This is a genomic window from Streptococcus marimammalium DSM 18627, from assembly GCF_000380045.1.
Classification (GTDB): domain Bacteria; phylum Bacillota; class Bacilli; order Lactobacillales; family Streptococcaceae; genus Streptococcus; species Streptococcus marimammalium.
On the sequence record NZ_KB904339.1, the window covers coordinates 115,343 to 173,013 of the forward strand.

The 57,671-nt window shown below is 32.9% G+C and carries 55 protein-coding genes, 2 pseudogenes and 1 riboswitch (2 of these 58 running past the window's edge); of the genes and pseudogenes, 37 read left to right on the forward strand and 20 right to left on the reverse strand.

Translation table 11 applies throughout. The features are described 5' to 3' along the window. Nucleotides 1–1,928, forward strand: the 3' portion of a protein-coding gene (thrS, locus tag A3I1_RS0100585) for a threonine--tRNA ligase (RefSeq protein ID WP_018369375.1). Its footprint begins 13 nt before the window's first position; 1,928 of the gene's 1,941 nt are visible here — the last part of the coding sequence; the start codon falls outside the window, past its left edge; its stop codon occupies nucleotides 1,926–1,928. A gap of 111 nt (nucleotides 1,929–2,039) precedes the next feature. Then, complete coding sequence (locus tag A3I1_RS07645) at nucleotides 2,040–3,011, forward strand: DUF3114 domain-containing protein (protein WP_018369376.1); 972 nt, start codon at nucleotides 2,040–2,042, stop codon at nucleotides 3,009–3,011. Between the two features lie 29 nt (nucleotides 3,012–3,040). Here the strand turns inward: A3I1_RS07645 and A3I1_RS0100595 are convergent, their stop codons facing one another. Continuing rightward, on the reverse strand, nucleotides 3,041–3,547 hold the full coding sequence (locus tag A3I1_RS0100595; RefSeq protein ID WP_018369377.1) for a DUF6287 domain-containing protein: 507 nt from the start codon (nucleotides 3,545–3,547) through the stop codon (nucleotides 3,041–3,043). A gap of 143 nt (nucleotides 3,548–3,690) precedes the next feature. Between A3I1_RS0100595 and A3I1_RS0100600 the strand changes: the two genes are divergently transcribed. Together A3I1_RS0100600 and ftsY are read left to right on the forward strand one after the other, a co-directional pair. Next, nucleotides 3,691–4,527, forward strand: a complete 837-nt coding sequence (locus A3I1_RS0100600) for a Cof-type HAD-IIB family hydrolase (RefSeq protein ID WP_018369378.1) — start codon at nucleotides 3,691–3,693, stop codon at nucleotides 4,525–4,527. After that, nucleotides 4,514–5,758 (forward strand): signal recognition particle-docking protein FtsY, encoded by a 1,245-nt coding sequence (gene ftsY / locus A3I1_RS0100605; protein ID WP_018369379.1) that lies wholly within the window; start codon nucleotides 4,514–4,516, stop codon nucleotides 5,756–5,758. Before A3I1_RS0100600 ends, ftsY begins: the two co-directional genes overlap by 14 nt. Before the next feature lie 39 nt (nucleotides 5,759–5,797). Here the strand turns inward: ftsY and A3I1_RS0100610 are convergent, their stop codons facing one another. The 3 genes from A3I1_RS0100610 to A3I1_RS08425 form a co-directional block, all read right to left on the reverse strand. Next, nucleotides 5,798–6,613 (reverse strand): TIGR03943 family putative permease subunit, encoded by an 816-nt coding sequence (locus A3I1_RS0100610; protein ID WP_026216709.1) that lies wholly within the window; start codon nucleotides 6,611–6,613, stop codon nucleotides 5,798–5,800. Beyond that, on the reverse strand, nucleotides 6,613–7,515 hold the full coding sequence (locus tag A3I1_RS0100615; protein WP_018369381.1) for a permease: 903 nt from the start codon (nucleotides 7,513–7,515) through the stop codon (nucleotides 6,613–6,615). Before A3I1_RS0100615 ends, A3I1_RS0100610 begins: the two co-directional genes overlap by 1 nt. A 144-nt stretch (nucleotides 7,516–7,659) precedes the next feature. Next, complete coding sequence (locus A3I1_RS08425; RefSeq protein ID WP_018369382.1) at nucleotides 7,660–7,794, reverse strand: SPJ_0845 family protein; 135 nt, start codon at nucleotides 7,792–7,794, stop codon at nucleotides 7,660–7,662. A gap of 124 nt (nucleotides 7,795–7,918) precedes the next feature. Here A3I1_RS08425 and A3I1_RS08295 point away from each other — a divergent pair. From A3I1_RS08295 to A3I1_RS0100665, 9 genes and pseudogenes are all read left to right on the forward strand, one after another. After that, a pseudogene (locus A3I1_RS08295) lies at nucleotides 7,919–8,436 on the forward strand (hypothetical protein); the annotation flags it as partial. Between the two features lie 155 nt (nucleotides 8,437–8,591). Next, nucleotides 8,592–10,718 carry a Tex family protein gene (locus A3I1_RS0100630; RefSeq protein ID WP_018369384.1) on the forward strand — a complete coding sequence of 709 codons (2,127 nt, stop codon included), beginning with the start codon at nucleotides 8,592–8,594 and terminating at the stop codon, nucleotides 10,716–10,718. 514 nt (nucleotides 10,719–11,232) lie between these two features. Beyond that, nucleotides 11,233–11,499 carry a PspC domain-containing protein gene (locus tag A3I1_RS0100635; RefSeq protein ID WP_018369385.1) on the forward strand — a complete coding sequence of 89 codons (267 nt, stop codon included), beginning with the start codon at nucleotides 11,233–11,235 and terminating at the stop codon, nucleotides 11,497–11,499. Nucleotides 11,500–11,665: 166 nt separating this feature from the next. After that, nucleotides 11,666–12,601 (forward strand): HPr(Ser) kinase/phosphatase, encoded by a 936-nt coding sequence (gene hprK, locus A3I1_RS0100640; RefSeq protein ID WP_018369386.1) that lies wholly within the window; start codon nucleotides 11,666–11,668, stop codon nucleotides 12,599–12,601. After that, complete coding sequence (lgt, locus tag A3I1_RS0100645; protein ID WP_018369387.1) at nucleotides 12,594–13,397, forward strand: prolipoprotein diacylglyceryl transferase; 804 nt, start codon at nucleotides 12,594–12,596, stop codon at nucleotides 13,395–13,397. The genes hprK and lgt overlap by 8 nt, the downstream gene beginning before the upstream one ends. A gap of 17 nt (nucleotides 13,398–13,414) precedes the next feature. Beyond that, nucleotides 13,415–13,804: a DUF948 domain-containing protein gene (locus A3I1_RS0100650; protein WP_018369388.1), complete on the forward strand. Its 390-nt coding sequence runs from the start codon at nucleotides 13,415–13,417 to the stop codon at nucleotides 13,802–13,804. An 11-nt stretch (nucleotides 13,805–13,815) separates the two neighbouring features. Further along, the gene (locus A3I1_RS07655; protein WP_018369389.1) at nucleotides 13,816–14,316 is read left to right on the forward strand and encodes a YtxH domain-containing protein; all 501 of its coding nucleotides are present in this window, start codon (nucleotides 13,816–13,818) and stop codon (nucleotides 14,314–14,316) included. Between the two features lie 133 nt (nucleotides 14,317–14,449). After that, entirely contained in the window at nucleotides 14,450–14,668 is a 219-nt protein-coding gene (locus tag A3I1_RS0100660) for a hypothetical protein (RefSeq protein WP_018369390.1), read from the forward strand. A gap of 129 nt (nucleotides 14,669–14,797) precedes the next feature. Beyond that, nucleotides 14,798–15,034 (forward strand): hypothetical protein, encoded by a 237-nt coding sequence (locus tag A3I1_RS0100665; RefSeq protein ID WP_018369391.1) that lies wholly within the window; start codon nucleotides 14,798–14,800, stop codon nucleotides 15,032–15,034. Nucleotides 15,035–15,478: 444 nt separating this feature from the next. Here A3I1_RS0100665 and A3I1_RS07660 read toward each other — a convergent pair whose 3' ends face one another. Further along, a complete protein-coding gene (locus A3I1_RS07660) occupies nucleotides 15,479–15,766 on the reverse strand; it encodes a DUF3270 family protein (protein ID WP_018369392.1) in 288 nt (95 codons plus the stop codon). A 117-nt stretch (nucleotides 15,767–15,883) separates the two neighbouring features. On the opposite strand from A3I1_RS07660, the gene A3I1_RS0100680 reads away from it, so the two are divergent. Continuing rightward, nucleotides 15,884–16,813, forward strand: coding sequence for a peptidase U32 family protein (locus tag A3I1_RS0100680; RefSeq protein WP_018369393.1), 930 nt, complete (start codon nucleotides 15,884–15,886; stop codon nucleotides 16,811–16,813). Nucleotides 16,814–16,836: 23 nt separating this feature from the next. Then, entirely contained in the window at nucleotides 16,837–18,126 is a 1,290-nt protein-coding gene (locus tag A3I1_RS0100685; protein WP_018369394.1) for a peptidase U32 family protein, read from the forward strand. 24 nt (nucleotides 18,127–18,150) lie between these two features. Here A3I1_RS0100685 and A3I1_RS0100690 read toward each other — a convergent pair whose 3' ends face one another. Then, nucleotides 18,151–18,474: a hypothetical protein gene (locus A3I1_RS0100690; RefSeq protein ID WP_018369395.1), complete on the reverse strand. Its 324-nt coding sequence runs from the start codon at nucleotides 18,472–18,474 to the stop codon at nucleotides 18,151–18,153. A 153-nt stretch (nucleotides 18,475–18,627) separates the two neighbouring features. Between A3I1_RS0100690 and A3I1_RS0100695 the strand changes: the two genes are divergently transcribed. Next, complete coding sequence (locus tag A3I1_RS0100695; protein WP_018369396.1) at nucleotides 18,628–18,840, forward strand: YdbC family protein; 213 nt, start codon at nucleotides 18,628–18,630, stop codon at nucleotides 18,838–18,840. A 2-nt stretch (nucleotides 18,841–18,842) separates the two neighbouring features. Here the strand turns inward: A3I1_RS0100695 and A3I1_RS0100700 are convergent, their stop codons facing one another. Further along, nucleotides 18,843–19,382: a biotin transporter BioY gene (locus tag A3I1_RS0100700; RefSeq protein ID WP_018369397.1), complete on the reverse strand. Its 540-nt coding sequence runs from the start codon at nucleotides 19,380–19,382 to the stop codon at nucleotides 18,843–18,845. A gap of 120 nt (nucleotides 19,383–19,502) precedes the next feature. Beyond that, nucleotides 19,503–20,993, reverse strand: a complete 1,491-nt coding sequence (gene lysS / locus A3I1_RS0100705; protein ID WP_018369398.1) for a lysine--tRNA ligase — start codon at nucleotides 20,991–20,993, stop codon at nucleotides 19,503–19,505. 136 nt (nucleotides 20,994–21,129) lie between these two features. Here lysS and A3I1_RS0100710 point away from each other — a divergent pair, with 136 nt between their 5' ends. Further along, nucleotides 21,130–22,032: an HAD family hydrolase gene (locus A3I1_RS0100710; protein ID WP_018369399.1), complete on the forward strand. Its 903-nt coding sequence runs from the start codon at nucleotides 21,130–21,132 to the stop codon at nucleotides 22,030–22,032. Between the two features lie 40 nt (nucleotides 22,033–22,072). Here A3I1_RS0100710 and A3I1_RS0100715 read toward each other — a convergent pair whose 3' ends face one another. The 6 genes from A3I1_RS0100715 to pepF all read right to left on the reverse strand — a co-directional run bounded on the left by A3I1_RS0100715 (nucleotide 22,073) and on the right by pepF (nucleotide 27,973). After that, a complete protein-coding gene (locus tag A3I1_RS0100715) occupies nucleotides 22,073–22,720 on the reverse strand; it encodes a histidine phosphatase family protein (protein ID WP_018369400.1) in 648 nt (215 codons plus the stop codon). 413 nt (nucleotides 22,721–23,133) lie between these two features. Then, nucleotides 23,134–23,976 (reverse strand): DUF368 domain-containing protein, encoded by an 843-nt coding sequence (locus tag A3I1_RS0100720; protein WP_018369401.1) that lies wholly within the window; start codon nucleotides 23,974–23,976, stop codon nucleotides 23,134–23,136. A gap of 77 nt (nucleotides 23,977–24,053) precedes the next feature. After that, complete coding sequence (thiT, locus tag A3I1_RS0100725) at nucleotides 24,054–24,599, reverse strand: energy-coupled thiamine transporter ThiT (protein WP_018369402.1); 546 nt, start codon at nucleotides 24,597–24,599, stop codon at nucleotides 24,054–24,056. Nucleotides 24,600–24,640: 41 nt separating this feature from the next. Beyond that, a riboswitch (TPP riboswitch) is annotated at nucleotides 24,641–24,736 on the reverse strand. Nucleotides 24,737–24,812: 76 nt separating this feature from the next. Next, nucleotides 24,813–25,658 carry a glycoside hydrolase family 25 protein gene (locus A3I1_RS0100730; protein ID WP_018369403.1) on the reverse strand — a complete coding sequence of 282 codons (846 nt, stop codon included), beginning with the start codon at nucleotides 25,656–25,658 and terminating at the stop codon, nucleotides 24,813–24,815. Nucleotides 25,659–25,704: 46 nt separating this feature from the next. Beyond that, a complete protein-coding gene (locus A3I1_RS0100735; RefSeq protein WP_018369404.1) occupies nucleotides 25,705–26,181 on the reverse strand; it encodes a glutathione peroxidase in 477 nt (158 codons plus the stop codon). After that, a complete protein-coding gene (gene pepF / locus A3I1_RS0100740) occupies nucleotides 26,174–27,973 on the reverse strand; it encodes an oligoendopeptidase F (RefSeq protein ID WP_018369405.1) in 1,800 nt (599 codons plus the stop codon). Before pepF ends, A3I1_RS0100735 begins: the two co-directional genes overlap by 8 nt. 170 nt (nucleotides 27,974–28,143) lie before the next feature. Here pepF and ppc point away from each other — a divergent pair, with 170 nt between their 5' ends. The 6 genes from ppc (at nucleotide 28,144) to tpiA (ending at nucleotide 35,981) form a co-directional block, all read left to right on the forward strand. Beyond that, nucleotides 28,144–30,840 carry a phosphoenolpyruvate carboxylase gene (ppc, locus tag A3I1_RS0100745; protein ID WP_018369406.1) on the forward strand — a complete coding sequence of 899 codons (2,697 nt, stop codon included), beginning with the start codon at nucleotides 28,144–28,146 and terminating at the stop codon, nucleotides 30,838–30,840. Between the two features lie 103 nt (nucleotides 30,841–30,943). Further along, a complete protein-coding gene (gene ftsW / locus A3I1_RS0100750) occupies nucleotides 30,944–32,197 on the forward strand; it encodes a cell division peptidoglycan polymerase FtsW (protein WP_018369407.1) in 1,254 nt (417 codons plus the stop codon). A 72-nt stretch (nucleotides 32,198–32,269) separates the two neighbouring features. After that, complete coding sequence (locus A3I1_RS0100755) at nucleotides 32,270–32,782, forward strand: RNA polymerase sigma factor (protein ID WP_018369408.1); 513 nt, start codon at nucleotides 32,270–32,272, stop codon at nucleotides 32,780–32,782. Beyond that, a complete protein-coding gene (locus A3I1_RS0100760) occupies nucleotides 32,763–33,746 on the forward strand; it encodes an anti sigma factor C-terminal domain-containing protein (RefSeq protein WP_018369409.1) in 984 nt (327 codons plus the stop codon). Before A3I1_RS0100755 ends, A3I1_RS0100760 begins: the two co-directional genes overlap by 20 nt. 126 nt (nucleotides 33,747–33,872) lie before the next feature. Then, nucleotides 33,873–35,069 (forward strand): elongation factor Tu, encoded by a 1,197-nt coding sequence (tuf, locus tag A3I1_RS0100765; RefSeq protein WP_018369410.1) that lies wholly within the window; start codon nucleotides 33,873–33,875, stop codon nucleotides 35,067–35,069. A gap of 153 nt (nucleotides 35,070–35,222) precedes the next feature. Continuing rightward, nucleotides 35,223–35,981 carry a triose-phosphate isomerase gene (gene tpiA / locus A3I1_RS0100770; protein WP_018369411.1) on the forward strand — a complete coding sequence of 253 codons (759 nt, stop codon included), beginning with the start codon at nucleotides 35,223–35,225 and terminating at the stop codon, nucleotides 35,979–35,981. Nucleotides 35,982–36,031: 50 nt separating this feature from the next. Here the strand turns inward: tpiA and A3I1_RS0100775 are convergent, their stop codons facing one another. The 4 genes and pseudogenes from A3I1_RS0100775 to A3I1_RS0100790 form a co-directional block, all read right to left on the reverse strand. Next, a complete protein-coding gene (locus A3I1_RS0100775) occupies nucleotides 36,032–37,261 on the reverse strand; it encodes an aminoacyltransferase (protein WP_018369412.1) in 1,230 nt (409 codons plus the stop codon). After that, nucleotides 37,261–38,475 carry an aminoacyltransferase gene (locus A3I1_RS0100780; RefSeq protein WP_026216712.1) on the reverse strand — a complete coding sequence of 405 codons (1,215 nt, stop codon included), beginning with the start codon at nucleotides 38,473–38,475 and terminating at the stop codon, nucleotides 37,261–37,263. The genes A3I1_RS0100775 and A3I1_RS0100780 overlap by 1 nt, the downstream gene beginning before the upstream one ends. Further along, entirely contained in the window at nucleotides 38,475–39,284 is an 810-nt protein-coding gene (gene yidA, locus A3I1_RS0100785; protein ID WP_018369414.1) for a sugar-phosphatase, read from the reverse strand. The genes A3I1_RS0100780 and yidA overlap by 1 nt, the downstream gene beginning before the upstream one ends. A gap of 279 nt (nucleotides 39,285–39,563) precedes the next feature. Beyond that, nucleotides 39,564–40,784 (reverse strand): annotated as a pseudogene (locus A3I1_RS0100790) (HD domain-containing protein); the annotation flags it as partial. A gap of 126 nt (nucleotides 40,785–40,910) precedes the next feature. On the opposite strand from A3I1_RS0100790, the gene A3I1_RS0100795 reads away from it, so the two are divergent. The 5 genes from A3I1_RS0100795 (at nucleotide 40,911) to ftsX (ending at nucleotide 47,331) form a co-directional block, all read left to right on the forward strand. Beyond that, the gene (locus A3I1_RS0100795) at nucleotides 40,911–41,303 is read left to right on the forward strand and encodes a YwiB family protein (protein WP_018369416.1); all 393 of its coding nucleotides are present in this window, start codon (nucleotides 40,911–40,913) and stop codon (nucleotides 41,301–41,303) included. Nucleotides 41,304–41,490: 187 nt separating this feature from the next. Continuing rightward, entirely contained in the window at nucleotides 41,491–44,172 is a 2,682-nt protein-coding gene (locus A3I1_RS0100800) for a calcium-translocating P-type ATPase, PMCA-type (RefSeq protein ID WP_018369417.1), read from the forward strand. A 431-nt stretch (nucleotides 44,173–44,603) separates the two neighbouring features. Further along, nucleotides 44,604–45,699 (forward strand): peptide chain release factor 2 gene (gene prfB / locus A3I1_RS0100805; RefSeq protein ID WP_149031781.1). Its coding sequence is split into 2 segments (ribosomal slippage): nucleotides 44,604–44,675 and nucleotides 44,677–45,699, totalling 1,095 coding nucleotides; the frame shifts between segments, so codons are not numbered across the junction. Nucleotides 45,700–45,716: 17 nt separating this feature from the next. Next, nucleotides 45,717–46,409, forward strand: a complete 693-nt coding sequence (gene ftsE, locus A3I1_RS0100810; protein WP_018369419.1) for a cell division ATP-binding protein FtsE — start codon at nucleotides 45,717–45,719, stop codon at nucleotides 46,407–46,409. After that, nucleotides 46,402–47,331: a permease-like cell division protein FtsX gene (gene ftsX / locus A3I1_RS0100815; RefSeq protein ID WP_018369420.1), complete on the forward strand. Its 930-nt coding sequence runs from the start codon at nucleotides 46,402–46,404 to the stop codon at nucleotides 47,329–47,331. The genes ftsE and ftsX overlap by 8 nt, the downstream gene beginning before the upstream one ends. A 76-nt stretch (nucleotides 47,332–47,407) precedes the next feature. On the opposite strand, the gene A3I1_RS0100820 is transcribed toward ftsX, so the two are convergent. Together A3I1_RS0100820 and A3I1_RS0100825 are read right to left on the reverse strand one after the other, a co-directional pair. After that, nucleotides 47,408–48,043 carry an MBL fold metallo-hydrolase gene (locus A3I1_RS0100820; RefSeq protein ID WP_018369421.1) on the reverse strand — a complete coding sequence of 212 codons (636 nt, stop codon included), beginning with the start codon at nucleotides 48,041–48,043 and terminating at the stop codon, nucleotides 47,408–47,410. Between the two features lie 101 nt (nucleotides 48,044–48,144). Next, entirely contained in the window at nucleotides 48,145–49,590 is a 1,446-nt protein-coding gene (locus tag A3I1_RS0100825) for a UDP-N-acetylmuramoyl-L-alanyl-D-glutamate--L-lysine ligase (RefSeq protein WP_026216713.1), read from the reverse strand. Between the two features lie 89 nt (nucleotides 49,591–49,679). Here A3I1_RS0100825 and A3I1_RS0100830 point away from each other — a divergent pair, with 89 nt between their 5' ends. The 9 genes from A3I1_RS0100830 to A3I1_RS0100870 all read left to right on the forward strand — a co-directional run. Next, entirely contained in the window at nucleotides 49,680–51,317 is a 1,638-nt protein-coding gene (locus A3I1_RS0100830) for a putative polysaccharide biosynthesis protein (RefSeq protein ID WP_018369423.1), read from the forward strand. Nucleotides 51,318–51,449: 132 nt separating this feature from the next. Then, a complete protein-coding gene (upp, locus tag A3I1_RS0100835) occupies nucleotides 51,450–52,079 on the forward strand; it encodes a uracil phosphoribosyltransferase (RefSeq protein WP_018369424.1) in 630 nt (209 codons plus the stop codon). A gap of 79 nt (nucleotides 52,080–52,158) precedes the next feature. Then, nucleotides 52,159–52,749, forward strand: a complete 591-nt coding sequence (locus A3I1_RS0100840; RefSeq protein ID WP_018369425.1) for an ATP-dependent Clp protease proteolytic subunit — start codon at nucleotides 52,159–52,161, stop codon at nucleotides 52,747–52,749. Between the two features lie 186 nt (nucleotides 52,750–52,935). Further along, nucleotides 52,936–53,187, forward strand: coding sequence for a DUF2129 domain-containing protein (locus tag A3I1_RS0100845; protein WP_018369426.1), 252 nt, complete (start codon nucleotides 52,936–52,938; stop codon nucleotides 53,185–53,187). A gap of 108 nt (nucleotides 53,188–53,295) precedes the next feature. Next, a complete protein-coding gene (locus A3I1_RS0100850; RefSeq protein ID WP_018369427.1) occupies nucleotides 53,296–54,465 on the forward strand; it encodes an ABC transporter substrate-binding protein in 1,170 nt (389 codons plus the stop codon). Nucleotides 54,466–54,547: 82 nt separating this feature from the next. Further along, nucleotides 54,548–55,417, forward strand: coding sequence for a branched-chain amino acid ABC transporter permease (locus A3I1_RS0100855; RefSeq protein WP_026216714.1), 870 nt, complete (start codon nucleotides 54,548–54,550; stop codon nucleotides 55,415–55,417). 2 nt (nucleotides 55,418–55,419) lie between these two features. After that, entirely contained in the window at nucleotides 55,420–56,376 is a 957-nt protein-coding gene (locus tag A3I1_RS0100860) for a branched-chain amino acid ABC transporter permease (protein ID WP_018369429.1), read from the forward strand. Next, nucleotides 56,376–57,140 (forward strand): ABC transporter ATP-binding protein, encoded by a 765-nt coding sequence (locus tag A3I1_RS0100865; RefSeq protein ID WP_018369430.1) that lies wholly within the window; start codon nucleotides 56,376–56,378, stop codon nucleotides 57,138–57,140. Before A3I1_RS0100860 ends, A3I1_RS0100865 begins: the two co-directional genes overlap by 1 nt. Beyond that, nucleotides 57,137–57,671: the 5' portion of an ABC transporter ATP-binding protein gene (locus tag A3I1_RS0100870; RefSeq protein WP_026216715.1), read on the forward strand. 176 nt of this gene lie beyond the right edge of the window; the window shows 535 of its 711 coding nt (coding positions 1–535); its start codon is at nucleotides 57,137–57,139; its stop codon lies beyond the right edge, outside the window. Before A3I1_RS0100865 ends, A3I1_RS0100870 begins: the two co-directional genes overlap by 4 nt.

A 57,671-nucleotide genomic window follows, 5' to 3' on the forward strand; every position in this document is an offset into this window, starting at 1 on the left:
CTTTTCCTGACGGTGCTGTCCGTCAATTTGAATCAGGAGTAACTACTTTTGAGATTGCTCAATCCATCAGTAACTCACTTGCTAAAAAGGCCTTGGCTGGTAAATTTAATGATAAATTGATTGATACCACAAGAAAGATTGAAGAAGATGGTAGCATTGAGATTGTGACACCAGATCATGAAGATGCTCTTGACATTTTACGCCATTCCGCGGCTCATTTATTTGCACAAGCAGCACGCCGCCTCTTTCCTGAAATTAAATTAGGTGTCGGCCCAGCTATTCAAGACGGTTTTTACTATGATACCGATAATGATGCTGGACAAATTTCTAATGACAATTTGGAAGCCATTGAAGCTGAGATGAAAAAAATTGTCAAAGAAAATTTCCCAAGTATTCGTCAGGAAGTTTCTAAGAACGAAGCGCGTGAAATCTTCAAAAATGACCCTTATAAATTAGAATTGATTGAGGAACATTCTGAGGATGAAGGTGGCTTAACTATCTACACTCAAGGAGAATATGTTGACTTATGTCGTGGGCCACATGTTCCTTCAACTGGTCGTATTCAAGTTTTCCATTTATTAAATGTAGCAGGTGCATATTGGCGTGGCAACAGTGATAATGCTATGATGCAAAGAATTTATGGTACAGCTTGGTTTGATAATAAAGATTTAAAAGCTTATCTCAAAATGCGTGAAGAAGCAAAAGAAAGAGATCATCGTAAACTTGGAAAAGAACTTGATTTATTTATGGTTGACCCAGAAGTAGGACAAGGTCTCCCATTTTGGCTACCTGATGGTGCAACCATTCGTCGCACGATTGAGCGTTATATTACTGATAAAGAAATTGCTTCAGGGTACCAACATGTTTATACTCCCGTTATGGCAAATGTCGAGTTTTATAAAACATCAGGCCACTGGGACCATTACCATGAAGATATGTTTCCGCCAATGGATATGGGTGAGGGAGAACAATTAGTGCTTCGTCCAATGAACTGTCCACACCATATACAAGTTTATCGTAACCATGTTCATTCTTACCGTGAATTGCCAATTAGAATTGCTGAACTTGGCATGATGCACCGTTATGAAAAATCTGGTGCCTTATCAGGTTTACAACGAGTGCGTGAGATGACACTTAATGATGGTCATATCTTTGTGGCTCCAGAACAAATTCAAGAAGAATTCAAGAAAACTTTACAATTGATTATTGATGTTTATCGTGATTTTAATCTGACTGACTACAGTTTCAGATTATCTTACCGCGACCCTAATGACAAGGAAAAATATTTTGACAATGATGAGATGTGGGAAAAAGCACAAACCATGTTAAAAGCTGCAATGGATGATATGGCACTTAACTATTATGAAGCTGAAGGTGAAGCAGCCTTTTATGGTCCTAAGCTAGATATCCAAGTGAAAACAGCATTAGGTAATGATGAGACTTTATCAACCATACAACTTGATTTCTTGTTGCCTGAACGTTTTGATTTAGCATATACTGGTGCTGATGGAGAAGCACATCGTCCTGTTATGATTCATCGAGGTGTAGTGTCAACAATGGAGCGCTTCACTGCCTACTTAATTGAAACCTATAAAGGTGCCTTTCCAACTTGGTTAGCACCAACTCAAGTGACAGTTATTCCAGTATCAAATGATGCTCATACTGATTATGCTTGGCAAGTCGCTAATCAATTAAAAGAAAAAGGAGTGCGTGTTGTTGTTGATGAACGTAATGAAAAAATGCAATACAAGATTCGTCAAAGCCAAACACAAAAAATCCCTTATCAATTGATTGTTGGAGATAAAGAAGTAGAAGCTAATCTCGTTAATGTGCGTCGTTATGGAAGTAAAGAAACACACTCAGAAGAAGTGGATGTATTTATCTCTAATATTTTAGCAGATATTGCTAATTATTCTCGTGTTGATTAATCAACTAGCCTAGAAATTTTTTCTAGGCTTTTTCAATAGTCATTTGCTAAAACCTACAAAATGTTATTTAATATTAGTAAATAAGATATGGCATTGTTAAAGGAGTATAAGATGTCAACAAAATTTTTAACAGATATAGAAGAGCAATTAATCAAACACGGGTGGTCTGAAAAATTAATTCTACAAATGAAAAAAGAAGGTCAGGTTTTTTTAGATGTTAGGGTAGGTTCCCCAATTTTTCTGTCCTTATGGTATCAAACACTTAAACAGACATCCGACAAAAAAGTGTGTTTAAAGACCTTTTTAAATCATATCGGTATGACAAAAGATGATATCAAAATAGATAACCTTGGTATTAAAATGTTATTAGAAAAATTTTCACCAGTATTAAGACCTGATCATCATTTTTGGAAAAGTTTAGCCCAAACGGTTTCAAAAGCATTTCCAGAAAATGAACTGTGTCAAAAAACATTTTTCGCAAGGCAAATTCATCAGCTCCGATATCTCATATCAGGACAACAAGCACAGTGGATTAGAGATCATATAAAAACTGATAAAATGACTGATCAAGAGGCTTTAGCAGTCTTTTTAAAAGATAAAAAAGAGCAATCATGGATTCCCTTAGATTATGATTACAGTTTGAATGAATCGGCAAGATTACACAATAAATATTATCTTAAAAATGGTAAAAAAATTTTCCCCGATCAAGAAATAACTGCTAATTTTAAAGTGTTAATTCATTTTCATACAGAGTTTATTATTGATAAAAATGGCCATTTTGTTAATATGATAGATTGTGAAAGTCAATCAGAAAATGGCATTATTAATACAGCAAGTTTTAATTATGCAAATGGTAATTTTAAAAGACATAAAGAACTAGATATTAATCCTGTTTCAATACATGATCCTAAATGTAGGAAAAAATTCTTTCCAAGATTTAAAGCACCTCTTAATCTAAAAAAAGAATGGTTTTTCTTTGAGCCAAAAAATTGGCAAAAAAGTTATTTTCATGATGACAATGTCTATAAATACGTGGTAAGACAGGTAGATCATTTTAGAAAGACCATCAAAAAAGAAAGTTAAAAAGTGTTGGGCAAATTTGCCTAACACTTTTAATCAGATATTTTATAAAAGACACTGTGTTCAAAATGGCTACCACCTTCTAATTGTGTTTTGGTTGCTACCATTCGATCTCTTTTACTATCAGAAGTATCACCATCATCAGAAATAAAACTAGAAGCAGGAATAATCGTGTCTGCTGGAATAAGAATCAGCGAGTAGGCCTCATCATTATTACCATCTGGAACAATGTTAAGTTCGAGATTGTTTCCTCTTAAAAAAGCGCCTTGTATGACAAGATTTTCTGAGTCTAAACCATCTTGATTAAAAATAAGCATATCTCCTAGTTCATTTTGCCAAGTCCCGAGGATACTATTATAATCGCCTTTTTCAATGGCTTTTAAGGACATTCCTATTTGGGTGCCATTATCTTCATTATCACTAGTGGTTTGAGTAGTTGTTGTGACTGTTGTTTTCTCTTTTTCTTGATTATTGGTCTGACACGCTGATAAAGAGATCAGAAAAAAAGTTAGGAGCAATAATAAAATGATTTTTTTCATAGGTTATTCCTCTCATTCTAATACTTTTATTATATCACTTTCCCTTAAAAACATTTAATTTAAGAGAATCAGCATCTATTTCCCAAAAATTGATTAAAATTTGATAAAATAAAGGGTAAGTGAAGTTAAAGGAAGGGAGTTTTATGACTCAGATTAAATTATTAGCTTTAGATTTGGATGGGACCTTGTTTAATAACCAAAAAGAAGTTTCCTTTTTGAATAAAATGGCTATCATCCAAGCTAAAAATAAAGGAGTGAAAATTGTTATTACAACTGGTCGTCCCTTAAAAGCAATTGGAAATCTTTTAGATTTTTTAGATTTAAAAAGTCAAGAAGACTATAGCATTACTTTTAACGGAGGCTTAATTCAAAAAAATAACGGTCACTGTCTTTTTCAAAAAACATTAAGTAGAGAAGATGTGGAAAATATTACTGAGATGTTACTATCTTTAGGACTTCCAGTTGATATTATTAGTGATTCAAAGAGTTATACTCTAACAGCTCCTAACCATAATTCGCTTTACCCTACTGCTAATGTCCAATTAGATTTTCATGATATTAAAACACTTGATGAGCTTCCACATGGCATTGTTTATAATAAGATTGTTACCGTTTTTGATGCCAATTACTTAGATCGACAATTGCCTAATATTCCAAAGCATTTTCATCAAGAGTTTGAACTCTTTAAATCAAGAGACATCATGCTTGAAATTGTGCCAAAAGGTGTTAATAAAGGAAGAGCACTTGCCATTTTAGGTGAGCATTTAGGTATAAAAAAAGAAGAGATGATGGCTATTGGAGACGAAGAAAATGATCTTTCTATGTTAAGATGGGTAGGACTTCCAGTTATCATGAAAAATGCTTCAGTTGCTGTTAGAAAAGAATTTGAAAGAACGACCAGTCGCACAAATGATGAGTCAGGGGTAGCAGAAGCAATTGAAAAATATATACTAAGAGAGGGAAAAGATGGGATTATTTGATCGATTATTTGGCAAAAATAAAAAGGAAGATATCAGTGAGGAACTTGTTTCAACTAGTAAGCAAACTGATAAAGATAAAGTGTTAAATTTTAAAGATGATGACAAAAAAGACGATTTAGCAGTATCAGTTAATCCGCTAAGAAATGATCTCTTAGTTGAAAATCATCAAGAAAATACTTTTGTAACATTGAGAAACGGGCAAATGACAGAAATATCTGAAAATGATGATGAAAAACCAATCTTTGAGGATTGCTCTAACTCAGTTGAAACAAAAGAGCCAAAAACTGAAACAGAGAATCTTCAAGAATCTGATGAAGAAAAATATCACAGGACACTCAAAAAGACCCGAACAGGATTTGGAGCTAGATTAAATGCTTTTTTAGCAAATTTCAGAAGTATTGATGAAGACTTTTTTGAAGATTTAGAAGAAATGTTGATCTTATCAGATGTTGGTGTTTTAGTGGCGGCAAATTTGACCGAAGAATTACGCTATGAAGCAAGACTTGAAAATGCTAAACGACCTGAAGATTTAAAACAGGTTATTATCGAAAAATTAGTAACAATCTATGAAAAAGATGGTGAATTCAATGAAAAGTTAAATCTTCAAGAAGACTTAACAGTAATGTTGTTTATTGGTGTTAATGGCGTTGGTAAAACAACATCTATTGGTAAGCTTGCATACAAATACCAACAAGAAGGAAAGAAAGTCATGTTGGTAGCAGCAGATACCTTTAGAGCAGGAGCTGTTGCTCAATTGGTTGAATGGGGTAAAAGAGTAAATGTACCAGTTGTAACTGGAGCTGAAAAAGCTGACCCTGGTAGTGTGGTTTATGAAGGTATTGAAAGAGCTATTCAAGAAGGTGTTGATATTCTTTTAATTGACACAGCAGGTCGTCTTCAAAATAAAGACAATCTTATGGCAGAGTTAGAAAAAATAGGCCGTATTATTAAACGAGTTGTTCCTGATGCACCACATGAAACCTTGTTAGCGTTAGATGCATCAACGGGTCAAAACGCTCTTGTTCAAGCCAAAGAATTTTCAAAAATCGCTCCTGTCACTGGAATTGTTTTGACTAAGTTAGATGGTACCGGTAAAGGTGGTGTTGTTCTTGCTATTAGAGAAGAGCTTGATATTCCAGTTAAATTGATAGGTTTTGGTGAAAAAATTAATGATATTGGAGCTTTTAATTCAGAAAGGTTCATGCAAGGTTTATTAGAAGGGCTTATTTAAAAAATCTCGGAGTAAGAAATCTCTGAGATTTTTTATTTTTTAAAATACACGATAGACATAAGGATTATTAGGTTCTTGTACTTTTTGAATCGTTTCTATCTCCAGAACTGGTAAGGTTTGATTAAGATTTTGATTATATTCAAGATTTAGTGTTCCTTTGACCTTAACCCAGTTATTATTTTCTAGACTAATATTTTCCCCTTTGGTTAAAAGTCCATAAACGCCTGAGTCTGCGATGCAGTGAATAATTCCAAACCGAAAAAGAAATTGATAATTTTCAGTTTTAGGATCATTATAAACAAAGCCCAAAAAATTAATCTCTCTGCCGATGAACTCATCCGGGAAGAGATAGATAAGTTCCATCACTTCCATATAATTACTACTTGTAATCTTTAAAGGATTAGAATTTTTGTATTTGTCTAGAGCTTTTTTCATTTCATTATTATAAGAAGTTTTAGTGAAATAAAGACTAGTATCTGGTTTTAAATATTGTACACGCGTGCCATCACTACTTATACCTGTTGGTGAAGAGCCACTAGCAAGAGGGAAGTGATAGCCTTTTGCAGAAACGGTTGTAGAGTCAAGAGTTACTGTAGGAACTAAAAGGCCAACAAAAATTGGAAAGAGCAAAAGAATGATGCTAGCCGATTTAGATGATTTTGTCACCAAATGACTAGATATTTCTAATTTTTTCACCCAAATTATTAACTGGACAATAGCTAGTATGAATGATAAAATCATTGAAATATAAGCGAGATAAGAATAGTGAATGTTGATGTATTGATCCAATTTTCCAGATAATTGCAAGTACATCCCTAATTCAAAATAACCGACTAATATTAAGAATCTAAGCATCATATCACCCCCAAGAATAAACAGTAGAGAATAACAACAACACTAGATGTTGCAATGAATTGCAGGATAAAACGCTTCTTAAAAGAATTGATCATCATGAGAAGATTTTTAATGTCAATCATTGGACCAAAAAGAAGAAAAGCCATGACGGGTGCCATTCCAAAAGTTGATAATAAAGAAGCACCAATAAAAGCATCTGCTTCACTACAAAGTGACAAGATAAAAGCAAGCACCATCATGATTAAGATAGCTGTTAATGGATTGTGACCAATAGTTGTTAGAATACGAGAGGGAACATAAATTTGCATACCTGAAGCAACGAGACTACCAAAGACCAAATACCGTCCCACATCGAAAAATTCATCTATAGCATGTGCAAGGGCATAAAAGAGTTTTTGGGACCAATTTTTATCAGAATAGTCATGAAAATGTGTACTTTGACGATTAGGTTTTTGAATATTGCTATCAACCACAAATCCAAGCATAATCCCTAAACTAATTGCTACTAGCATAGCACCGACAAGTCTTAAAAATAAAAAACGAAAAGAATTACCAAATGCTGAATAAGTTGCAAATAAAACAATTGGATTAATGATTGGAGCAGTTGCTAAAAAAGGAATAGCAGTGTAGCTAGGTACTTTTTTTTCGATAAAGCGATTGACGATTGGGACTATCCCACATTCACATGATGGGAAAACAAAGCCAATCATTGTACCAAATAAAATACGGAGCCACTTATTTTTTGGAAGGTATCTCGTTACCATATCAGGTGTTAGATAAACTTCAATAGCCCCAGCTAAAATACTCCCTAAAAATACAAAAGGGAGGGCTTCGATGATAATTGATAAAAAAATAGCAAACCATTGTAAGACACTGCTTGGTAATTGATTAAAAATAGACATGAATTAAATCATCTCCTTATTGTTTGAGATAACAAAACAAGTTATCCTGAGATAAGTAGTATTCATTATAACATTTATTTCTTTTTTCGACAGTTTTTAAAAATAACACTCTTTTTCAAAAAAGATCACCCTAAAAGATGATCATTATTTTTTATTCGGAGTATGAGTTGCCTTTTCCTTTGTTTCATCAGGAGGAGAAGGTTTTGTTGCAGTTGGTAAGGTTGCAAAATTTTTCAACATTTTTTCTAAATCATCTTGCTTTTTATGAGTAATTGCCATAGGAACCCAACTTTCTAGTTTAAGATATTTCTATTATACTACAAAATCTATAAGAAGACATAAATGCTTTCTCATACTATTAACTGTAAAGGAATGATATATAGACTTTAAAGAGGACAACGCCATGATAGAGAATATAGGTAAAATCAAAGCACTATATTCCCAACTTTCAGTTGGTGATGAAGATAGGGACGATGGTGAGAGTAATAGTATTGTCAATAGAAATAATATACGCTTTATCGTCATCAACAAGGGTATAGACAGTAAAGCCCAAAATACATTGGAATTTGCTCCTTATTAACATCATGTCAGAATAGGATGCAAGAGCTATCAGTAAGAAAGTAAAAACAGGAATTAAGGCCAAAGGAGCAAATGGAAAGCCTGTCGCAACAAAAGACCCTACGTCTATATAAAAAATCCTGAAAACAAAGATTATTGGATAGTCGATAAAGAAGCTGTCGAAGTTGTAAAACTCATTTTTAGGCTATCTATGGAGAGGAAAAACAGAAATCAGATAGCAATTCATCTTAAAACAAATGAGATACTCATCCAACATTTTATATGAAACAGCAAGACAGAGGAACAGCGAAAAACAACTCCCTCAAGGAAGAAAACAGATATAACTGGAACAAAGCAAGCATCGTCTTTTTTTGCTCAAAACTAAAAAGAAGAAAGCGTTCATAAATCTAAAAAGGTACTTGACAAAATGCTTCCTGAGGGAAATACCATTTCTTTTAAAACGTCAGAAAAATAGTAAATAATATCCATTCATTGGTAAAGATGATATAATATAGGGTATGGAAAATAGTCAAATTATCGCTCAAGAATTGGGCATTAAACAAGCACAAATCGCAACAGTTTTACAGTTAACGACAGAAGGAAATACCATTCCTTTTATTGCGCGTTATCGTAAGGAGATGACTGGTAACCTTGATGAAGTTGACATCAAAGCGATTATCGATCGAGACAAGCAATTGACGGCTCTTTCAGAGAGAAAAGAAACCGTTCTTGCTAAAATTGCTGAACAAGGAAAACTGACTTCTGAGCTTGAAAAAGCAATCACAGATGCTGAAAAATTAGCAGATGTTGAGGAACTTTATCTACCCTACAAGGAAAAACGTCGCACCAAAGCAACGATTGCGCGTGAAAATGGTCTATCTGATTTAACACGTCTTATCTTGCAAAATGATGCGAACCTTGAAGAGAAGGCCAAGAATTTTCTCAATGACACCTTTGATACAGTTGATAAAGCTTTAGCTGGCGCCGTTGATATTTTAATCGAATTTATATCAGAAGATCTTAAATTGCGCTCATGGACCTATAACGAAATCTGGCAATACAGTACGCTAAGGTCAAGTTTAAAAGATGAGACAGCAGACGAAAAGAAAGTCTTTCAAATCTACTATGATTTTTCAGAAAAAGTGAAAGATTTACAAGGCTATCGTGTTCTAGCATTGAATCGTGGTGAGAAGTTAGGTGTTTTAAAAGTCTCCTTTGAACACAACTTGGACAAGATGACACGTTTTTTTGAGTATCGTTTTAAAGAACAAAATAGCTATATTAAAAATAGTATTCAACAGGCCCTTAAAAAGAAAATTATTCCTGCTATGGAGCGTCGAGTTCGTTCTGAATTGACTGAAAAAGCAGAAGATGGCGCAATCTCGCTCTTTTCAGAAAACTTGCGTAATCTCCTTTTAATTGCGCCTTTGAAGGGGAAAATGGTTCTAGGATTTGACCCAGCTTTTCGAACTGGTGCTAAATTAGCCATAGTTGATCAAACTGGGAAACTAATTTTGACTCAGGTCATTTACCCAGTAAAACCTGCCAGTCAAAAACAAATTGAAGAAGCCAAAGATGTTCTGAATCAATTAATCAAAAACTATGGTATTGAGCTGATTGCTATTGGAAATGGAACAGCTAGTCGAGAAAGTGAGAGTTTTGTTGCAGAAGTTTTAAAAGACTATCCTCAAGTTTCTTACGTGATTGTTAATGAAAGTGGAGCGTCTGTTTATTCAGCAAGTGAGTTGGCAAGGCATGAATTTCCTGATTTACCGGTTGAAAAACGCTCAGCCATATCTATTGCTAGACGTCTCCAAGACCCTCTAGCAGAATTAGTTAAAATTGATCCTAAATCCATTGGTGTAGGTCAATACCAACATGATGTGAGTCAAAAGAAATTATCAGAAAACCTTGATTTTACAGTTGAAACAGTAGTAAACCAAGTCGGTGTTAATGTTAATACAGCTAGCCCTGCCCTTTTATCATATGTCTCAGGATTCAACAAAACCATTTCAGAAAATCTTGTCAAATACCGTGAAGAAAATGGTGCAATAATGTCTCGTTTTGACATTAAAAAGGTACCACGTTTGGGAGATAAAGCATTTGAACAAGCAGCAGGCTTTTTACGTATTCCAAATAGTTCAAACATTTTAGATAATACTGGTGTTCATCCTGAAAGCTATCCGGCTGTTGAGCGTTTATTTGCCTTATTAGCTATTGAAGAATTAAACCAAGAAGCCCAAAAGAAATTAAAGGCACTTGATTATAAAGAAGTCGCTAAAACGATTGCTATTGGTGAAGCAACTCTAAAAGATATTATTCAAGATCTTTTAAAACCTGGTCGAGATTTACGTGATGATTTTGAAGCACCAGCCCTTCGACAAGATATTTTAGATTTAAAAGACCTTAAAATTGGTCAAAAACTTGAAGGAACCATTAGAAATGTTGTTGATTTTGGTGCTTTTGTTGATATTGGTATCCATGAAGATGGTTTAATCCACATTTCTCAGATGAGTCATCACTTTATTAAGCACCCTAGTCAGGTGGTTTCAGTTGGAGATATCGTTACTGTTTGGGTCTCTAAAATTGATGAGGAACGAGGAAAAGTTAATCTTTCCTTGGTAAAATTGGATGAATTTCACTAAATACATTAAAAGAGTTTCTGAGATGATTTTAGCAAACAATTAACCACCAAATTGTCTGGAGTAGTTGCCTAACGACAATGAGTGGGAAAATTTGCCCCAAAGACTGTTATTTGGATTTTAGCTCAAAAATCTATCAAGAACTGGCTAGCTTTATTTCGAAAAATTGTTCATCATGAATTGTGGCTCCTTCGTTTCTTTTTTGAAAAAGGTTATTTCCACAGAGGCAAGGATTTTAAAACTTTACTAAGAAAAGTTGATGGTATTAGACATGTTCTAAAAAATCAAGTCTGTCAAATACTATTATATTTGTCAAAATTGTGGTTTTATCTATCCAAGAAATTGTTGCTATCACACACACAATATTGTTGTGGTAGGAATCAATGCATCTTATCTAAAAATCATTCGTAAGACCGATGTTTAGATTACTATTAATGCTTATAATAAAATTGTGTTCAAATGATAATAATACCTGGCCTTTGACATAGAAAAGTATAACAACAGGGGAGAGATTATAATGACTAAATGGTATAAAAAAAGAGAAAATAGCTGGCTTGCAGGTGTTCTCTCTGGGATTTCAGATAAATTTTCGTGGGACTTGAGTTTTCTACGTTTCCTCTTTTTGTTAATTTTTTTATATACTAGGAGTATTTTATTAATCTATTTCATTTTGGCTCTTGTTTTACCTTATAAAGAGAATGGCACTGATAAAACTTTTCATCAAGGACCACGTAAACGAAAAGAAGCTGAACCCCTTGATGAGAAAGAAGAATGGTTTTGGTAAACCAGCTAGGCATTAGTCAGATTAAATATAAGTTTATTCAAATAGTTTTCAAACTTATTTATTTTAAATAAAAAATGACTGGTGGTCTTAGAGCATCTCTTTTCTTAATAAGATACAAACTTATCATTTTCTCTAAAATGTGATAAAATGAATAAAAGGAGAAAAAATGAAAGTTACAGTAAAGATGTTAGCAGAAAAGATAAAGCTTAATGTTATATATGGCAATGACATGCTTTTAAATAAAGAAATCAGCACATCAGATATTTCCCGACCGGGCTTAGAGATGACTGGGTATTTTGATTATTATACCTCAGAACGTATTCAGCTGTTGGGGATGAAAGAATGGTCATATCTAAAGGCGATGACGTCTCATAATCGCTATTCTGTTTTAAAAATGATGCTAAAACCTGAAACACCAGCTATTATTGTTTCACGAGGACTAGAGATTCCTGAGGAACTTCATCAAACTGCGAAAGAAAACGGTGTTGCACTTTTACAAAGTCGTGTACCGACGAGTCGTTTATCAGGAGAAATTTCTTGGTACCTAGACTCTTGTCTTGCTGAAAGAACTAGCATTCATGGTGTTTTAATGGATATTTATGGAATGGGAGTTCTCATTCAAGGTGATAGTGGTATCGGTAAAAGTGAGACAGGTTTAGAGTTAGTTAAAAGAGGCCATCGCTTAGTCGCCGATGACCGTGTTGATGTGTTTGCCAAAGATGAGGAATCTTTATGGGGGGAACCTGCGGAAATCTTGCGTCATCTACTTGAAATTCGTGGCGTAGGGATAATTGATGTTATGAGTCTTTATGGTGCCAGTGCCGTCAAATCATCTTCACAAGTTCAACTTGCTATTTACTTGGAAAATTATGAGGCCAATAAGGATTTTGATCGTTTAGGAAATGGTCAAGAGGAAATTGAATTGTCAGGCGTTAAGATTCCTAGAATACGAATTCCTGTTAAGACTGGTCGTAACGTTTCAGTTGTTATAGAAGCAGCAGCCATGAATTACAGGGCAAGACAAATGGGATTTGATGCTACAAAAAGTTTTGAAAGACGACTATCAGCATTAATTAAGAAGAATGGAGTACCACATGATTAATCCAGTAGCTATTGAGTTAGGTCCAATTAGCCTACGCTGGTATGCTATTTTTATAGTCTCAGGTTTGATTTTAGCAGTCTACTTAGCGATGAAAGAAGCCCCTAAAAAAAGGATTAAACCTGATGACGTTTTAGATTTTATCTTAATAGCTTTTCCTTTAGCCATTGTTGGTGCGAGATTATATTATGTCATTTTTGAATGGGCCTATTATGCCAAACACCCCTTAGAAATCTTTGCCATATGGAATGGTGGCATTGCCATATATGGTGGATTAATCACGGGTGCCTTGGTATTAGTAATCTTTTCTTATTATCGTATGATTAATGCTTTAAATTTCTTAGATATTACTGTACCTGGTGTTATGATTGCTCAAAGTATTGGTCGTTGGGGTAATTTTGTTAATCAAGAAGCCTATGGAAAAGTAGTTTCCAATTTGAATTATCTTCCAACTTTTATTAAAAATCAAATGTTTATTGATGGTAGTTATCGTGTCCCAACTTTTTTATATGAATCAATTTGGAATTTAGTTGGATTTGCTATTATCATGACTTTAAGAAGAATTCCAAAATTTTTAAAAGAAGGTGAAGCAACATTCTTTTATCTAATTTGGTATGGTATCGGTCGCTTCGTGATAGAAGGTATGCGAACAGATAGCTTAATGCTTGGTGGTTTAAGAGTTTCACAATGGTTATCCGCCATTTTGGTACTGGTGGGTGCTTTCATGATTGTTTTGCGACGTTCAAAAAAAGAATTACCATTTTATCGTGAACAAGTGAATAATCAATTATCAAAATAGAGATATAGGAGAAATATATGGATTTAGTTGGACTATCTTTGTTAATCATCGCGATTGCTTTTGTTGTTTTAGTTTTCTTTGCTGTTAAGTTGATAAAAAATGTTTCAGAAACTGTTAAAGAAAGCAAAAAAACAATCACACTATTAACTGGTGATGTTAATGTTACTTTGAAACAAACCAATGATTTACTAGCAAAAGCAAATATTTTAGTTGAAGATGTCAATGGGAAAGTAGCCACCATTGATCCCTTGTTTAGTGCCGTGGCAGAATTATCAGAGAGTGTTTCCGATTTAAATACTCAAGCAAGAACCTTGGGGCAAAAAGCAACAGATGCCTCATCAAATGTTAGTAACGTAAGTAAAGCTTACACTGTTGCAAAAATTGCAAAAAAAATATTTAAAAAATAAGGAGAATAATTATGGGTAAATTTATGAAGACAGCAATTATTGGTGCTATTTCAGGAGCTGCTGCAGCTTACTTTTTAACAACTAAAGAAGGAAAAAAAGTTAAAGATAAAGTAACAGACGCTGTTGAAAAATTTAAGGAAAATCCTGAAACTTATCAAGAATTAGCTAAAGAAAAAACAAAAGAATATAAAGATCTTGCTGTTGATACCTTTAAGGAATACAAAGAAAAATTAGAAAAAGGTGAGATTACTCCTGAGGAAATAGCAAAAAATCTTAAAGAAACAGCAAAAGAAGGTTTTACTTCAATCAAAGAAACTATCAAAGATATTCATTTGACAGATGATAAAACTGTTGGAGACGAGTTAGAAGAAGATGACATCATTATTGATTATGAAGATGTTGCTAATGATATCAAAGAAAAAGTGTCTGATGTTAAAGAAAATGTTGAAGAAACAACAAGTGACGTCAAAGAGTCTGTAGAAGAAAAAATTGATGATATTACCAAAGAATAGTCGATAATAGAAAAAATCGTTTCAAAGAGGAAGTTATTAATGGTAACTACTTATAAGAAAAAAATTATAAAAAATTATATTTTTTAAGTGTTTTTTAGTGTATAATATTTTCAAAAACATAAGGAGTATTGTTATGAAGTATTATAAGGATTATAAGGATTATATAATGAAAATTATTGGTGTGTTATTAATTGCTTCAGCTTTTATTAGTGGTTATTCTATTTTAAATGATAGATCTATTTTTTCACCTGATGGACCGATAATAGAATATTATTTATTATCTAGAAACTTACTTATCATATTTATTTTAAATTGGACTTTTTTACTTGGTTTGAAATTAATAAAAAAATAGAGCAATATATTGCTCTATTTTTTTATTGATATATAAGTTTATACTCACCGTATTGAGGTACTTTTACAGTATAATTTCTTTTATAAACTACTTGACCATTAGTTATTGATGTTTGTGAGGTGTTGTAATATGAATTTGCTAGCAAATATTATTATTTTAGTACTATTATCACTATTTTTCGCAAAAATTATGACAGATAAAAAATTCTTTAAAAAAGTATTAAGCGTTATTAAAGATATATCAATTGACTTAGTACAAGAATTTTTTCCAAATCTATTTAAAAAAGAAAATAATAGTTTTGGCAACTATCAACAAATAATGAATGCAGATATCGCTGAAAATCTATTAGAAAAAAAAACTAATTGACAATTGGCGATAGTATGAACAAAATAAGCTAGTTTTCTATTTAAAAGAAAGTTTAACAGATGAAGAATTTGAAACGTTAAAGAGTATCATTTTTTAATTTTGAATGAGTGTAAAAAATAAAAAGCACCTCTCTTAAAAAGGTGCTTTTTATTATGCTAAGGGTACTTACATTTATCATATAAATAAATACAAAAACTAATTCCATTATATAAAAAATATTTTGTAGATTAGAAGTGCGAATCAATGAGTTGATAATATAAAATAATTTATCTTCTAATTGTACAAATGTAATATAACAACCTATATTAAAATTGTTAATAATATTCTTTCACTCTTGGAGTATATGTATTCCTTGAAAAATAGAAAAAAGTTCCAGAAAAATATTTTCTGGAACTATTTTGTTGTAAAAATAAAAAAACTTCCTCTATCAATAGTAAAAGAAAGTTAGGTATTAAATAGTTTAATTAAATAAGGGATGAGATGAATAAGCGCTAGACCACAAGAAAAAGCAATTGGAAAAGCAATTAACGGTTGAAAGTTAACTGAAAGTAATACAAATGTTAAAGCAACAGTTGTAAGGCAAAAAAAAGCTACTTTTAAGAAAAAAACAAGCTCTCTTAATTTTCTTTTTTGAGTATTTGAAATTTTATATTCACTATATCTAGGGGCAGAATCAGAATAATAATTTTTATTTTCTTCATTGGCATTCTGCCTATTTAATGGCACTGGCATAGGCATCTCCTTTAAGTACCTTATTATAGTATCATAAAAAAGTAAAATATTTGTTACAATTTTGTTACATTCTATAAAAAAAGCCCATTTTTAGCGATTTTTGATAAAATATTAGGTATGAATGAAATTATTATAACAGCAACTGCTGAAAGTATTGAACAAACAAAACACTTATTAGAGTTAGGTGTTGATCGTATCTATATCGGTGAAAAGAACTTTGGTCTTCGTCTACCAAATACTTTTGAATGTGACGAGATGAGGGAAATAGCAACTCTAGTTCACCAAAAAGGAAAAAAATTAACTGTAGCAGTAAATGCTTTAATGCATCAAGGCATGATTGATCGTCTACCAAATTATCTTGATTTTTTAGAAGCGATTAAAACAGACTTCATTACAGTTGGAGACACTGGTGTTATTTATCTAGTTAATCAAGAAAAAAGATCTTTAAAAATGATTTATGATGCCTCAACAATGGTAACTTCTAGTCGTCAAATAAATTTTTGGGGAAAAGTAGGTAAGGTAACTGAGGCTGTCTTAGCCAGAGAAATCCCGTCTGAGGAACTCTTTAAAATCTCTCAAAATTTGGATATTCCAGCAGAAATATTAGTTTATGGTGCTAGTGTTATTCATCATTCTAAACGACCATTACTCCAAAATTATTATAATTTTACTAAGATTAATGATGAAAAAACAAAAGAAAGAGATTTATTTTTAGCTGAACCAAGCGATCCGAATTCTCATTATTCTATTTACGAGGATAATCATGGGACACATGTTTTTGCTAATAATGATATTAATCTCATGACCAAGTTAACTGAATTGGTTGCAAACGGCTTAACACACTGGAAATTAGATGGTATATACACACCAGAAACAGCATTTGTAGAGATTGTTGGCTACTTTATAAAGGCAAGGGATTTAATAGTATCAAATCAATTTCAAAAAGAAAAAGCTTTCTTATTTGATAAAAAAATAAAAGAAAAACATCCAATTAATCGTCACTTGGACACAGGATTTTATGATTTTGATTCTGATCTTGTAAAATAATTTGTTTTGAATGAGGAAATAAAATGATAAAAGTAGAAAAAAAACGTCCTGAAGTTTTAGCCCCTGCTGGCACTCTTGAAAAATTAAAAGTAGCTATCCACTATGGTGCTGATGCTGTTTTTATAGGTGGGCAAGCTTATGGCTTAAGAAGTAGAGCTGGTAACTTTACCATTGAGGAAATGGTAGAAGGTGTTGCTTTTGCTAAAAAATACGGTGCGAAGGTCTATGTTGCAGCTAACATGGTTACCCATGAAGGTAATGAAGAAGGTGCAGGGGAGTGGTTTTGTCAATTGAGAGATATTGGCATCGCTGCGGTTATCGTTTCTGATCCTGCTTTAATTGAGATATGTGCAACAAAAGCTCCAGGTTTAGAAATTCACTTATCAACTCAAGCATCGGCAACCAATGTTGAAACTTTCAAGTTTTGGAAAGATTATGGGCTGACACGTGTCGTTTTAGCGCGTGAAGTATCAATGTCAGAATTGGCAGTGATTAGACAGCGAACGGATGTTGAAATTGAAGCTTTTGTTCATGGAGCAATGTGTGTTTCTTATTCTGGTCGTTGTACCTTATCCAATCATATGAGTCATCGTGACGCTAATCGAGGAGGTTGTTCGCAGTCTTGTCGCTGGAAATATGACCTCTATGATATGCCATTTGGCCAAGAACGCCAAAGTTTAACAGGTGAAATTATTGAACCATTTTCAATGAGTGCTGTTGATATGTCAATGATTGAGCATATTCCAGAATTTATTGAAAATGGTGTGGATAGTTTAAAAATAGAAGGACGAATGAAATCCATTCACTATGTTTCTACTGTTGCTAATTGTTACAAAACAGCTGTAGATGCTTATATGAAGAGTCCAGCTAAGTTTGAAGCTATTAAACAAGATTTAATAGATGAATTATGGAAAGTAGCCCAAAGAGAGCTCTCAACAGGATTTTATTACGGAATCCCAACAGAAAACGAACAACTTTTTGGTGCTCGTCGTAAAATTCCCCAATACAAATTTGTAGGAGAAGTGATGGATTTTGATAAAAAAATGATGAGAGCTACGATTCGTCAAAGAAATGTTATCAATGAAGGTGATATTGTTGAGTTTTATGGTCCAGGTTTTCGACATTTTGAAACATCCATCACTGATTTACGAGATGAAGAAGGAAACAAAATTAATCGAGCTCCAAACCCAATGGAATTATTAAGCATAAAGGTACCTGAGATGGTTAAACCAGGAGATATGATTAGAAGTTGTAAAGAAGGTTTGATTAATCTTTATAAAGAAGATGGTAGTAGTAAAACCGTTAGAATATAAAAAACTCACAAATTTGTGAGTTTTTTAATAACTTTTTGATTGATTTTGGGAAACTTTAATAGCATGAGGGACAATAGAGATTTTATGGATATCAGCAATAGCAATAATTACTGATATATTACGTTGAAAATTCTTTAAAATTAGTTTTTCACTAGTCTCTTCATAACGAAGGATATCACCTGTAAAACTCTTATCTTGATATATCACATGTACCGAAGACTCATTCTCAATAGCCTGCTTAATAATATTAAGAAGTTGCTTTTTTGTAATTTCTTCTAAACTTGGTTTTTCTTTTGGGTCAATAAAGTTTTTAATAGCTTCTATTATTGGCCTAAATATCTTTATCATAGTATTTTCTCATTTAAATTGATAAAATAATTATATAATATTTTAATGTTAAATAAAATAGCAATTAGAATAAAAATAGGTTACAAAATCATTTTTTAAAATAAATCATTATATTTAACATTAGTTTTCGAATAGAAAATAGGAGGATCTAAAATGTCAGAATTTAGCTTTGAAATCGTAGAAAATTTACTTATTTTATCAGAAAACGAGAAGGGATGGAAAAAAGAATTAAATAGAGTCAGCTATAATGGTGCAACGCCAAAATACGACATTCGTTCTTGGAATAGTGATCATACAAAAATGGGAAAAGGCATTACCTTGACTAATGAAGAATTCGATGTTCTTTTACAGGCTTTTAGAAAATAACCCTATTTATAATAGTTTTGTCTTTTTAGAAGATTAAATAATGGTTTTGAGATAATGGTTACTAGAACTAATTTAAAGAATTCTGGAAGAATAAAAGGCAAAAGACCTACTTTTAATGCATCTGTAAGATTGACTTTTAAAAACAACATTAATCCCAGTATACCAAAAGCAAAAACGATTACATCACCTAAAATATTTGCCAACAATATTTTTGAAAGAGAAGCTTTTGTGTTCGTCAGTAGTGAGGTTATAAGAGAAAAACCAACCATTCCTAACAAAAAACCACCAGTTGGTCCAACTAATACTGGAAGACCACCTGTACCACCGGCAAACACAGGAAGGCCAATTGCTCCCAAAATAAGATATAACAATGTGGCTGTTGTAGCTTGCTTAGGTTTTAATAGAGTTGCCACTAAACCAATAGCAAGGGTTTGAAGACTAAAAGGGACACTTCCAAAAGGAATGGTAATTTGAGCTAAAATAGTAATCAAAGTAGTAGCAACAGCAGTTAAAGTTAATGAAACTGTTTTTGAATGTCTCATAAACACCTCCTTAGTTAACCTAAATTATAAAACAGTTAACTAATGTTATAATAATTTTCAAAAAAAGTCAATATAAAAATAAAAAGTTTAGAAGATGAATTCATCTTCTAAACTTTTTTATTATTTCATTGTTGGGAAAAGAAGAACATCACGTATAGTGGTTGTATTTGTTAATAACATCACCAAACGATCAATTCCAATACCAAGCCCACCTGTTGGTGGCATTCCATACTCAAGAGCCTCAACAAAATCATAATCAATACCAGTTGCTTCATCATCACCAAGCTCTTTAGCTTTGGCCTGTGCTTCAAATCGCGATAATTGGTCAATAGGATCATTTAATTCAGTAAAAGCATTAGCATATTCTTTAGTCACGATAAAGAGTTCGAAACGATCGGTAAAACGATTATCATCGGGATTCTTTTTAGCAAGAGGTGAAACTTCAACAGGGTGTCCAAAAACAAAGGTTGGTTGAATTAGAGTTTCTTCTACAAAAGCTTCAAAGAAAGCATTGATAATCTGTCCCACACTAGTAAAGTGTTTTTCAAGAGTTACTTTATACTCCTTAGCAAGTGTGACAGCATCTTCAAAGGTCATTTCCTGCCAAAAATCAATACCAGTAACTTCTCTAATGGCATCAACCATATGGATACGCTTAAACGGTTCATGAATGTTGATCTTCATTCCTTGATAATCAATTGGTCCCTCACCTTTAACGGCTTTAGCGGCATGTTGGATAATACCTTCTGTGAGATTCATAATATCCTCATAATCAGCGTAGGCTTCATAAACTTCAATAGAAGTGAATTCAGGATTGTGAGTAGCATCCATGCCTTCATTTCTAAAAATACGACCTATCTCATAAACGCGTTCCATACCACCAACGATAAGACGTTTTAAATGAAGCTCAGTAGCAATACGAAGCACCATATCAATGTTTTGAGCATTGTGGTGAGTGATGAAGGGTCTTGCTGCTGCCCCACCAGCTTCGTTATGAAGAACAGGTGTTTCCACTTCTAAAAAGTTTAGTCCGTCTAAGTAACGTCTGATTTCTGAGATAATTTTTGAACGTGTTACAAACCGATCAAAACTCTCACGATTAGAAATTAAATCTAAATAGCGTTTACGATAGATGGTTTCAATATCTGTTAAACCGTGGAATTTTTCAGGTAGTGGACGTAGGGATTTTGAGAGATGAGTTAGTTTGGTTGCTTTAATGGACAATTCGCCCATATCAGTACGCATAATTTCCCCTTCAACACCAAGAAAATCACCTAAGTCCGCTTTTTTGAAAATTTCATAATTCTCATCACCAACGGAATCTTTACGAACATAAATTTGAATTTGACCGTCTTTATCTTGAAGATGAGCAAAACCAACTTTTCCTTTACCGCGCTTGGTCATCAAACGTCCAGCAACAATGGCTGTTTCTTCAAGATCATGTAACTCTTCTTTACTCATGTCAGCATATTTTTCTTTTAATTCAAGAGAATTAGCTGTACGCTCAAAACGTTTTCCAAAAGGATCAATTCCTTGTTCAGCTAAAGCAGACATTTTTTCACGTCTAATAATTTGTTGATCGTTTAATTCTTCATTGTATGGGTTAGACATCTTCTTCCTCCAATAATTATTCCATCCTATTATAACACAAAAGCTCTAGAATAAATGTTACATTTTTCAAACTATGTTTGAAATTTATTTCAAAAAACGTTATAATTTATAGCATACTAACTTCTTAGGAGTAATTATGATAACTTCAATTGTTTTTGACGTTGATGATACAATATATGATCAAAGACGTCCCTACCAATTAGCTATTGAAAAATGTTTTCCTGATTTTGATATGAAATATATCAAAGAAGCCTATATTCGATTTCGTCATTATTCTGATACGGGTTTTCCTAAAGTAATAGCTGGAGAGTGGACAACAGAGTATTTCCGTTTTTGGCGTTGTAAAGAGACATTAATGGAATTTGGTCACCCTGAAATTGATGAAGCAATGGGAATTCGTTTTCAAAAAATTTACGAGCATGAATTAGCTAATATTACTATGCTTGATGAAATGAGAATGACCTTAGATTTTTTGAAGTCAAAAAATGTACCGATGGGTATTATTACTAATGGTCCGACTGAGCATCAACTTAAAAAAGTTAAAAAATTGGGATTATATGATTATATCGAACCTAAAAGAGTCATTGTCAGTCAAGCAACTGGTTTTCAAAAACCAGAGAGGGAGATTTTTAATCTAGCAGCACAACAATTTGACATGAACCCAAGAACGACATTGTATGTAGGAGATTCTTATGATAATGATATTGTTGGTGCTCATAAGAGTGGTTGGCATTCTATGTGGTTTAATCACAGAGGGAGAAGCTTAAAGCCCGGAACAAAGCCTGTTTTTGATTTAGAAATTGATAATTTTGAGCAGTTATTTGGTGCTGTTAAGGTTTTGTTTGATTTACCTGATAATAAATTTATTTTTGATACCAATGAAAAAAGCAACCCTATCTTACAGATGGGAATTAATAATGGCTTAATCATGGCTGCTGAGCGTCTATTAGAAAGTAATATGAGTATTGATAAGGTAGTTATCTTACTTCGATTAGATAAAAAACAAGAACAATTTCTTCGCATGAAATATCGTCATTAAACATAAAAAGAAACAGAAAAAAAATACTTTCTGTTTCTTTTTAATTTGATATAATTAACGTTTCTTGTGCTTTTTCGAGATGCTCCGTGTTATTCCACTTAACAAGGTGAAACTCTTTTAAATTAGAGGTTTCAAGAATGGTAAGACTCGTATTATCTAAGTGACCTAATTTTTTAAAGGCACTTGGCTCATAGCCAAGTAAACAGTGGATAGTAGCACTAAGACTTGCTCCATGTCCAACAATTAGAATATTTTCATTTTTTTCATTAAGTGATTGAATCACATCAATAATACGGTGAGTGACTTGATAGAGTGTTTCTGCATCAAAAATGGAAGGTGAAAATTGTGCTAGGTTATGGTTGAAAGCTCTAATTTGTTTAGGGTAGATAGCTTTTGCAATACTAATTTTTGTCCCTTCAAGACTACCAAGATACCATTCACGAAGTTGCTTTGTTGCTTGTATCGTATAAGTGTGCTTATTTTCATCTAAGATTATTTCAGCACTTTTGAGAGCTCTTGGTAGATCACTAGAATAGACTTCATCAAATTTAATATGACGAAGTTCTTGACCTAAAAGACTTAGCTCATCATAAGCTTGAGGTAAAAGTTGAGAATCTATCGTACTACCTTGAAAACGACCTTCAAGATTTGACAGGGTTTTACCATGCCTAACAAAATATAATTTCATAGTATCTCCTTATTATTACTTTGCTCTATTGATTATTTACTTTATCAAAGCAACAGACATTGGATTAGCAAGATTAACTAATTCTTAGCTATCAATTTTGATAAATTTTTTAATATTTCAAACACAAGCATCATCTCACCATTTAATTGAACTAGCTATTTAATATTAATGAAATAGTGATGTATTTGTTAAATTTTATATATAATTATTAAATTTATGAAAATAAGCACTTTTAAATAGAAATATTAAAAGCAGTTGATTAGTTTTATTATTTGTAAGGGTTTAGTCTTTAAAGAGTAATGCGGATAAATGAATTTGATTTACTTTTTCTAATAACAATGTAACATTTCACGTTTTATTTTTGATTTGTTAATCATCTGTTTGATAAGTGATGATGGGTTTAATTTACTTACTCATTTATATTTTTCTTCAAGTTGACTCATCCAATAGCCAAGTATAATACCACCCATGAAAAAGATAATGGTAAGAAGTAGTGTCCAAAAAGAAATACCATTGTATGAGATGCTTTCATTATTATTGACATTAGGAATCACAATTAAAAGGGTACTGGATGAAACAAGGCCAATGATAAAATGATAGACTCTTGAATGATAGTGACTTAAAGCATAATCCATTAGTTTTGAAAATAAGAGCATGGTGATAGCTCCACCAATTGCAATTGGTAGAAAAACACCAAGTAAATCCAGATTTTTAAACCCTGTCAACATGGGTGTGTAAAGTCCCATAATCAATAATAGGTTAGATGGGCTTAATCCAGGGACTAAAACACCTAAAGCAATCAGGGCTCCTGCTAGTATAAATGTAGCAAAATTAGCTGGAATAACACCGACTAAATTATTTAAAAAGTATAATATGAGACCAGAAATAATAAATGTTCCTAGTAGTATAAAGAGGTCAGTCGTATCTCTTTTTTTGTTCTTAACGGATTCCTTAAAGAGGCTGGGAAGTGTTCCAATGATAGCTCCTGAAAACGTCCATAATACAATAACCTGATGATTATCTAGTAAGTATTCAAGTGGGGCAGAAAAAATAGCGATACCAAGAATGCCACCAATACCAACGGGCACAAAAAATAAGAGGTTTTTGATAAAGTCTTGGCGAATGTGAGCCAAAAAGGAGATGATGCGTTCATATAATCCTAAGATGGAAGCAAGTACACCTCCAGAAACACCAGGTAAAATAAAACCAAGAGCAATAACAATCCCCTTTAGTAGTCTTGTTAACCAAGAAATCATGATTTCCTCCATAAAAAAACAGTATAATATAATATTATACCATTTTATAACAATTATTGGAGATTAATATTTCTTTTTTACTTAGCACTAAAAAAAGTAGGTTTCACTTTGAAAAGAGTGATTAATAAAATCAAGGCAATGATTGCTGAAGGAACAAGATAGCTAGCATTATAAGTTAGTGAGTAAATCCAAACAGGTGTTCCTTCAGGAGCATAATCACTCCAAAAAACAATTCCAGCCAAGACATTTGATAGTAATCTTGCAAGACTTCCAACAAGAATTCCTAAACTTAGGAGAAGAATTTGTTGATTTTTAGAAGTTTTGAATTGGTGATACAATAGACCAGATAAACCAACACCACCATAAGAAAGAATATAATCAAGTAAAACTTGAGGCACACTTAGGTAGTAACCACCAAAGAATAGTTGGATGAAACCGACTAAAAGGCCACCAGTTACAGCAGCAGATAAGCCTCTTCTAAAAGCAAGAATAAAGATTGGAAGCATGGTTAAAGAAACGCTACCTCCCTGTGGCATTTGAAAAAGGATAATTTTGTCTAAAATAATAGCGAGAGCTGCCATGATAGCAACTTCAGTAAGAACAGATAATTTTAAATTTGACATGAAAAGACTCCTTTGAAAACACAAAGAAGCCTTGAAACATTGTCATTAGGTATCACAATTCCTACGCTAGTTTTAACTAGATCAGGTTCTTAGGATTTCGCAAAACGATCTCAGCAAAAGCACTCCTTTGTGTTTATTATTTAATTATAATTCATTATAAGATATTTTAAAGATACTTGTCAAGTTGATTTTTAAAATAGTATAGGCAAAGGCTTATTCTTTTATTTTGCCAAATAATTTTTCATAGGTTGTTTTTCGATCTTTAGTGACAGCTATTTGATTAAGGTCAAGAGGATTGGGAAAACCATTGATATAGCCTTTAGAAGTATATTGATGTAAATCATAATCAATTGAAGTATTAGGAGCAGCATCATAATAGCCAGAATCTGCTCCATAAGTTGGGATCCAAACGGCATCAAATTTTTCAGTAGAAATATCATGTTCTTCTAAAAAATAAGTCCCTATATAAATCCCAACATTTTTAGCACCAAGTTTTTTGAGTTCTTTACGAAATGCCTCAACACCTTTATTCATATCAGGCATTGTTTTTTCTTCAACATCAATCCAGTAAAAAGTAGGATTGTAAGGAGCAGCATTTTCATAGAATAGTTGTGCTTCTTCTTTCATATCTTCCACATTTTTACCAAGAGCATAAGCATAAACAGCCACAGGAACATCTCTTTTTTGAAGTTCTTTAATATGTGTTTTAAATGATTTATCAATCCCAGTTGTATAAGCAGCATTGTTTTCTTTTGTGATTTGGGATCCACCAAATACACGTACAATTGCTCCTGAAATATTTAGTGATAAGGTATCGTAATCCATATCACTAGGAAGCTGCCAACCAGAAATATCAATAATCGGATTTAGTACAAAAGGTTCTTCTTCAGTCGTTTCGACTGTTGGTATTATGGTTTCTGTTACTTTGGGAATATTATTTTTAGCAATTTCTAAAATGGCATTATTATCTGCCTCAATGGTGAGTTTTGATTTGATTAAAAATAAAATTATTAAACCAAAGAAAACAACCACAATAACCGGTTTTATTCTTTTTCTCATTTCTTCTATTTTATCCTAAAGCTGTTAAAAAATCAAAACATCAGTATTACAAATATTTTTCAATTGTATCCCTTAGAGTCCTTGGTTCTGCTTTGGATGAGAACCGCTCAACAACATTCCCATTTCTATCAACTAGAAACTTAGTGAAATTCCACTCAATTACTTTACCTAAAGGTCCTTTTTTCTTGTTTTTTAGCCATTGATAAAGTGGGTGGGTTTCCTTACCATTAACTTTAATTTTATTAAAACGGTGAAAAGAAGTTTGGTAGTTTAATTGGCAAAAGCTATTAATTTCTGAGATTTCTTCAGATGCCTGTTGTTTGAATTGATTGCACGGAAAGTCTAGAATTTCAAAACCTTTTTCATGGTAGTGATTATAAAGTTCTTGTAAGCCATTATATTGAGGAGTAAATCCACATTTTGTAGCTGTATTTACAATTAAAATCACTTTACCATCAAACTGAGATAGACTAAAATCTTCATCTAGCATTGTTTTTACAGTGAAATCAGATAGTTTAGACATTCTCAATCTCCTGACTGTATTTTATAATTTGCTCTACAGTTTCTTTTAAAAATGTTATGGTTTGTCGTAGTGGTTTTTCAGTAGTAATATCAGCACCAATAATTTTAGCTGTTTCTATCGGTGTTTGGCTACCACCTGATTTTAAGAAATCTAACCATTGTTTGGCACCATCAGGATTATTTTTAATATTTAGGTAACCAACCGTTGAAATAACAAGTCCTGCTGAATAAGTATAGCTATAAAGTCCCATGTAATAATGACTTTGACGCATCCAAGTTAAGGCAGCATCATCGTCAATAACAATAGCATCACCCCAAAATTCTTTTAATACTGACTTCATTAGATGATTGAGTTGATCTGCTCCAAAGGTTTTCCCCTCTTCTATGAGAGTGTATACTTTTCGTTGGAAAGCTGCTTCTAATAGATGTGTAATAAAATTATGAAAATAAGTATCTGTTAAGCGATGAGCTAGGGCAAACCTTTTTTGTTTTGGATGATCAAATTCTTGTTCAAGATAATCGCTTAACAGCAATTCATTCATTGTAGAAGGAGCTTCTACATAGTAAGTAGACATGTGAGTGTTAAAGTAACTTTGATGATTATCAGAAAAAATAAACTGCCCAGAGTGACCAATTTCGTGAATGAGTGTATAAACATCACTCATTTTTCCAGTCCAACTCATTAAAATATAAGGATGAACTTTATAAGGATCTGCAGCATAACCACCAGAATCCTTTCCACTATTTGCAGCAAAATCCACCCAACGCTCAGACTGATAGCGGGCAATTTCTTTTTGGTATTCTTCACCAAGTGGCAAGGTTGACTTCATTACTAAATCATAAGCATCATCAATTGATATTTCTGGATTCATTTTAGCATCAAGATCTAGCTTCCAATCAGCAAAAGTCATTTTTTTAATACCGTTTACTTTTGCGACATGTTTGATATATTGTTGGGCAATTGGTGCAAACTCGGTCATAATTAAATCAATTTGACGGTCAAACATGGTTTTATCAACTTCTTGCTCAGCTAAAAGATAGTCAAATACGGAATCATAACCTCGCATATCAGAAATAATCTTTTCGGCTCTAACTTGTGCTAAATAGCTTGCAGCTGCAGTATGTTGATGCTGTCTTAACCCTTCTGAGAAGGAACGATAGGCTTTTTGTCTTACTTCAGCATTTTCGTGATTTTGATAAATATTTTCATAAGTGATAAAACTATTAGGATATGTTTTTCCATTGACAGTAAAATTATTCATGGAAAAATCACTAGCACGCATTTTTGTATAAATATCTTGAGGTGTATTAAAGAGTTCTCTTAGGTTAGCGATGGTTTTCTCAACAGTTGGCTCAAGATAGTGTTTTTTCTTGATTTTGGCTTCACGAATAAAAGCACTAAAGTAACTGTTTTGCTCTAATTCATTTAAAATGGTGTCATCAGCCATGACTAAAGCATTTTCAAAAAAATTTAAAAGAACAGTTGCTTTGGTCATGAAATCGTTACCTACTTGAGCAATTTGAGCAAATTCTTCATTACTGAAATCAGTGGTTTGTGGCATAAATGAGTAGGTGCTGATATGACTAATCTGGATATATATTTGCTCAAGAACCATTAGAGCTTCTGTAAAGTCATCAACGGTGTATAAGTTATTTTTGTAATTGAGTGAGAACTGTTTAATGTCAGCTAGCGCTGTTTCAATAGCATTTAAAAAATCTTCTCTGTCTTTATAAAGAGCAGTTAAATCCCAAAGCTCATTATCAGAGAATTCTGAACGTTTCTTTTGTTTCATGATTATCCTCCATTTTTTATTAGAAATAGTATAACAAAAAAAATAAGAAGATAGTAATTTTGATAGCTTTTTAAAAATTTTTTTAATCAGAAGGTTTCTCTCTTTAGTTTACTTTTTTTGGTAAAATGATATGATAGTTATTAGAAAATAGGGTAGGAGTCGAAAAAACAGTGGTTATCAGAAAACTAGAAAGCAGAAATAATAAAAAACAAATCAATGAGGATGTGATTGTTCTTACCAACCTGTTAGAGGAAGTGACATGTCAAATGGTTGGAAATGATTCCTTTGAAACGATAAAATTATTAGCTAAATTATCTATCAATCATGACTATCAAGCGTTAGAGAGAGCTATTTCAGGATTAAACACTGAAGAAACTGAAATTGTCTCACGCTATTTTTCTATTCTTCCTTTGCTAATTAATATAGCTGAAGACGTTGATTTGGCTTACGAGGTGAGCTATCAAAATAATACAAAAAAAGACTATTTAGGTAAACTTTCTCTAGCAATAGAAGATGTTTTAACTAATGAAAATGGTCAAGAAATATTAGAAAACCTCAATGTCGTTCCTGTTTTAACTGCTCACCCTACTCAAGTACAACGTCAATCAATGTTAGATTTGACTTATGAAATCTATTTGTTGTTAAGACAACACCGTGATACAAAGGCTGGTCTTATAAATACTAAACAGTGGCTAGATGATCTTCGTCGTCATATCGAGATGATTATGCAGTCAGATATTATTCGTGAAAAAAAATTAAAAGTTAAAAATGAAATCAGTAATGTTACTGGATACTACGATAGATCATTAATTGTTGCTATTACTGATTTGGTTTCAGAATATAAAAGATTAGCAAGAGAAAGAGGAATTGTTCTTAATCATCCTAAACCCATAACAATGGGCATGTGGATTGGTGGTGACCGTGATGGAAATCCTTTTGTTACTGCTGAAACTTTGCGTCTTTCTGCCATTACACAAGCAGAAGTTATTCTCAATTATTATATTGAAAAAGTTCAGTCCTTATATGCTTTATTTTCAATCTCTGTGACTATTTCTAAAACTTCAAAGGAACTTGAAGAATTAGCAGAATGTTCATCAGACACTTCTGAATTTAGAGAAAAAGAACCTTATCGTAGAGCTTTTCACTATATTCAATTGAAATTAACAAATACCTTAACCTATCTTACTCAGGATAAAAAAATCACACCTCTTTATCTCAGCGTGACAGAGTTTGAAAAAGATTTATTAGTGATAAAAGATTCTTTACTAGTCAATAATGGTCAAAATTTAATCAAAGGGGACTTTGGCGAATTATTACAAGCTGTTGATATTTTCGGATTTTACCTAGCTAGTATTGATTTGCGACAGGATTCAAGTATCCATGAAGCAAGCGTGTCTGAATTATTAAAGACAGCTAATATTACTTCAAACTACTGTGACTTATCTGAATCAGAAAAATGTCAGTTATTGTTACAACAATTAACAAAAGAACCTCGGATTTTATCTGCTACTCATCTGCCAAAGTCTCATAGTCTTGAAAAAGAACTAGCCATTTTTAAAATGGCTAGAGAGTTAAAAGATAAAATGGGAGAAGATATTATAAAACAACATATTATTTCGCACTCAGAAACGGTTTCTGATATGCTTGAATTAGCCGTCCTGTTAAAAGAAGTAGGTCTTGTTGATAGTGAAAAAGCGCGTGTCCAAATTGTACCATTATTTGAAACAATTGAAGATTTAAATAAATCACCTCAAATTATGGACGACTACCTATCAATTGATTTGGTCAGAAAATGGTTAGAGCATAATCGTAATTATCAAGAAATAATGCTTGGTTATTCAGACAGTAATAAAGACGGTGGGTATTTATCATCGGTTTGGACACTCTATAAAGCTCAAAAAGAATTAACTGAAATTGGTAAGAAAAACAAGGCAAAAATTACATTTTTCCACGGAAGAGGTGGAACAGTAGGTCGTGGTGGGGGTCCTTCTTACGAAGCTATTACGTCACAACCTTTTGGCACAATTAATGATCACATTCGTGTTACTGAACAAGGTGAGGTTATCGGGAATAAGTATGGCAATAAAGATGCAGCTTATTATAATCTTGAGATGTTGATGTCTGCCACATTAAATCGCATGGTTACTCAGTTAATTGTTGATTCAACTGAGTTAGAGGAATATCGAGAAATTATGGATGCTATTGTTGAAGATAGTTACCGTAATTATCGTCATCTGGTTTTTGAGAATCCTAAGTTTTATGATTATTTTTTTGCTGCAAGTCCTATTCGAGAAATTTCGAGCTTAAATATTGGTTCAAGACCTGCAGCTCGAAAAACCATAACAGAAATCACAGGACTTAGAGCCATACCTTGGGTTTTTTCATGGTCTCAAAATCGTGTGATGTTTCCTGGTTGGTATGGTGTTGGTACAAGTTTTAAAAACTTTATTGATAAAAAAACAGGAAATCTTGAAAAATTACAAGCTATGTATGAAAAATGGCCATTTTTTAGATCGCTATTATCAAATGTTGATATGGTACTTTCAAAATCTAATATGAATATTGCTTTTCGTTATGCTCAAATGTGTGAGGATGACAATGTTCGAGATATTTTTCATACTATCTTGGATGAATGGCAGTTAACAAAAAATATCATTCTCGCAATTGAAAAACAAGAAGATTTGCTTGAAGATAATCCTTATTTAAAATCAAGTTTAGATTATCGTTTACCCTATTTTAATGTTTTAAACTATGTTCAAATTGAATTGATTAATCGAATGAGACGAGGAGAACTTAGTGAAGCTGAAGAAAAACAAATCCATATTACGATAAATGGTATTGCCACTGGTCTTAGGAATTCAGGTTAGCCATCTTTTCTTTTTGCATTTACTATAGATGTGTAAGGCGATAGCAATTACGTGTTAAAAATCTTATAATGCTCATACAATTTATCACTATTTAGGAGAAAATATGAAAATTGATAAAAGACATCTCTTAAACTATTCAATTTTATTACCTTATCTAGCCTTGTCAATTATTGGTTTAATTATTGTTTATTCAACAACTAGTGCTAACCTAATTCAACTAGGTGCCAACCCATTTGCTTATGTTAAAAATCAGGCAATGTTTTTTGTGGTGAGCTTAGTAACTATTTGGTTTATTTATCGATTGAAACTGAATTTTTTGAAAAATCAAGTCTTGTTACGATTAGCAATTATGACAGAAGTTGTTTTACTACTAGTTGCCCGTTTCTTCTTTGATCCAGTAAAAGGGGCTCACGGATGGATTACTTTTGGACGGATTAGTTTGCAACCAGCAGAATATTTGAAAGTTTTAATTATTTGGTATTTGGCCTTTTATTTCGCAAAAAGGCAACAGTCTATTGAAATTTATGATTATCAAGCCATAACAGAAGGTACGATATTGCCTAGACAATTTACTGATTGGCGTATTATTTCAGGATTTTTAATAGGATTAGTTATAATGATGCCTGATTTGGGCAATGCTACTATCATTACTTTGATTGTTATTATTATGTACACTATAAGTGGTGTCGGGCATAAGTGGTTCACAGCCATTTTAGTAACAATTACGAGTATTTCTGTAGCTATTTTGTCCTTCATTGGTTTTGTAGGAGTTGAAACTATTGAAAAAATCCCTCTATTTGGTTATGTTGCAAAACGCTTTACAGCCTTTTTTGATCCTTTTCAAGATGCTCAAGGAGCAGGACTTCAGTTGGCCAATTCTTATTATGCTATGAGTAATGGCGGTTGGTTTGGCCGTGGTTTAGGTAATTCAATTGAAAAGAAAGGTTATTTACCTGAAGCTCATACTGATTTTGTGTTTTCTATCGTTATTGAAGAATTAGGTTTAATTGGAGCAGGACTGATTTTAGCTTTAGTATTTTTCCTAATTCTTAGAATTTTGCTGGTGGGTATTAAGGCAAAAAATGCCTTTAATTCGATTTTAGCTCTTGGTGTAGGTGGTTTATTATTAACACAGGTATTTGTCAATGTTGGGGGAATTTCTGGTTTAATTCCATCAACCGGTGTCACTTTCCCTTTTCTTTCTCAAGGAGGAAATAGTCTTTTAGTCTTGTCTGTTGCCATTGGTCTAGTATTAAATATTGATGCCAATGAGAAACGAGAAGAGATTTATCATGAAATTGAAGAAAGCTATGAAGACGTTGATGAGACTTATTATGAAGAGGATTATTTTCAATAGTTAAAATCTGCTTTGCAGATTTTTTTCGTTTTGTAACCTTTTAATCATCTTATTCGTTATATTAGTGAAGGGGTGAGGATAATTAAACTAGATGCTTATGAAACTGAATTGGTGAAGATAGCTCAAGAAGTTAGCTTTTATCTAAGAAAATCAAATATTTCTAAACAAGATAGCCTTGATATCTCTCAGGACATTTTAGTGAAGCTACTTGAAAGTAAGATTATCCTTTCTTATGATAAATTGCGTTCTTGGTTTTATCGATCAGCAATCAGGTTATATATTGATCGCTATAGACGGGATAAAAAATACCATGAGTTAATTCAAAAATCTTTTTTCAATGAAAAAGATTGGCTTAAATATGATGATGATAGTTATTCCTACTTATATGAATCTATTGAAGAACTGAGTGACCATTATCAACTGGTTTTAGATTGTTATTATTTTCAAGGATTTACTATTAAAGAAACCGCAAAACTTCTTGGTATGAGTCAATCACAAGTCAAAACAAATTTATACCGAGGACGACAACAATTGAAATCTATATTAATTCAGAAAGGATATTACAATGAAGACAAACCTATTTGAAAAAATTGCTCAAAAAAATAAAAGAAAGCAGCTTATTAAAACAGTTGGTGCTAGTGTTTTGATAGTATTCGTTCTATTAATTTTAGGGTATAAAGGATTGAATGAGCTGACTAAAAAACATGGTGAGGAAATAAAAAATAGGTATCTGCTTCTTTCTGAAATCGCTTATCCTAATATTTCTTATAGCAATTGGCATTTTCATGCGACTAGCCAATTTACTGGTATTTTTGAATCACATCGATATAAGAATATTGATGGTATTGAAATTCCATTTGAACCTTATCAAGGATACTATTCATTAAGTACTCATTTAGCTAATAATAGTGATGGTGAATATTTACTAGAAGCTGATGGAGGACAATCAAGCTATACTCATGGCAGTCATTATAAATTTCCTCGTTTCTATAACATTAATGTCAATTACAATGAAGATAGCTACAATAAGCTGACTCAAGATATTATTTTTGTTCCAGATTTAAAAGGACAAGCAGTAGAGATAGCTATTACCTTTGATAAACCATATAGCTATAATGAAATCAAGACAATGATACCTAATCATTTAATGATTAACTGGTACTGGATTGGTACCACTAGTAATCTTGATACGGTTGATTTTTATCCAAGTGATTTATATGGAATGAAATCATATGAAGATTCTAATCAATCCTCAGATGAGGTTGATTTTGATAGTAATTATGATAGTTTTATCAAAAATTTGCAATCAGCACTTGATAATAAATGGATTGAAAGTAGTTATGGTAGAGAAAATAATCAATTTGAATTAAAGGAAGATATTTTAAACTTCATTAAAAATAATCCAGATAGTAAAACTGCTAAATTTTCGGGGGTTATTTTAACAGGGCGCTCAGAAAATTTTGAAGTATTAAAAAATAAAGAATGGATTTATGCATCTAATCTTGGTCAAACTGTTGAAGTAAGACCTTATCACCAGCTAACAAAATAAAGAAATTGGTAAAAGAGTCATAAAAAGCTTGCTTTTTCGCTGTAATTTGTTAAAATAGTAAGGTAAAGTTAGACTGTGTGAGTATAGTCTATCTATAAAATATATTTTATTGGAGGCTTTTCCTAAATGGCAAAAGAAAAATACGATCGTAGTAAACCCCATGTTAACATTGGTACAATTGGACACGTTGACCATGGTAAAACTACCCTAACTGCAGCAATTACAACTGTACTTGCACGTCGTCTTCCTAGCGCTGTAAACCAGCCTAAAGACTATGCTTCTATCGATGCTGCTCCAGAAGAACGCGAACGTGGAATCACTATCAATACTGCTCACGTTGAGTACGAAACTGAAACTCGTCACTATGCACATATTGATGCTCCAGGACACGCGGACTACGTTAAGAATATGATTACTGGTGCTGCTCAAATGGACGGAGCTATCCTTGTTGTAGCTTCAACTGATGGACCAATGCCTCAAACTCGTGAGCATATTCTTCTTTCTCGTCAAGTAGGTGTTAAACACCTTATTGTCTTCATGAACAAAGTAGACTTAGTTGATGATGAAGAGTTGCTTGAATTAGTTGAATTGGAAATCCGTGACCTATTGTCAGAATATGGATTCCCAGGAGATGATCTTCCTGTAATTCAAGGTTCAGCACTTAAAGCTCTTGAAGGTGATACTGCAGCTGAAGATATTATCATGGAATTGATGAAAACTGTTGATGAGTATATTCCAGAACCAGAACGTGATACTGACAAACCACTTCTTCTTCCAGTTGAGGATGTATTCTCAATCACTGGACGTGGTACAGTAGCATCTGGACGTATCGATCGTGGTACTGTTCGTGTTAACGATGAAATCGAAATTGTTGGTATCAAAGAAAACAAAACTAAAGCAGTTGTTACTGGAGTTGAAATGTTCCGTAAACAACTTGACGAAGGTCTTGCTGGAGATAACGTTGGTGTTCTTCTTCGTGGTATCCAACGTGATGAAATTGAGCGTGGTCAAGTTATCTCTAAACCAGGTTCAATTAATCCACATACTAAATTTAAAGGTGAAGTGTATATCCTTTCTAAAGAAGAAGGTGGACGTCACACTCCATTCTTTAACAATTATCGTCCACAATTCTATTTCCGTACAACTGACGTAACAGGTTCAATTGAACTTCCAGCAGGTACAGAAATGGTTATGCCTGGTGATAACGTGACTATCGATGTTGAATTGATTCACCCAATCGCCGTTGAACAAGGGACAACATTCTCAATTCGTGAGGGTGGACGTACTGTTGGTTCAGGTATCGTTTCAGAAATCGAAGCTTAAGAAATTAAGTTCCCAGATAACAATTATTTGTCAGACAACAAATAAAAAGCTCTATTTCGATAGAGCTTTTTTGTTGTTATCAGATAAATCTTTTAAAGAATGGTAAAATGTGATATAATATACATCGTAAATAAAAAAAGAAGAGGTAGTGAAATGTCACGTAAACCAATTATTGCTGGAAACTGGAAAATGAATAAAAATGTGCTAGAAGCAGTAGATTTTATTAATGCTGTCAAAGATAATTTGCCATCAAATGAAGTTGTAGAATCTGTTATTGGTGCTTCACCAGTTTTACTCCATAGCTTGAAAGAAGCGAGTAAAGGTAGTCAACTAAAAGTAGCTGCACAAAATACTTATTTTGAAGATGCTGGTGCTTTCACAGGTGAAACTAGTCCAAAAACGCTTTCTGATATAGGTCTGGATTACGTTATTATAGGTCATTCAGAACGTCGTGAATACTTCCATGAAACTGATGAAGACATTAATAAAAAAGCACACGCTATTTTTAAAAATAACATGACTCCTATTATTTGTTGTGGTGAAACACTTGAAACTTACGAAGCTGGTAAAGCAGTAGAATTTGTTGGTGCACAAGTCTCAGCTGCACTTAAAGGCTTGTCTGAAGAACAAGTGTCATCATTAGTAATTGCATATGAGCCAATTTGGGCAATAGGTACTGGTAAATCAGCAACTAAAGATGATGCCCAAAACATGTGTCAAGCAGTTCGTGAAGTAGTAGCAGCTGATTTTGGACAAGATGTTGCTGATAAAGTACGTGTTCAATATGGTGGTTCTGTTAAACCTGAAAATATTGCTGATTATATGGCTTGTCCAGATGTAGATGGTGCTTTAGTTGGAGGAGCTTCTCTTCAACCAGATAGCTTTTTGGCACTTCTTGATTTTAATAAATAACAATATTAACAATAAAAACACTTGTAATGTTACAAGTGTTTTTATCTTATTTATCTTCTTAAAATTTTCTTAATACCTTGTAGTAGTTTAAATTTGAATGGATTGGGATAATATCTAAAAGTCCCTATTTTACGAGTGATATACCCATTGAAATTTTGTTTAAACCTTAAAACACCATCTTCATTTTCGAAGTCTCCTGTAATACCAAGAAAATTATATAGAGGAATTTGTTTTTTAATAGCTTCTAACATGACATATTCTTGTAGAAGTGCTGGCGCATAAAATTTGTTAAAAGCAAGATATGAGCCACTAAAGAGATAAACAGCTTCTTGTTTAGTATAGACAAATAGACTACCAGCTAAAACAACTTCTTGGTCACCGTATTCAACAATAAACTGTTTTGCCTCTTTTTTTCTGATATCAAATGTTTTAATTTGTTGCTGTAATTCAGATAATTGGTTCTGTGTCTTATTTGTGGGTGTTTTTTTGAAACGTTGTTTCAACTGTTCCATTTTTTCTTTTAATTTTTCTTGGTCCTGGTTCAAATGTTGAAGATAAGTATTAAAGTTTAAAGTAGCTATCATAAATTCTGCCTTATCTTTGAAACTATCGAAAAAATCTTCATAATAATCCAGTGGTTTATCAACATTTCCATGTTTTTCAGAAGTAGAAGTGGTTATATCTTTAAAAATAGATAGCTCTTCACGTTTTAATTTCTTCAAAGTGATCCCAAATGTTTTAGCTTTTTTCACAAGTGGTTTACCTTTTTTGCTAAAGGATTGTAAGAGATTGTCACTAGTGATATCTTTTAAATCTTTCACATAATGCCAATCAGGCTCACCACCAGGATAGCCTGTCAACAAACCATCATGATGATAACCTAGATTGTTAAGTATTTCAATTAATTCTTTTTTTGGTTTACTTGTTGGCTTGCCATTATTATCAAACGTTTGATAGGTGTCAAAGGGTTTTACGATTAATTCGAGAACTCCATTTTTTTTGGCATAGCTTGTTAACTCCTTATAAAAATCAGATAAAAAATAACTATCAGAAGAAACAGGGCCACTGTTGATTTCCATATGAATTCCACCAGTCATTGGAATCATATAAACTAGGGCAGAAACTTTAATATCTCCCTTTACTTTCAGACCAAGATATGAAATCTTATAACCTCGTTTGATAAATAGCGTTGCCATTTCTTCAGATTGCATAAACGATTTGAAACTAACCGATTCGATATGAGAGAGAAATTCTTCTTTTGTAAGTTCAGTAAAGACCATTAGTGTTTACTCCTCATTTGTTTACGTAATTGATAAGCTTTTTTTGATAGTCCGTATAAAATTGAGTTGACAGGAATATCAAATTCACCTATATATTCTTCAATCGTTGGATTAAAATTAGATTTGAATTTTGTTAAGCCATCATCAAGAGTTCCTTCGACACCACCCATATTAGCCCAGATAATCCCATCTTGATAGGCATCTTCAAAAACTTTAGGATAAAGGGTATATTGAGGGAAAAAACTTTTGAATTCATCATTCATTCCAGCATAAAGCATTTCCATAACATTCCCAAAACGGATGGATAAAATACCAGCAATCACTAATTCATCCGGGTATTTTTTTACAAATTCTCCAAATTCTACAACGTATTTTGCAACAGATTCTTTTTGATCTGTTAATTTGTTCAACCGTTTTTTTTGATGAGGTTGGGTTTGAGCAATTTGTGCTTCAATGGTTTTTAATTGTTTTTTATAATCAGAAAGACCTTGTTTTAAATTAACTTTTGCTAGGTGTAAGTAGGCATCATCTCCAAAAATAGTCATCATCTTTTTGAAATAATCTTTATTACGAAGAAAAACGCCTTTTCTTTCTTCTGTTTGAGCCACAACATTAGCAAAAGCATCTATTTCCTCTTTGGTAGCTCTATAAGTAATAACACCACGATTATTAGCTTTTTTTAAAAGTCTTCTAGTGTGTTTTGGAAAGCTTTCTTCAATGTTTTCTTGTGTATAGATATTAGCTTGATAGCGAGGTTGAATGCTTTCATCAATTTTTATGGTACAACCACTCCATGATGCCCCTGCTTGTTTGAGTGTTGAAATCATTTCAAGGGTTTCTCGATTATCTTTAGCTTCTTCCCCAAGATGGTACTGGCGTAATAAGATGGCTGGATCAAATTTAATAAAGAGAGCTTTTTTAGTTTTGCCATATTTTTTGAGAGAGTCTATAACAAATTGAACCAATTCTTTGTCAGTATAGTCCATGACTGGACCTCTAGGGACGTATAACATAGTCATTCCAAGTGGTAACTGTTTGATTAAAATAGCAGCACTTGCAACTAATTGTTCGTCTCTATAAAAACCAATAATGTCATTGTTCCAGTTATCTTTTACTTTAGACCACTGACTGCTTTGTAAGAGGTTGGTTTGTGGACTATTTTTGACAAAGTCGTCATGTTCTTTTGGCGATAGTCCTATTTTATAGGTTAACATTATTTTAATACCCATTGACGTATGGCATAAGCTACGCCACTTTCTTCGTTTGATTTAGTAATATATTTGGCTATTTTTTTAAGATTTGGGTTACCATTTGCCATCACAACAGGATTAGCAACAACTTCTAACATTGCACGGTCATTTTCCTCATCACCAATAGCCATTGTCTCAGACATATCAATGCCTAATGATTTAGCAAGGTGGATAATAGCATTACCCTTACTTACTTTTTTATTAACCACTTCTAAATAGAATGGTTGTGATTTAACGAGAGCATAATCTTGTTGAAATTTTTCAGGAATCTTTTTAATAGCTTGATTTAAAGTATCTGGTTCGTCAATAAACATGATTTTAATGATATCTTTATTAGCCATCTCTTCAGGTGTGCGATAAAAAACGGGCATATTAACAAGTGATGCTTCATATATCGTATATTTTCCAATATTTTTATTGGCAGTGTATATCCCATCTTTAGTGATAGCATGCATATGAACACCTAATTTTCGGCTTAGCCATTCAAAATCTAGGTAGTCATTGTAACTAAGCCCTTCTTTAATTAGCTCATTTTGAGACAGAGTTTCTTGCACTAATCCCCCATTGAAAGTAATGACATAGTCTCCTTTTTCTTTAAGATTTAGTTTTTCTAATATATTTGTTACACCAGCAATAGGTCTACCAGTGGTGATAACAATTTTAATCCCAGCTTGTTTGGCATCTTGAATAGCTTTATAGACGTCATCAGTAATTTCTTTTTGATTGTTGACTAATGTGCCATCAATGTCGATAGCGATTAGTTTAATTGTCATGGTTAACTCCAATTTATTGTTATTGTTAAATGCTTAACTACTATATTACTAAAAATCTTCTTTTTTGTCATGGACTACTCTTTTGGCAGAAGAAGAGAGATAAAACGAGTTCGTTATTCATTTTTCTTGTGGTATAAAACTTCGTTTAAAAAATAAGAATGATTAGTTTTCATATTTACCTAATACAAAAACCAGTCAAAAAATGAGAGACTAGATATTCTAGTCTCAATTTTTTTGTCTTGTAACTTAAAAGTTTTGTGAAACTGGCAGTTGTCTTTCAAGCATTTCTTTTGGAAAATAAAAGCGTTGATCACCATGAATAGTACCTGAGAGAGCTGAAACTAAGGTTGATAGTTTTGATAGTTCAATAATTTCATTATTTTTTTGTTTAATTTCAATTTGTGTTCTTGGATTTTTGACATCAGGGCGGTAGATGTCATAAGGTAAGTCAAAATTACGGTGAATGGCGGTATAATAATCAGGATCATAGCCAGCTTCTTTGACCATTTCTTTTAACTTATCAATATTTGTATGCCCCTTACTATCAAATGTTATTGATTTAAACACTTTACGATTAACAAAACGATTAGCTAAATCTGAAAGAATAAAATCAGAGCAGTTAATCCACCTTTGGAAATAGGTGTTCATCACACCATCGTCTAAATTTAGATAATCATCAAGTGTAAAATTTTGTTCTAAGAAAGGAACTAAGCAAGGAGATGTTGCCTCAAAAAATTCTTTTTCCTCTTCATATAGATATTTTGCTCTTTTAAGAAGATTTTGAAGTAGAACTTCCATCGCACGACTAGCAGGGTGGAAGTAGACTTGCATATACATTTGGTAACGACTAATAATATAATCCTCAACAGCATGTAAACCGCCCGCATCAAAAATAATCCCATTTTCAGTCGGTTCAATACTACTTAAAATCCTTGTTAAATCAAACTCACCATAGCTTGCTCCAGTGAAATAAGAATCTCTTAGAAGATAATCCATGCGATCTGCGTCAATTTGGCTTGAGATAAGTTGCACCACTTGCTTATTTTGGTATGTGTGATTGATAACACTGGCAACTTTTTTAGGAAAATCTATTGACACCTTTCGAAGAACAGCATTAATTTCAGTGGAAGGACAGGTAACAATTTTTTGAGTAAATTCTTCATGGTCTGTGCCAAATAAATTTTCAAAAGTATGTGAATAAGCGCCATGACCAATATCATGAAGTAAAGCAGCTACAATGGTCAAAAGAGTGTCTTCAGTATGCCAAACAGTTTCATAATTAGAATTAAACCGCTCAGTCATACGCCTAGCAATATCATACACGCCAAGACAGTGAGAAAATCGGCTATGCTCACCCCCATGAAACGTATAGCTAGTTGTTCCAAGTTGTTTGATGCGACGTAATCGTTGAAATTCTTTGGTGTTAATTAAATCATAAATAATTTGCTCTTTAACGATAATGTCGTTATGAACAGGGTCTCTAAAAATTTTTTCTATCATAGGATTATTATAACAAAATAAATAATTTTGTCCCAGAATTAACAATAAAAGAGAAAATGATGTTATTATTGCTATCCATTAATAAAACTGATACAATAAAATCCAATCACTAAGGAAGTTACTGAAATGAAAATAAAATTAGAAAATTCTATTACAATAGATAATCAAATTGATATTATTACAGAAGAGTATGAGAGTGAGTGGGTCATTAAAGGAGATACTCATTACTTTAGTTACATTAATAACGAAAAAGAAAAAGTTGTTATTAAATATAGAGAAAATGAATTAGTGATGAGTCGTTTTTCATCACCAACGTCTGTAATGCGATTTCGTTTAAAAAAATTTGACAATGCTAAAATATTAACACCATTGGGGTTACAAAATTTAGTTACCAAAACTCATTGTTTAGAGATGAGTGCTCATGAAAAAAGAATTTTTCTACACTATGATTTATTAATCGAACCAGAAACAGATAACATTTTAGCTTCATATCAATTAACGCTTAATTGGTTTGATTAAAGACCATGAGACTTGTTATTAATGCTAAATTCCTGTATAATAAGAAGATATCAAGGGAGTAGCAGACGGTATAACCGTGATATGGTCGTCAATCCGAAAGAAATTTCCGGCCATATCTTAAACAGCGAGACTTGTTTTGAAAAAAACAGGTCTTTTTCTATGAAAAAGACTAGAGGGGGAGACTAATTTGTCTAAAAAGCAAAAAAGAGAATTATATTATATCCAAAGTGAGGAAGCTGTTTTAGCTACTTTAAACTCTTCAAAAGAAGGCTTAACGAATCAAGAAGCTCAAAAACGCTTGACTGAATTTGGCCGTAATGAATTAGAAGAAGGTGAAAAAAGATCAATTATCGCTAAGTTCATTGACCAATTTAAGGACTTAATGATTATCATACTTGTAGCCGCTGCCATCTTATCAGTGATCACATCAGGTGGTCATGATTGGGCAGATGCCATTATCATTATGGCAGTAGTTGTTTTAAATGCTGCTTTTGGTGTTTACCAAGAAGGCAAAGCAGAAGAAGCTATTGATGCTTTGAAATCAATGTCTAGTCCAGTTGCTCGTGTTCGTCGTGACGGTCATGTCATTGAAGTGGATTCAAAAAACTTAGTGCCAGGAGATGTGGTTTTGTTAGAGGCAGGGGATATTGTTCCTGCAGATTTGCGCTTATTAGAGGCCAATTCTCTTAAAATTGAGGAGTCAGGATTGACAGGAGAATCTGTTCCAGTTGAAAAAACTTTAGATGTCGATTTAAAAGAAGATGCACCTATTGGAGATCGTTATAATATGAGTTATCAAAACTCAAGTGTCACCTACGGGCGTGGAATTGGTGTTGTTACAAATACTGGGATGTATACTGAAGTGGGTCATATCGCGGGAATGCTTCAAGATGCAGATGAGACAGATACACCACTTAAACAAAATTTAAATAATCTATCAAAAGTTTTGACTTATGTTATTTTGGTAATCGCTGTTGTTACTTTTATAGTTGGTGTCTTTTTAAAAGGTCAAGATCCACTTAAAGGCTTGTTGACATCTGTTGCCTTAGCTGTTGCTGCTATACCAGAAGGCTTACCTGCTATTGTTACAGTCGTTTTATCATTAGGAACACAAGTTTTAGCCAAAAGAAAATCATTTGTTAGAAAGTTACCAGCGGTGGAAACACTTGGATCAACCGAAATTATTGCTTCTGATAAAACTGGAACACTAACCATGAATCAAATGACTGTTGAGAAGATCTACACTAATGGGCAATTATTATCATCGAGTGAAAAATTAGATGAAGGAAATACCACCTTACGTATTATGACCTTTGCTAATGATAGTAAGATTGCACAAGATGGTTCCTTAATAGGAGACCCAACAGAAACTGCTTTGGTGCAGTTTGGATTAGATCAAAATTTCGATATACGTGAAAAATTGTTAACACAACCTCGGGTGGCTGAGATGCCTTTTGATTCAACAAGAAAATTGATGTCTACCATTCATCAGTTAGAAGATAATCGCTATTTTATTGCTGTTAAGGGTGCACCAGATCAATTGTTGAAACGATTAAGTCATATTGAAGAAGATGGTAATATTCGCCCAATTACAGATGCAGATAAAGAAACCATTTTAACTACTAATCATGATTTGGCTAAAAAAGCTCTTCGAGTCTTAATGATGGCCTATAAGTATGAAGAAAAAGTACCACAATTACAAACAGAAACCCTTGAAAACAATCTCATTTTCTCAGGTTTAGTTGGAATGATTGATCCAGAAAGACCTGAGGCAGAAGAAGCTGTAAGAGTGGCTCGTGAAGCGGGTATTCGTCCAATTATGATTACTGGTGACCATCAAGATACCGCTGAAGCGATTGCTAAACGTCTTGGCATTATCACTGACGATTCGGTTGACCATGTTATGACTGGCGCTGAGCTTAATGAATTAACTGATGAAGATTTCCAAAAAGTAGTTAATCAGTACTCTGTCTATGCTAGAGTATCGCCTGAACATAAAGTTCGTATTGTTAAGGCTTGGCAAACACAAGGTAAAGTTGTTGCTATGACAGGTGATGGGGTTAACGATGCTCCAGCACTTAAAACTGCTGACATTGGTATTGGTATGGGTATTACCGGAACAGAAGTTTCAAAAAGTGCTTCTGATATGGTCCTTGCTGATGATAACTTTGCGACAATTATTGTGGCAGTTGAAGAAGGGCGTAAAGTCTTTTCAAATATTCAAAAAACCATTCAATACTTGCTTTCAGCAAATACTGCTGAAGTGTTAACTATTTTCTTAGCAACCTTGTTTGGTTGGGATGTGTTACAACCAGTTCATCTCTTATGGATTAACCTAGTAACAGATACTCTCCCAGCAATTGCTTTAGGGGTTGAACCAGCTGAACCAGGCGTTATGAGTCATAAACCACGTGGTAGAAAATCAAGTTTCTTTGCTGGAGGAGTATTGGAGGCTATTATTTATCAAGGTATTTTGCAAACAGTACTTGTTCTGGGTGTCTATGGCTATGCTCTTATTTTTCCAGAACATAACACCTACCAAGAAATACATGCAGATGCTTTAACGATGGCTTATGCAACACTTGGTTTCATCCAGTTATTCCATGCTTATAATGTGAAATCGGTCTATCAATCTATTTTTAAAGTTGGGCCATTCAAAAATAAACTCTTTAATTGGTCGATTATTATTGCATTTTTACTATTATTGTCAACCCTAGTTATTCCAGGTTTCAACAAATTCTTCCATGTTAGCCTATTAACGCCAGGGCAGTGGCTAATAACCTTTATAGGAAGTTTTTCAATGGTAGTGATTGTTGAGCTTGTCAAATGGATCCAAAGAAAATTTGGTATGGACAAAAATGCTATCTAAGTGTTTGTTAATAGAATGATTTAACTAAGAGAGAGTAGATTTACTACTCTCTCTTAATTATCATAAAAATAATTAAAAAAATGGTTTCAAATGTTATCGACTTGCAACAAAAGTAATAATTAGTAATGTTTTCGTCTTGCAGACTTTATAATTTTCCTTTAAAATAGTACTGTAGAAGTGTATTCTATTATTTTATAGTTTAAAAACATTTTCTTAGTAATATTTAAAGTTTCTGAGAAAACTGTTCAACAAAAATATAGAACCAATAAGATAGTCAAAAAGTGCTATAGTCTACTATCAGACTAGTATTTTTATTTTTCCTAGCTTTTTAGGTCAATAAAAGAAAACTTTCTTAAATTATTGTAATAAGAATAGCAATACAAATTCTTCTATGATAAAATAAATAGAATTATATAAAAGAGGTATGAAATATGGATATATCAGAAATCCGTCAAAAAATAGTAGAACACAATGAGAAGTTGACTAGCTTTAGGAGGTCTCTTTGACCTAGAACAATTAGAAGAAGAGATAGCACTAGTTGAAAATGAAATGACTCATCCTCAATTTTGGGATGATAATATTAAAGCTCAAAAAGTATCTCAAGAATTAAACGATTTAAAATCAAAATACCAAACTTTTCAGACAATGCTTGAACTTAGTGAAGAAATTGAAATCTTAGAAGAGATGGTTTCAGAGGATGCTTCAATTCAAAATGAATTAGAAGACTCTTTAAATAGACTTGATAAAATGATGATTAGTTATGAAATGACACTCTTACTCTCAGAACCTTATGATAGTAATAATGCTATTTTAGAAATTCATCCGGGATCTGGTGGGACAGAAGCACAAGACTGGGGAGATATGCTCCTTAGAATGTACACGCGTTATGGTAATGCAAGAGGTTTTAAGGTCGCAATTTTAGATTATCAAGCAGGAGATGAAGCTGGTATTAAAAGTGTGACACTTTCTTTTGAGGGTACCAATGCTTATGGTTTGTTAAAATCAGAAATGGGTGTTCATCGCTTGGTAAGAATATCACCTTTTGACTCAGCAAAACGACGTCACACATCATTTGCATCAATTGAAGTAATGCCTGAGTTAGATGATACGATTGAAATTGAGATTAAAGATGATGATATTAAAATGGACACCTTTCGCTCAGGTGGAGCTGGTGGACAAAATGTTAATAAAGTCTCAACTGGTGTTCGTTTAACACATATTCCAACCGGAATTGTTGTGTCATCTACCGTTGATAGAACACAGTATGGCAATAGAGATCGTGCCATGAAGATGCTACAAAGTAAACTCTATCAACTAGAACAAGAAAAAAAAGAACAAGAAGTTTCTGCTTTAAAAGGTGATAAAAAAGAAATTACTTGGGGAAGTCAAATAAGATCTTATGTTTTCACACCATACACAATGGTTAAAGACCATCGGACAAACTTTGAAGTTGCTCAGGTTGATAAAGTGATGGATGGAGACATTGATGGTTTTATCGATGCTTATCTTAAATGGCGAATAAAATAATAGGAGAGGAAAAAATAATGGCATTAATTGAAATGAGAGATGTAAGCAAAAAATACCATCGTTCAACAACAGCACTTAGAAATGTATCTATTACTGTTGATAAGGGTGAATTTGTTTATATCGTTGGCCCTTCTGGAGCGGGAAAATCAAGTTTTATCAAATTGCTTTACCGTGAGGAAAAATTAACTAAAGGCTCTTTAAAAGTTGCTGGTTTTGATTTAACAAAATTGAAAAAAAGAGAGGTTCCATACCTACGTCGTAGTATTGGAGTTGTTTTCCAAGATTATAAATTACTTCCCAAAAAAACTGTTTTTGAAAATGTTGCTTATGCGATGGAGGTTATTGGTGAGAGACAACGTGTTATCAAAAAACGGGTGCCTGAAGTACTAGAACTAGTTGGATTGAAACACAAAATGAGATCATTTCCTGATCAATTATCTGGTGGTGAGCAACAACGTGTTGCAATTGCGCGTGCAATTGTTAATAACCCTAAATTATTGATTGCTGATGAACCAACAGGAAACTTAGACCCTGACAATTCTTGGGAAATCATGCAATTATTAGAAAGAATTAACCTTCAAGGGACAACGATTTTAATGGCAACGCATAATAAACATATCGTTGACACATTACGTCATCGAGTGATTGCGATTGAAGATGGTCGTGTTGCTCGTGATGAAGAAAAAGGAGAGTACGGTTACGATGATTAGAAGATATTTCAGACATTTGTGGGAATCAATGAAAAATCTGAAAAGAAATGGATGGATGACATTTGTTGCCATTAGTTCAGTATCAATCACTTTAATTTTAGTGGGAATTTTTTCAGCAGTTATTGCAAATACAGAACGCTTAGCAACTGGTATTGAAAAAAATATTCAAGTTAATGCCTTTTTGTTAGTTGATTCAACTGATTACATAGAACAAATTCCCAATCAGGATGGCACATTAGTACCTAATGAAAATTTTCATAAAATCTATGATCAGATTGCATCCATCCCAGAAGTTGAGACAATTGATTTTTCAGATAAAGAGGAACAACTAAAAAATCTTCAAGAAACATTTGGGGATTCATGGGAAATTTTTGAAGGCGATGCTAATCCACTTAGTACTGTTTACATTATTACAACAACATCACCTCAAGCCGTTAAACGTGTTGCTAAACAAATAGAAGATATTAATGGTATTGATTCTGTCGAATATGGTGGAGCAAATACTGAGAAAATCTTTAAAATAGCTGGTGTTATTAGAACATGGGGACTTGTAGGAGCAGGTTTATTACTCTTTGTTGCAGTTTTTCTTATCTCAAATACTATTAGAATCACCATTATTTCTAGACGAAGAGAAATTATGATTATGCGCTTAGTTGGTGCAAAAAATTCTTATATTAGATGGCCATTCTTTCTTGAGGGAGCATGGGTTGGTCTTATAGGAGCTATTTTACCATCATTAATTTTATTTTATGGCTATCATTTTGTTTATCAAAAATTCAATGTGGCTTTAATCAAACAGAATCTATCAATGTATGAACCTGATATCTTTTTACTATACGCTATGGGAGCTTTATTCTTAGTTGGGATTTTGATTGGCTCTGTAGGATCAGTTTTATCAATGAGACGTTATTTGAAAGTGTAATAAAATTGATTAATTAAGAAGTTAACATTTATAAAATAAGGACTGGAGAAAATTAATTTCTCCAGTCCTTATTGTTTTATGTAAGATAGGGATTGAATATTTTTTCATGACTAATGACAGTACTTGGTCCATGACCAGGAAAAACACGATAATGTTTTGGTAAGGTTAAAAGTTGAGTTTTGATACTAGTTATGAGTTGGTTATAGTTTCCTGTTGGTAGATCAGTTCGTCCAATTGTTTCCTTAAAAAGCGCATCACCAGTAAAAACAGCCTCAAATTCTGGGAATATTATTGAAACACTGCCGATTGTATGTCCAGGTGTTTTGACTACTTTGAAACGAAACCCTGATAACTCATATTCTTTATCGTAGTCATAAAAATAATCTGCAGCTTGAATAATAACGTCCCCCAGACCTTCAAATCCTCCAAAAGCTGAAAGATTGTCTTTAGGCGAAAAAAGCCAATTAGCTTCTTGTTTTGATACATAAACAGGAACCGAGCTAAATGTTTTTCTAATGGCATCAACACTTATGATATGATCACAGTGGGCATGAGTGAGGAGTATACCTGTTACGGATTTTCCTAGAGATGAAATTTTATTTAAGATATCATTTGTATTACTACCTGGGTCAATGACAAGAGTACCTTGATGATTTGTAAGATAGTAAGTATTTTCTTGTGCAATATGATTAACAGATTTTAAAATAGTCATAACTATAGTCTACCAAAAAAATAAGAATTACAAAATTAATTCTTTAAAATAAAATCCTAACTAATAGATGAAAGTATCATATAAGTTGGAATTATTTTAAATTATAGATATTTTTGAGCCAAAACCTTATCTCCCTCATAGGATACTTTTTGGCCATCAACAATCTGATAGGTATCAGCACCTTTACCAGCTATAATAACGGCATCACTAGCTTCCTTTGTTAAAGTCATTGCTGTTTTAATTGCTGTGTCACGATCGGTTATGATTTCAACAGGACGAGTGATGTGGCTAGCAATTTCTTGTGCAATAGCAAGAGGGTCTTCGAAGTTTGGATCATCTGACGTTAAAATGACATGAATATGAGGAAATTGATTAATAACCTCTCCAAAATCTTTTCTACGACTTTCGCCTTTATTACCAGTTGCACCAATAATAAGAATAATTTTTCCTGTTTGATGGTTATTGACTACTGTTAAAAGCTGCATTAGACTCACACCATTGTGGGCATAATCAACAAAGACTCTTGCTCCATTTTTTTGAGTTAAAATTTCCATTCTACCAGGGACGACTGTTTCAGCAATACCTTTTTTAATATCTTCTAGGCTAGCTCCTAATTGGAGTGCAGCTAAACCGCTTGCCAAGGCATTTTCTTGATTGAAGTGGCCAATTAATTGACTTTTATAGTATCCAGCTAATTTACCGATTACTTCAAATGAAAATGGTTGGCTGTTCAAAATAGTATTCTCAGAATTCTTTCCATAGAAATCATGTGGTTGTTTGGCGACTTGTTCTTTAATCAGATCAAAGTAATCCATTTGATGATTAACAATAACAAAACGGCTGTTTTCAAGTAAGAGGCGTTTGTGGTAAAAATAATCTTCAAAAGAAGGATGTTCAATCGGACCAATATGATCTGGGCTAATATTTAAAAAGACTCCAACATCAAAGATTAAACCGTAAACACGTTTCATCAAATAAGCCTGACTTGAGACCTCCATGATGAGATGACTGCAACCATTTTCAACAGCTGTTGCCATCATTGAGAAAAGATCAATGCTCTCAGGTGTGGTTAGAGTAGACTTGAAATAGGTTTTACCATCTAAAGTTGTATTCATAGTGGATAATAAAGCAGGTTTATGGCTTTGCTTAAGGATATGATAGGCATAATAAGCAGCTGTTGTTTTTCCTTTTGTGCCAGTAAAAGCCAAAAGTTTTAATTTTTTTTGTGGATAGTCATAGAAAGTCTGAGCAATTAAACTCATGGCTTGTTTAATATCATTCACTAGAATAACTGGGATGGACATTTTATAATCTTTTTCAGAAATATAGTATTGTAAACCATTGGAAATAGCTTGTTCTAAATAGCTTTTATTAAATTCACGTCCTTTAGCAAAGAAAAGAGTCTTTTTTGATACTTTTCTGCTATCATAGCTAAGTCTATCAAACACCTCTTCTTGCCAATCATAGTAGAAGTGATTATTCAATATAATTTCTCTAAAGTTATTATCTTTTTTTAAAATAGTTAAAGTTTTTTTCATTGTAATCATACTTTATATTTTAGACTTAAAGTTCTCAATTTACAAGTCTTAAGCAAAAGTTTATAATAAAAATATCACGAATGAGAAAGATTAAAAAAATGAGTAAAGAAAAATCAAAAATGACACAACAAGAAAAAATGGTTCAAGGAACTGCTTGGTTAACTTTTGGAAATTTTTTAAGTCGCTTATTAGGAGCAATTTACATTATTCCTTGGTATGCTTGGATGGCACCACATGCAGCAGAAGCCAATGCTCTTTTTGGAATGGGCTATGAAATTTATGCACTTTTTTTATTGGTATCCACTGTTGGAATACCCGTTGCAGTTGCTAAACAAGTTGCTAAATATAATACACTTGATAAACCTGAGATGAGTTTTTATTTGATTCGTAAAATCTTTATGTTCATGCTCTTATTGGGACTCATTTTTGCTGTTATCATGTTTTTTGGCTCCCCAATTTTTGCTGACTTAAGTGGTGGTGGCAAAGATTTGATTCCTGTGATGAGAAGTTTAACATTAGCAGTTTTGGTATTTCCAGCCATGAGTGTTTTAAGAGGATTTTTCCAAGGTTTTAATAATCTAAAACCTTATGCTATCAGTCAAATAGCAGAACAAGTCATTAGGATTATCTGGATGTTATTAACAGCCTTTTACATTATGAAAATGGGAACAGGTAATTATGTGGAGGCTGTTACCCAATCAACCTTTGCAGCCTTTATTGGTATGTTTGCTTCATTATCTGTTTTGGTTTATTTCTTATGGAAAGAAAACCTACTTTATCGTGTATTCTTAAAGGCACCAAAATCAACAAGCCTTGACACCAAATCTATTTTAATGGAAACAATTAAAGAAGCTATTCCTTTTGTTGTTACTGGCAGTGCAATTCAAATTTTTCGCTTGATCGATCAAATGACTTTTATTAATAGTATGGAGTTGTTTACAGATTATTCTAATCGTGAATTGCGAATAATGTTTGCTTATTTTTCATCAAACCCTGGTAAATTAACAATGATTTTAATTGCTGTAGCAACAGCAATAGCAGGAACGGGCATTCCTTTGTTGACTGAAAATATTGTTAAAAACGATAAAAAAGCTGCAGCTAAATTAGTGATTAACAATACACAAATGCTCTTTTTATTCTTATTACCTGCTATTTTTGGATCAGTTGTTTTAGCGGGACCACTTTATACTATTTTTTATGGGGTACCAGATGTATTAGCGCTACATTTATTTATTGTTTCATTACTACAAACCATTTTTTTGGGATTATACACCGTAGCATCACCAATGCTACAAGCCTTATTTGAAAATCGTAAAGCTGTGCTTTATTTTTTGTATGGGGTTATAGCAAAAATAATTTTACAGATTCCCTTTATCTTTGTATTTCATTCTTATGGCCCTTTATTATCAACGATGGTTGCACTCATTATCCCAATTGTTTTTATCTATAAAAGGATTCATGAGATTACAAACTTTAATCGTAGCTTACTTATTAAAAGTAGTACACTGATGATGATTATGACAATAGTAATGATTTTAGCGGTCATTATTATAAATAGTCTTTTAGGTTTAATCGTTACCCCAAATAATCGTTTAATAAGTACTGTTTATCTATTAGTTGTTGGTAGTGTAGGAATTATTGTTTATGGTGGACTTGCTTTATGGAGTGGAGTAATTGATTTGTTACTTGGAACAAAAGCCAATTCTTTAAGAAAAAGACTAGGTTGGGAAAAATAATAGACTATTTTTCAAAATGATTAGGACCGTTTATCAAAAAAATGTTAAAAGATTAAAAATATACTTTTATCATCCTCTTTTAGAGGATTTTTTGATATAATAGAGAGAATAAAAAAAAAGGTGGTAATTAAAATGGGAAAATTTCAAGTCATTTCACACCCACTAATTGAACATAAATTATCCATTTTGAGACGAACAAAAACGTCTACAAAAGATTTTCGTGAGCTTGTTAATGAAATTGCAATGCTAATGGGTTATGAAGTTAGTCGTGATTTACCTCTTGAAGATGTTGAAATTGAAACACCAATTACAAAAACTGTTCAAAAACAACTAACAGGGAAAAAATTAGCAATTGTTCCAATTTTAAGAGCTGGTATTGGTATGGTTGATGGCTTATTAAGTTTAATCCCAGCTGCTAAAGTTGGCCATATCGGTATGTACCGTGATGAAACAACATTGAAACCTGTTGAGTATTTAGTTAAACTACCTGATGATATTGCACATCGTCAAATTCTATTGGTTGATCCAATGCTTGCTACAGGTGGTTCAGCAATTCTTGGTGTTGATTCCCTAAAGAAACGTGGTGCCACTCATATTAAATTTGTTAGTTTAGTAGCAGCACCAGAGGGTGTTAAAGCACTTCAAGAAGCACATCCTGATATTGATATTTATGCTGCAGCTTTAGACGAAAAATTAAACGAAAACGGCTATATTGTTCCAGGGTTAGGTGATGCTGGAGATCGTTTATTTGGCACAAAATAAGTAAATGTTAAATATTTGACCAATTTTGACCAAACAAGTATAATAAGGTCATCATTAAAAATAAAGGAGAAATTGATACATGATACCAGTAGTTATTGAACAGACTAGTAGAGGCGAGCGCTCATACGATATCTATTCTCGTCTTCTTAAAGATCGTATTATTATGCTCACGGGACCTGTTGAAGATAATATGGCCAATTCTGTTATCGCTCAATTACTTTTCCTAGATGCTCAGGACAGTACCAAAGATATTTATCTCTATGTTAATACTCCGGGAGGTTCAGTATCGGCAGGATTAGCTATTGTTGATACGATGAACTTTATTAAAGCAGATGTCCAAACTATCGTCATGGGTATGGCAGCTTCAATGGGTACAATTATTGCTTCAAGTGGAGCCAAAGGCAAACGTTTTATGTTACCACATGCTGAGTATATGATTCATCAACCAATGGGTGGCACTGGTGGAGGTACACAACAAACTGATATGGCAATTGCAGCTGAGCACTTATTGAAGACACGTCGTACTTTAGAAAAAATCTTAGCAGATAATTCTGGTAAAAGTGTTAAACAAATTCATAAAGATGCTGAGCGTGACTATTGGATGAGTGCAGAAGAAACATTAGCTTATGGTTTTATTGATGAAATAATGGCAGCAAATGAGTTAAAATAAAAAATAACAAAAAACAACTTGAATGATTTCAAGTTGTCTTTTATTATCTTAATTGCTAATTATTTAGTTGTTGTTTTTCAAATAAACTAGAATTTCTAAAAAAAAAACTTTGTGCTATAATTTAAACATAGAAAAAAATAATTAAAATGAACAGATCAGTAATAATGATGAGAAAGGAAAATAATAGTGTCTATTAAAACTAAACGTGTTGGGATTATTGTTTCTCTTTATTATAATAGAGATGCAAAAAAATTAATGAAGTATGGTGACTTTATCTATCATTCTCGTCGTATGAGATACCTTGTTTTATATGTTAATCAAGATGAGGTCAATCTTATCTTGGAAAAATTGAATCAGTTGAAATTTGTCAAAGAAGCTTATTCCTCATATTTTGAAGATATTGACTTTAATTTTGTTGGTAATTTATGGGAAAAATAAAAATATTCAGAAAATTTTGTAAAAAAAGAGCAAAAAGCCTTGACAATTGTCAGATAATTCTGTAATCTTAATAGCATATCTAGTTACAATTAATTAAGGAGAAAATTTATGAAGAAAAAATTGTTATTATTAGCAACAACGTTCTTAACAACAACGGTTCTTGTTGCTTGTGGTGGTGCTCCAACAACTTCCTCAAACTCAGAGGGAAATGAAATTGGTGATACTGTCAAAATTGGTCTTAATTTTGAATTGACTGGTGGTGTGGCTGCATATGGTGTACCTCAAAAAAATGCAGCAGAGTTAGCAGTTGAAGAAATTAATGCTGCAGGTGGTATCGATGGCAAACAAATTGAGTTAATCTCTAAAGATAATAAATCAGAAAACAGTGAAGCGGCTTCTGTAACAACTAACTTAGCAACTGAAAGTAAAGTTAATGCAATTGTTGGACCTGCAACATCTGGTTCTACAGCAGCAGCTGCACCTAATGCAACCTCTGCAGGTGTTCCTCTTGTGACTCCTTCTGGTACTCAAGATAGTTTGACTGTTAATGAAGATGGTAGTGTACAAAAATACGTTTTTCGTGCAACCTTTATTGATAGCTACCAAGGAAATGTTATCTCTAAATTTACTACTGATAACTTAAAAGCTGATAAAGTCGTTCTTTATTATGATAATTCAAGTGATTATGCTAAAGGAATTGCTAAGGAATTTAAGGCAACTTATAAAGGTGAAGTTATTAAAGAATTAACTTTCCAATCTAAAGATACGGACTTCCAAGCAGCCTTAACTGAAATTAAGGATTTAGACTTTGACGCCATTGTGATGCCAGGCTACTATAATGAAACTGGACTTTTAACCAAACAAGCACGAGACTTAGGGATTTCACAACCAATTGTTGGTCCAGACGGTTTTGGAGATGAAAAGTTTGTTGAATTAGCTGGTGATGCTGCTACTACTGATGTTTATTACTTATCAGGATTCTCTTCAGAAATTTCAGACAGTGCAGCTGGTTTTATTGAAAAATATAAAGCAAAATATGGTGAAGAACCATCAATGTTTGCAGCTTTAGCTTATGACGCTGTTTATATGGTCGCTAAAGCATCAGAAGGCGCTAAATCATCTAAAGATATTGCCGAAAATCTTGCAAAACTTTCTGATTTTGAAGGTGTTACTGGTTCTATTACTATTGATGAAAATCATAACCCAGTAAAATCAGTTGTTATGATTGGTCTTAAGGATGGTAAAGAAGATTCTGCTACAGTTGTTTCAGCTGATTAATCTTGCTTTATCTTCACAATCAATATCTGGAAAGGCAATAGTCTTTCCAGATATTATATTTTATAGAAAGTTTGGTGAATACATGCTTCAACAACTTGTTAATGGGCTAATATTAGGTAGTGTTTATGCTTTATTAGCATTAGGCTATACCATGGTTTATGGTATTATTAAGCTAATTAATTTTGCCCATGGCGACTTGTATATGATGGGGGCTTTTATAGGCTACTATCTAATCAATCAATTCAAAATAAATTTTTTCATCGCTCTTATTTTAACAATGTTAATAACAGCTGCTTTAGGTGTCCTAATAGAATTTTTAGCTTACCGGCCACTACGTCAATCTACACGTATTGCAGCTTTAATCACTGCAATTGGTGTCTCTTTTTTCTTAGAATATGGGATGGTCTATCTTTTTGGAGCTAACACAAGAGCTTTTCCACAAGCTTTACAAACCGTAAAATATAATCTTGGGCCAATTAGCATTACTAATGTTCAATTAACGATTTTAGGTGTCTCTTTATTATTAATGATTCTTTTACAATTTATTGTTAAAAAAACAAAAATGGGGAAAGCCATGCGAGCTGTTTCAGTAGATAGTGATGCAGCAGAGTTAATGGGAATTAATGTTAACAGTACCATTAGTTTTACTTTTGCTTTGGGTTCAGCCTTAGCAGGTGCAGCAGGTGTTTTAATTGGTTTATATTATAATTCTATTGATCCTCTTATGGGGATGACACCTGGAATTAAAGCTTTTGTTGCTGCAGTTTTGGGTGGTATTGGTATTATTCCTGGGGCTGCCATTGGTGGATTCGTTATTGGACTTTTAGAAACATTTTCAGTATCATTTGGCTTATCAAGTTACCGTGATGCAGTTGTGTATGCTGTTTTAATTATCATATTATTGGTTAGACCAGCAGGAATTTTTGGTAAAAATGTGAAAGAGAAGGTGTAAGAATGAAAAAAAATTTAAAAGTCAATCTTCTTTGGAGTCTCTTAGTTATCATCTCTTTCTTACTCGTTGCTATATTATCAAGTACAGGTTTGCTTGGCATTTATTACCTTCAAATTTTGATGGGGATTGGTATTAGTATGATTATGGCTCTTGGAACAAATCTTGTATTAGGTTTTTCTGGGCAATTTTCTCTTGGACAAGCAGGATTCATGGCAATTGGTGCTTATGCCACAGCTATATTAACCAAATCAATGCCAACCTATGCAGGTTTTTATATTTCAATGTTTGTTGGTGTTTTAATTGCAGCGGTTGTTGCTCTTATTATTGGTATTCCGACCTTGCGATTAAAAGGAGATTACTTAGCGATTGCAACATTAGGTGCATCAGAGATTATTAGGATCATTATTGTTAATGGTGGTGAATTAACTAATGGTGCAGCTGGTTTATCAGGGATCCTCCAATACACCACTTGGCCAGTTGTCTTTCTTTTTGTTGTTCTTATCAGTATCTTAGTTTTAAACTACTTAAGAAGTCCACTTGGTCGTCAAGTGATTGCTATTAGAGAAGACGAAATTGCTTCAGAATCAATGGGCGTTAATACAACAAATATCAAAGTTTTGACTTTTGTTATAGCAGCAATGACAGCAAGTATTGCTGGATCGCTCTATGTGGGTTATATAGGAACTGTTGTTCCTAAAGATTTTACTGTAATGAAATCGATTGAATATTTGATTATTGCTGTTTTAGGAGGATTAGGTTCTGTTACTGGAACAATTGTAGCAGCTCTTGTTTTAGGTATTTTAAACATGTTTTTGCAAAATGTTTCTGATTTACGTATGATTATTTATTCATTAGCATTGATACTTGTTATGGTCTTTAGACCTGGAGGGCTTTTGGGGACCAAAGAATTGATTTTATCCAAATGGTTTGGAAAGAATGTTAAGGAGGTCAAAAAGTAATGGCACTTCTAGAAGTAAAAAATGTTACTAAAAACTTTGGCGGTTTAACGGCAGTTGGAAATGTTAGTATTGAGCTTAATAAGGGAGAACTTGTTGGTCTTATCGGGCCAAACGGTGCTGGTAAAACAACTCTATTTAATCTTTTGACAGGTGTCTATGAACCAACTGAGGGCAGTATTGTTTTAGATGGTACTGAATTGAACGGAAAAACACCCTATAAAATTGCTTCTTTAGGCTTATCAAGGACCTTTCAAAATATTCGACTCTTTAAAAATATGACTGTTCTAGACAATGTGTTGGTTGGGATGTCAAATAATGAAAGTTCAGGTTTTTTAACCTCATTATTAAGACTACCTAACTTTTATCGTAAAGAGGAAGAACTTAAAGAGAAGGCCATGTCCTTATTAGCTATTTTTGATCTTGATAAGTATAGTGATTATCTGGCTAAGAACCTTCCTTATGGTCAACAAAGACGTCTTGAGATTGTTAGAGCTCTTGCTACAAATCCTAAAATTCTCTTTTTAGATGAACCAGCAGCGGGAATGAATCCGCAAGAAACAGCTGATTTAACAAACTTAATTAGACAAGTGAAAGAACAATTTAATATTACCATTATTCTAATTGAACATGACATGAGTCTTGTTATGGAAGTGACTGAGAGAATTTATGTTTTAGAATATGGTCGTTTGATTGCACACGGCTTACCTGAAGAAATAAAAACTAATAAACGTGTTATTGAAGCTTATTTAGGAGAGGAGGGATAATGATGTTAACTGTTAAAAATTTATCTGTTAGCTACGGTGTTATTGAAGCTGTAAGAGATGTTTCTTTTGAAGTTAATGAAGGAGAAATTGTCAGTCTAATTGGTGCAAATGGTGCCGGTAAAACCTCTATTCTTCGAACAATTTCAGGATTAGTTAGGCCAGCCAAAGGAGAGATTTCTTTTCTTGGTGATCTTATTCATAAAATCCCAGCAAGAAAAATTGTGGCTTCTGGCTTATCTCAAGTACCAGAAGGAAGACATGTTTTTTCGGGATTAACTGTTTTAGAAAACCTTGAAATGGGGGCTTTTTTAAAAACAAATCGCGAGGAAAATCAAAAAAATTTGAAAAAAGTATTCTCACGTTTTCCTCGATTAGAAGAAAGAAAAAACCAAGATGCTGCAACTTTATCAGGTGGTGAGCAACAAATGTTAGCTATGGGAAGAGCTCTTATGAGTCAACCCAGATTATTACTTCTTGATGAGCCTTCAATGGGTCTTGCTCCAATTTTTATTCAAGAAATTTTTGATATTA

What these genes read in the sequence shown, in the direction of transcription:
- A3I1_RS07645 (WP_018369376.1), top strand. Translation starts at nt 2,040, where the DNA reads ATGTCAACAAAATTTTTAACAGATATAGAAGAGCAATTAATCAAACAC.
- A3I1_RS0100595 (WP_018369377.1), bottom strand. Translation starts at nt 3,547, where the DNA reads ATGAAAAAAATCATTTTATTATTGCTCCTAACTTTTTTTCTGATCTCT.
- A3I1_RS0100600 (WP_018369378.1), top strand. Translation starts at nt 3,691, where the DNA reads ATGACTCAGATTAAATTATTAGCTTTAGATTTGGATGGGACCTTGTTT.
- ftsY (WP_018369379.1), top strand. Translation starts at nt 4,514, where the DNA reads ATGGGATTATTTGATCGATTATTTGGCAAAAATAAAAAGGAAGATATC.
- A3I1_RS0100610 (WP_026216709.1), bottom strand. Translation starts at nt 6,613, where the DNA reads ATGCTTAGATTCTTAATATTAGTCGGTTATTTTGAATTAGGGATGTAC.
- A3I1_RS0100615 (WP_018369381.1), bottom strand. Translation starts at nt 7,515, where the DNA reads ATGTCTATTTTTAATCAATTACCAAGCAGTGTCTTACAATGGTTTGCT.
- A3I1_RS08425 (WP_018369382.1), bottom strand. Translation starts at nt 7,794, where the DNA reads ATGGCAATTACTCATAAAAAGCAAGATGATTTAGAAAAAATGTTGAAA.
- A3I1_RS0100630 (WP_018369384.1), top strand. Translation starts at nt 8,592, where the DNA reads ATGGAAAATAGTCAAATTATCGCTCAAGAATTGGGCATTAAACAAGCA.
- A3I1_RS0100635 (WP_018369385.1), top strand. Translation starts at nt 11,233, where the DNA reads ATGACTAAATGGTATAAAAAAAGAGAAAATAGCTGGCTTGCAGGTGTT.
- hprK (WP_018369386.1), top strand. Translation starts at nt 11,666, where the DNA reads ATGAAAGTTACAGTAAAGATGTTAGCAGAAAAGATAAAGCTTAATGTT.
- lgt (WP_018369387.1), top strand. Translation starts at nt 12,594, where the DNA reads ATGATTAATCCAGTAGCTATTGAGTTAGGTCCAATTAGCCTACGCTGG.
- A3I1_RS0100650 (WP_018369388.1), top strand. Translation starts at nt 13,415, where the DNA reads ATGGATTTAGTTGGACTATCTTTGTTAATCATCGCGATTGCTTTTGTT.
- A3I1_RS07655 (WP_018369389.1), top strand. Translation starts at nt 13,816, where the DNA reads ATGGGTAAATTTATGAAGACAGCAATTATTGGTGCTATTTCAGGAGCT.
- A3I1_RS0100660 (WP_018369390.1), top strand. Translation starts at nt 14,450, where the DNA reads ATGAAGTATTATAAGGATTATAAGGATTATATAATGAAAATTATTGGT.
- A3I1_RS0100665 (WP_018369391.1), top strand. Translation starts at nt 14,798, where the DNA reads ATGAATTTGCTAGCAAATATTATTATTTTAGTACTATTATCACTATTT.
- A3I1_RS07660 (WP_018369392.1), bottom strand. Translation starts at nt 15,766, where the DNA reads ATGCCAGTGCCATTAAATAGGCAGAATGCCAATGAAGAAAATAAAAAT.
- A3I1_RS0100680 (WP_018369393.1), top strand. Translation starts at nt 15,884, where the DNA reads ATGAATGAAATTATTATAACAGCAACTGCTGAAAGTATTGAACAAACA.
- A3I1_RS0100685 (WP_018369394.1), top strand. Translation starts at nt 16,837, where the DNA reads ATGATAAAAGTAGAAAAAAAACGTCCTGAAGTTTTAGCCCCTGCTGGC.
- A3I1_RS0100690 (WP_018369395.1), bottom strand. Translation starts at nt 18,474, where the DNA reads ATGATAAAGATATTTAGGCCAATAATAGAAGCTATTAAAAACTTTATT.
- A3I1_RS0100695 (WP_018369396.1), top strand. Translation starts at nt 18,628, where the DNA reads ATGTCAGAATTTAGCTTTGAAATCGTAGAAAATTTACTTATTTTATCA.
- A3I1_RS0100700 (WP_018369397.1), bottom strand. Translation starts at nt 19,382, where the DNA reads ATGAGACATTCAAAAACAGTTTCATTAACTTTAACTGCTGTTGCTACT.
- lysS (WP_018369398.1), bottom strand. Translation starts at nt 20,993, where the DNA reads ATGTCTAACCCATACAATGAAGAATTAAACGATCAACAAATTATTAGA.
- A3I1_RS0100710 (WP_018369399.1), top strand. Translation starts at nt 21,130, where the DNA reads ATGATAACTTCAATTGTTTTTGACGTTGATGATACAATATATGATCAA.
- A3I1_RS0100715 (WP_018369400.1), bottom strand. Translation starts at nt 22,720, where the DNA reads ATGAAATTATATTTTGTTAGGCATGGTAAAACCCTGTCAAATCTTGAA.
- A3I1_RS0100720 (WP_018369401.1), bottom strand. Translation starts at nt 23,976, where the DNA reads ATGATTTCTTGGTTAACAAGACTACTAAAGGGGATTGTTATTGCTCTT.
- thiT (WP_018369402.1), bottom strand. Translation starts at nt 24,599, where the DNA reads ATGTCAAATTTAAAATTATCTGTTCTTACTGAAGTTGCTATCATGGCA.
- A3I1_RS0100730 (WP_018369403.1), bottom strand. Translation starts at nt 25,658, where the DNA reads ATGAGAAAAAGAATAAAACCGGTTATTGTGGTTGTTTTCTTTGGTTTA.
- A3I1_RS0100735 (WP_018369404.1), bottom strand. Translation starts at nt 26,181, where the DNA reads ATGTCTAAACTATCTGATTTCACTGTAAAAACAATGCTAGATGAAGAT.
- pepF (WP_018369405.1), bottom strand. Translation starts at nt 27,973, where the DNA reads ATGAAACAAAAGAAACGTTCAGAATTCTCTGATAATGAGCTTTGGGAT.
- ftsW (WP_018369407.1), top strand. Translation starts at nt 30,944, where the DNA reads ATGAAAATTGATAAAAGACATCTCTTAAACTATTCAATTTTATTACCT.
- A3I1_RS0100760 (WP_018369409.1), top strand. Translation starts at nt 32,763, where the DNA reads ATGAAGACAAACCTATTTGAAAAAATTGCTCAAAAAAATAAAAGAAAG.
- tuf (WP_018369410.1), top strand. Translation starts at nt 33,873, where the DNA reads ATGGCAAAAGAAAAATACGATCGTAGTAAACCCCATGTTAACATTGGT.
- tpiA (WP_018369411.1), top strand. Translation starts at nt 35,223, where the DNA reads ATGTCACGTAAACCAATTATTGCTGGAAACTGGAAAATGAATAAAAAT.
- A3I1_RS0100775 (WP_018369412.1), bottom strand. Translation starts at nt 37,261, where the DNA reads ATGGTCTTTACTGAACTTACAAAAGAAGAATTTCTCTCTCATATCGAA.
- A3I1_RS0100780 (WP_026216712.1), bottom strand. Translation starts at nt 38,475, where the DNA reads ATGTTAACCTATAAAATAGGACTATCGCCAAAAGAACATGACGACTTT.
- yidA (WP_018369414.1), bottom strand. Translation starts at nt 39,284, where the DNA reads ATGACAATTAAACTAATCGCTATCGACATTGATGGCACATTAGTCAAC.
- A3I1_RS0100795 (WP_018369416.1), top strand. Translation starts at nt 40,911, where the DNA reads ATGAAAATAAAATTAGAAAATTCTATTACAATAGATAATCAAATTGAT.
- ftsE (WP_018369419.1), top strand. Translation starts at nt 45,717, where the DNA reads ATGGCATTAATTGAAATGAGAGATGTAAGCAAAAAATACCATCGTTCA.
- ftsX (WP_018369420.1), top strand. Translation starts at nt 46,402, where the DNA reads ATGATTAGAAGATATTTCAGACATTTGTGGGAATCAATGAAAAATCTG.
- A3I1_RS0100820 (WP_018369421.1), bottom strand. Translation starts at nt 48,043, where the DNA reads ATGACTATTTTAAAATCTGTTAATCATATTGCACAAGAAAATACTTAC.
- A3I1_RS0100825 (WP_026216713.1), bottom strand. Translation starts at nt 49,590, where the DNA reads ATGATTACAATGAAAAAAACTTTAACTATTTTAAAAAAAGATAATAAC.
- A3I1_RS0100830 (WP_018369423.1), top strand. Translation starts at nt 49,680, where the DNA reads ATGAGTAAAGAAAAATCAAAAATGACACAACAAGAAAAAATGGTTCAA.
- upp (WP_018369424.1), top strand. Translation starts at nt 51,450, where the DNA reads ATGGGAAAATTTCAAGTCATTTCACACCCACTAATTGAACATAAATTA.
- A3I1_RS0100840 (WP_018369425.1), top strand. Translation starts at nt 52,159, where the DNA reads ATGATACCAGTAGTTATTGAACAGACTAGTAGAGGCGAGCGCTCATAC.
- A3I1_RS0100850 (WP_018369427.1), top strand. Translation starts at nt 53,296, where the DNA reads ATGAAGAAAAAATTGTTATTATTAGCAACAACGTTCTTAACAACAACG.
- A3I1_RS0100855 (WP_026216714.1), top strand. Translation starts at nt 54,548, where the DNA reads ATGCTTCAACAACTTGTTAATGGGCTAATATTAGGTAGTGTTTATGCT.
- A3I1_RS0100860 (WP_018369429.1), top strand. Translation starts at nt 55,420, where the DNA reads ATGAAAAAAAATTTAAAAGTCAATCTTCTTTGGAGTCTCTTAGTTATC.
- A3I1_RS0100865 (WP_018369430.1), top strand. Translation starts at nt 56,376, where the DNA reads ATGGCACTTCTAGAAGTAAAAAATGTTACTAAAAACTTTGGCGGTTTA.